Raw genomic sequence first — 55,508 nt, forward strand, 5'->3', positions numbered from 1 at the left:
CGCCAAAAGCCGCCCGAACAGGTTCGACGCCACATTCCCGGTGATATAGGCCGCCATCGCCCCGCCCACGGCGGTCAGCGAACATTCCTCGCTCAGATAGGTCAGCGTCAGGGTGAACGCGGCGGACATGAACACGCCCTGTGCCACGCGCAACAGGGTAAAGGTGGTCAGGTCCGGTTGCTGCGCCAGCAGCATGGTCGGCACGCTCAAAAGGGCCAGACAGACCCAGATGCCCCGCTTGCGGTCGATGCGTCGGGCAAACACCGCCACCACCAGCGATGCCAGCGCCATCCCGATGGTCGACGCATTGACGGCAAAGCCCATCGCCGCAGGCGACACCCCATAGGTCTTGACCAGCGTGGGCAGCAACGCCTGGCTGCCAAAGAGGTCAATCAAGGTCAGAAACGCAATCAGCGCGATCATACCCGACCGGCGGATCACCATGCGGCGATCCTCCGGCGTCTTCTCGGCCAGTTCCGGGGCCAGCCCGGTCATTTGAGCCGTCACAGCCATCACACAATTCTCCAGCAGTGCATCATGGTTAAGAAGTGGTTAGCGCGCCCTGTAACTCATTGAAAATGAAAGAAACGGCATGTTTGTCCCCGCGGGGACAAACACAAGACCGGGCCACGGCGCGCACCTGGTCACCCGCCGTGATGGGCCTGCACGCCGACCTGTGGCACGCCTTCGGTCTCGGTGATGGGCTCAACCACGCCAAAAAACAGCTCGGCCGGGACATCGCCTGTGTTCTCCCAGTAGGCCTGCGCGCCGCCACCCAGATGCGCGCCTTCTTCGGCCACAAGGGTCACGGGTGCTGCCGCGTCCGAACGGTGCTCGGTCACGGCCCCCTGCCAGACCCAGACCTGCAACGGCTCGCCTGCGGCGACAAAGCTGGGCAGCACCCCGCCGGGTTCGATCACCGCACGGTAGGTCGACAGGGCCAGCCCGTCGCCCTGCGCGCCATCATAATGCGCCTCGATATCGACCAGGCCCAGTAGCTCCAGCACCGCGCCCGATTGCGCGGGCAGATCGAACGCCTGTTGGGTGGGCACATCCGACATGACCGTCGTATCCCCGCCCGCATTGAACACGTCAAAGGCAATCAGACGGACATCCTCGGGCCCTTCGTTCAGCCACCAGTGGGTGACATCGCCCTCCTCCAGGCTCAGGCCCCCGGCGCTGTGACGTATCCGGTCGCTGGCGTCGCTGCGATACTCGTAAATCTCGCCCGTGAGGGTGTAGACGATGGCGGGGCGGTCGACATGGCTGTGGATCGGCACGATGCCGGTGTCCGCCGAAATGGTCCACGACCGGGTGCGCAGGTTGTAGCCCGCGATCTGGTCCAGACCCTCATCCGCAAGCGGCGCGTTTGCAATCGCCACGTTCGAGATATTGTTGGCCCCCGAAGGCCCTTCAAGCCCGTTCAGGACACGCGTCTTCACGCTGTCCAGATCAAAGGCAAAAGCAGAGGTGCCGAGCGCCGCGATTGCGAGCCCGAGTGTTGCAGTGCGAAGTGTCATTGGATCAATCCTTTCTGGATTTCAACTCGACCATGTTGGCCCCGCCATGGGGCGCGCCAAAGTCGTCAAACATGTCCCGCAGATCCAGCGTGCTTTCTTTCTCGATCTTGTCGAAATTCGCTTTCAGCCAGCGATCGGCATGTTCACGCCCCAGATCGCGCAAATGGATCAGGAACGCCCATTCCGAGTTCAGTTTCGAGGACGCATCCAGTGCCAGCATGTCGTCGCACCCGTCGATCATGTGCATGTTCATGCGCCGGTATTCATTGTCCGACAGCGCGCCATCCTCGATCAGCCGGTGGATCAGGTCGATGGTGCGCAGATCGCGCAGCAGCGAGGCATTGAACGTGATCTCGTTCACCCGGTTCTGGATGTCGCGCGCGCGGCGCGGCGTGCCGGGACGTTTCAGCGGGTTGATCTGGACAATCACGATGTCCGACGACGGCGAATGATCGATGAACGGGAACAGCACCGGGTTGCCCATGAACCCGCCATCCCAATAGGGCGTGCCGTCGATCTCGACCGCCTTGAACATGGACGGCAAGCAGGCCGAGGCCATGACCACATCCAGGCTTACCTCGTGCCGGTGGAACACACGGGCGCGCCCCGTCTCGACGTTCGTGGCCGAGATATAGAGGCCCATGTCATCGCAATTGGCGACCTTGTCGAAATCGATGAAGTCCTCGACCACATCGCGCAGCGGGTTGAAGCCCCAGGGGTTCAGATCATAGGGCGAGGCCATGCGGCTGAGCATGTCGGACCACAGGTATCCCGGCGACGCATCCAGCGACCACGACCCCATCATCATGTCGAGCGGCGTGCGCTTGATCGGGCTGCCCTGGCCCGCGCGGCTGACCGCGCGCCAGAAATCTTCCAGCGCCTGGCGCGCGCCGTTTGCGCCGCCGTCATACATCCCCTGCGTCGCGACCACGGCGTTCATGGCCCCGGCAGAGGTGCCGGAGATGCCTTCGACCCACAGCCGGTCCTCTTCGAACATGCGGTCCAGCACACCCCAGGTGAAGGCCCCGTGCGACCCGCCGCCCTGCAGGGCGAGGTTGATGGATTTTTCGTGGCGTTTGGCGCGCCCGTTTGTATCGGCCATGTCCCCGGCCCCTACTGCGCGACCCAGCCACCGTCGACGGGCATGGCAATGCCGGTGACGGAGGCTGCGGCCTCGGAGGCAAGGAAAGTGCAGACCGCACCCAGCTGTTCGACGGTCACGAATTCCTTGGTGGGTTGTGCCGCTAGCAGAACGTCGCGCTTCACCTCTTCTTCGGTGATGCCGCGCGCCCGTGCCGTGTCGGGGATCTGCCCTTCGACCAGCGGGGTCAGCACGTAGCCGGGGCAGACCGCATTGACGGTCACGCCGTCCTGCGCGGCCTCGAGCGCCACGGTCTTGGTAAGGCCGACGATGCCGTGCTTGGCCGTGACATAGGCCGACTTGAAGGGCGAGGCGACCAGCCCATGGGCCGACGCCACGTTGATGATGCGCCCGAACTTGCGGGATTTCATGCCCGGCAGGGCCGCGCGGATGGTGTGAAAGGCCGACGACATGTTGATCGCGATGATCGCGTCCCATTTGTCCAGCGGGAACTCCTCGACCGGGCCCACGTGCTGGATGCCCGCATTGTTCACAAGGATGTCGACCGCGCCGAACATGGTTTCGGTGGTGGTAACAAGGTCCGCAATCTCGTCCGGCTTGGTCATGTCCGCCCCGTGATAGGCGACTGTCCCCGCGGATTTGCCATCCAGCGCGGCGCGTGTGGCTTCAATCTCGTCCGCGTCTCCGAACCCGTTGAGCATGATGTTGAAGCCCTGCGCGGCAAAGGCTTCGGCGATGCCCAGCCCGATCCCGCTGGTCGATCCGGTGATGATGGCGGTACGTGTCATGGTCCATTCCTCTGAGAAATGCTGCGACGCGGCGAATGGCGTCTGTCAAAGAGGTAAGAGCATTTCGCACGTGCAGCAATGGTTGCGCTTACACGCTCTCTGTCACGTGAGGTTTACTGCCATGTCTTTCGAGAATCTGCGGAGATTTGCCGGGGACTGCATGGATTCTAGGCAGTCGCCCAGAGCAATTGTTACAGTGTCGGGTCCGTGGTCGGCCCGACATCCAGCCGCGTGACGTGATCGGCCATGCCCGCCGGAAAATGCTGGCGCACCAGCGGGTCATGCCCCGGCACCACCAGTTTCGGCGCGCTGGCCAGCGCCCGGATCGTGTCGAACCCGTCCAGCATGTCCTGCATGTCCACCACGATGGGAAACGGGATACCGTGCAGGAAGTTGCCGTAGAAATGCGCCGCGTCCGAGGCCAGCACCAGCCACCCGGCCTGCGTGCGGATGCGCACCGCCTGCATCCCCTTGGTGTGCCCGCCGATGCGGTGCACCGTGATGCCGTCCGCAATCTCGCTGTCGCCGTCGTGGAACGTGACCTTGCCGGAATACAGCCGCTGCACCGCCGTCACCACATGGCCCACGGTGAAGGGCGCGCGCAGGACGTCGTGACACATGCAGGGGCCGGTGGCATAGGCCATTTCCGCCGCCTGAAGGTGCAATTGCGCGTTGGGAAACAGGTGCAGGCCGCCCGCATGATCGAAATGCAGGTGGGTGACGATGATCTCGGTCACGTCTTCGGGCCCAAGGCCGAACGGTTTCAGCGCCGCGCCCGGATCAATGCGGATGGGGCGGCCCCGCGCCTGGCCCTCGGCCGCGTCAAAGCCCGTGTCCACAAGAATCACCCGGTCGTCGCCCCGGATCAGCCAGATGTAGAAATCGATGGGATCCGGCGCGTCGTGATTGTCGTCGAACATGTAATTGTCGCCGCGCACCCGTGCCGTCTGTTCGGCGTATTTGATGGCGTAGACCTCGTAGGTCATCTTTCGACCTTTTCGAATGTTTTCAGGGTCTTGTTTGCGATCATGTCCGCGATCCTGGGGCCCGTTTCGAGATAGTGCGGCATCTGCTGATGCGCCTCGAACGCGGCGAGGTCATCGTAAAGCTCGTACAGGAACACGGTGTCGGGCTGGGACGGGTCCGTGCACACGTCGAATTGCTGGCAGCCCGGTTCGTCCCGGACCGAACAGCGCGCGTTGTTCAGGATATGCGGCATGAACGCATCCTGCGTGCCCGGTTTGAGGTCGAAGACAACGGTGACGGCGTAGGGCATTTTCGAAGGTCCTATCTGCGTATTTGATTGCTTATGCGTTAATGTATACACAAACGCATATCCGAAGCGAGTCGCTTCTGAACACGTTATGCCAAAAGGGACCCGCGCCATGACACCTGAGTTCAAGATCGCCGTTTTTCAGGGGGATGGCATCGGGCCAGAGATCATGGCCCCGACCGTCGCGCTGCTGGAGAGCCTGGCCGCGGGCAGCGGATATACGTTCGATTTTCAGGACTACCCCGCCGGGGCCGCGCATTACGCCAAGACGGGCGAGAGCCTGCCCGCCGCATCCATGGACGGCGCGCGGGCAGCGGATGCCATCCTGTTGTCGGCCATGGGTCTGCCCAGCATCCGCTATGACGACGGGACCGAGATTGCGCCGCAGATCGACCTGCGCAAGGCGCTGACCCTGTTTGCAGGCGTGCGCCCCGTGACCATCCGCCCCGGCCAGCCGACGCCTTTGGCAACGGACAAGCCCGTGGATTTCGTGCTGATCCGGGAAAGCACGGAGGGGCTGTTCTACACCCAGGGGCGCGGTGAGGTTGAGGCCGACGAGGCGCGCGAGACGTTGCGCATCACGCGCGAGATTTCAGAGCCGCTGTTCCGCTTTGCCTTTGACTTGGCCGAGGCGCGCAAGGCGGCAGGTACGGGGCCGGGCAAGGTCACCTGCGTGGACAAGGCCAATGTGTTCCGCGCCTTTGCCTTTTTCCGCGAGATGTTTGATGCCGAGGCGGCGAAGCGTCCGGGGATCGAAGCCGATCATGCCTATGTCGACGCCACGGCGTTGTGGATGGTCGAACGCCCGTGGTCCTTTGACGTGATGGTGACCGAGAACATGTTTGGCGACATCCTGTCTGATCTGGGGGCCGGGTTGATGGGCGGTTTGGGGTTGGCACCCTCTGCCGATATCGGGGCGGATCATGCGGTGTTCCAGCCGTGCCACGGGTCTGCACCCGACATTGCGGGCCAGGGCGTGGCGAACCCGATCGCGATGATCCTGTCCGGGGCCATGATGCTGGAATGGCTGGCCGGCCGGCATGATGTGCCTGCGATGGCTGCCGATGCGCTGCGCCTGCGCAGGGCGGTCGATGCCGTGGTGTCCGAGGGCCGCGTGCTGACCCGTGATCTGGGCGGGTCTGCCGGTACGGCGGATGTGGTCCGGGCGGTCGAGGAGGCGCTGGCATGATACGTGTCGCCTGCGTCGGGGCAGGTTATTTCAGTCAGTTTCACTATGGAAGTTGGGCGCGGATGGAGGGCGTCGATGTGGTGGGGGCCTGCGATCTGGATGCGGAGAAGGCCGCGGCCACGGGCGCACCGCCCTTTGAGGATCTGGGTGCCATGCTGGTGGAGGCGGCCCCTGATCTGCTGGATATCATCCTGCCGCCCCCGGCCCATGCCGCAACCATTCGCGCGGCCCTGACCGCCGGGATCAAGTGGATCATCTGCCAGAAGCCGTTTTGCATGGATCTGGAGGAAGCCCGCGGGATTGTGGCCGAGGCGGAGGCTGCAGGTGCGCGGCTGGTCGTACATGAGAATTTCCGCTTTCAACCGTGGTATCGGGCCATCAAGGCCGCGTTGGAGGCCGGGGCGATTGGCGACGTGCTGAACGCGACCTTTCGCCTGCGTCCCGGTGATGGCCAGGGGCCAGGGGCCTATCTGGACCGCCAGCCCTATTTCCAGCAGATGCCCCGGTTCCTTGTCCACGAAACGGCGGTGCATTGGGTCGACACATTTGCCTATCTCTTTGGCCCGGCGCAGGCCGTCTATGCCGATCTGCGGCGCATCAACCCGGTGATTGCGGGCGAGGATGCGGGCCACGTGATTTTTGACCACGGCCCGGTGCGGGCGCTGTTTGACGGGAACCGCCATCTGGATCATGTGGCCGACAACCTGCGCTGCACCATGGGCGAGGCGCTGATCGAGGGGACACGCGGTGTGCTGGCCCTGCACGGGGACGGGTCCGTGACGCGGCGCGGGTTTGGGTCTGATAAGGTCAAGACGGTGCTGCCACCGGACACGTGGGACGGGTTTGGCGGCGATTGCGTACATGCGCTGCAATCTCACGTGGTGCGGGCCATGACGGACGGCACGCCGGTGGAGAACGAGGCGCGCGACTATCTGCGGGTCATCGCGGTCAAGGATGCGATCTATGCCTCGGCCCGTGACGGTCGCAAGCTGTGGTTGGAGGAGCGCGCGTGATGGGTGCCATGAGCAATGTGGAACGGGCGGTCGCCGCGTTGCGCCAGATGATCTTTTCCGGTGAATTGCCACCCGGGTCCGACCATCTGGAAAGCGAACTGGCCGACAGGTTGGGCATGTCGCGCACGCCCGTGCGCGAGGCGGCGTTGATGTTGCAGGCCCAGGGGCTGGTCGAAATGCGGCCACGGCGCGGCATTCGCATCAGCCCGGTGTCCGCGTCGGACATGGCCGAAATCTACGACATCCTGACCGAGCTGGAGAGCCTGGCCGCCGCGCGGGCCGCCGAAGCGGAATATTCCAGGAACGATTTGAAAACGCTGGCCACGGCCATTCGGGACATGGAGTCCGCGCTGGCCGCCGATGACCTGCGCGCCTGGGCCGAGGCCGACGACCGGTTTCACCGCGAACTTGTCCGGCTGGGCGGCAATGCGCGGCTGAGCATGGTGGTGTCGGTGATGCGCGACCAGGTGCGCCGCGCGCGCGCGACGACCCTGTTCATGCGTCCCAAGCCCAACCAGTCAAACGAAGATCACCGCCGGGTGTACCAGGCGATTGCCGAACGGGACCCGCAGACCGCGCATGATGTGCACCACGCGCACCGGCAGGCCGCGCGTGACATGCTGGTGGCCCTTCTGGACAAGCACCAGTTCTACGGCCTTTAGGACGTGTGCAGCTTGGTCAGCTCTTCGGACCCGCGCCGCAGGGCCGGCAGAAAGTCGATCAGGTCCGCAAGGCTGCGGCGCTGGATCGGGGCGTGGGCCGAGAGTGTCGCCAGCAGCTTGCCCTGCCCGTCCCAGACCGGCACCGCGACAGCAGCCATGCCGGACATGAATTCCTCATTATCCGTGGAATAGCCGCGCAGCCGGGTTGTTTCCAACTCGGCCTTGATGCGGTCCAGATCGGTCAGGGTGCTGTCGGTATGCGCCTCAAGCGGGCGGGTTGTCAGCACGGTGCGCAGGATATGGGGCCGCAGGGTCGACAGGTACATCTTGCCCGATGCGGTACAGTGGAACGGCACCTGGCTGCCGATGGGCAATTGAATGCGCAGGGGCCATTCGGTTTCCACCCGGTCGAGATAGGTCATCCCCTCGCGGTCGGCGGTTGCCAGATTGCACGTCTCGCCCACCGCCTCGGCCACGCCGCGCAGGATGGTCAGACGCGCGGTGCGCAGGTGTTCGGACGACATGGTGCTGACGGCCAGCGCCCGCAGACGCGGCCCCGGGCCATAGCTGCGCCCATCCAGATCGCGCTGCAGGAACCCCTCGCTCTCGGCCGTTTGCAGCAGCCGGTGCACGGTGGGTTTCGGCAGACCCAATGCATCGATCAGGTCTGTCGGTTTGACGGCCACCCCGCGCTTGGCAACCTCCTCCATCACCATCAGCAACCGCAGATTGGTGGGGATTTGGCTGTCCTTGCGGGGGCGGTGATCGTCAGGCATGTGTCACACTAGGGTCATTTGGCAAGCTCGACCAGGTACAGTGCCAGTCCCGGTACCAGCGACACCAGAATCCACACCGTGATCAGAGCGAACAGATAAGGCACGGTATAGCGCAGCAACTTGAAGTAGGGAACGCCCGTTACACCTGACGCCACGTAGAGGTTGAGCCCGTAGGGCGGCGTGATGAAGCCGATGGATGCGCCCACGAGGAAAATCACCGCAAAGTGGATCGGGTCCACGCCGATATTGGCCGCAATCGGCGCAAGGATCGGCGCAAGGATGATCGTCACCGGCAGCGATTCCAGCACCATGCCAAAGATGAACACGATGGCCATGGCCGTGAACAGAATGGGATAGAACCCGCCCATGGACGTCACGAAGTTGCCGATGACCTCTTGGGCACCCAAAAGCGACAGGATCTGCTGCATCACCACCGAAATGGCGATCAGGGGCGCAAGGATACCCGTGATCTGGGCCGAGCGCATGACGATGCCGGGGATCTGCGGGATGGTGAACCCTTCGACCACCAGCATGGAGAGGGTGGACTTTTGCGACCAGTCCTTGGTCTGGTCCATCCTGAACACCTTGCTCAGCACCCAGCTGACCAGGCCCGCGATGATCCCGAAGCCAACGGTCACACCCGCCGCCTCGGTCGGCGAGAATTTACCGGTGTAGATGCCCCAGAGCACCAGACCGATGGCAAAGAAGCCAAGCCAGGCGCCAAGCGCCGTCTTGAACACCCGGAATGGCGACAGGGCAATCAGATAGCCCCAGCCATTGCGCCAGCAGATGATGAAACAGGCCAGCATCATGCCCAGAACCATCAGCGCGCCGGGAATGATCCCCGCCACGAACAGGTCCGAAATGGGCAGGTTCATCAAAAAGCCGTAGACGATGAAGATGATCGAGGGCGGGATGATGATCCCGACCGTGCCGCCCGCCGCCGCCGTGGCCGCGGAAAAGCGTTCGTCATAGCCGCCCTTGACCATTTCGGGGTGCAGCATCGAACCGATGGTGGCCGTGGTGGCCGAGTTGGAACCCGAGATCGCCGCAAAGAGGCCGCAGGCCCCAAGCGAGGCCATGGCAAGGCCGCCCCGGATCCAGCCCAGGCAGGCATAGGCAAAGTCCGACAGCCGCCGCGCAATCCCGGACCGGTTGATCAGGTCCCCCGTCAGGATAAAGAGCGGCATGGCAAGCAGGGCAAAGCCGTCGGTAAACACGTCCTGAAGGGCCGCACCCATGTTCAGAAGCTGCAAATCCAGCACGTAGGACATGCCGATCACCCAATAGGCGATGACAAGAAAGACCGGCACGCCCATCATGAACAGGAGGGTGACGGCGATGGAAATCACGGTGATGAGGGTTGGATCAGACATCAGTCGCCTCCGATCACAGCGGCTTCGATCATCTCGTCCCCGTTGCGGTATTTCTTGAGATCAGCGGAAAAGTTTTCGAACACACGCGCCGTCAGAAGGATGAAGGCGATGGGCACGGTGCCCAGGAACCACCACTGCATGATGTTGTCGGTGCCCAGCATGATCGCAAAGTTGGCCGCGGCCCGCACGGTTTCCTGCGATGTGGTGACAACCACGATCCAGGCAAAGCCGAACCATAGGACCGCATCCAGCACCAGCAAGGCCAGTTGCATCCCGCGCGGCGCCGCCTTGCGGAATTCGGCAAAGGCGAGGTGTGTGCGCAGCTTGACGTTATAGCTGCACCCGACCCACGTCATGATGAGAAACAGGAAAGGCGGCAGCGTCGTGGACCAGGCCGGTTGCCCGTTCAGGTAAAACCGCTGAATGACGCCCGCAAAGATGATGTAGCCGATGGCAAGATAGGCCACGACCATGACGGCCGGTTCCAGGTTGCGTTCCACGATCGGTGCAACCCTGTAGATGAAGGCGACAAGCAATCCACCCAGCAGGGTCGCCATGAAGCCCAGCGGCCACATGCCCGAATTGCCGCGCAGCGCGGTCTGCAACTCGAACGAGTCACCTGTCATCAGGGCGGAGATGATCTCTCCCATGCCCGTGATCATATCCATGATGCACCTCCCTCGTGCGTGGCTGTTCCGCTCCGACGTCTTGCGCGATCAGGATGCGGAAATCCACGCCGCACTGCTGCGGCATGGATTAACGCCTGGGCGCAACACGCCCAGACCATTGATTTACATGAAAATCCGCTTGCGGATCAGCCACGCCACCAGCGACGGGGCTCGACATTCTCGGCCAGGGTGTGCGGGTTCTGACGCACGCCGTCATAGATTTCCTGGTAGGTGTCGATACCATCGGCCCAGCCGTTGATCCGCTCGCGCCACTGCTCCCACAGCTGCGGCTGGAACTCGGGCGAGCATTGCTCTTCCGCTTTCTTGATCTCTGCGTCGGACAATGCGGCCACGCGCACGTTGTTCTGGGCAAAGATCGTGTCCGGACCCTGATGCGGATGCGAGAAGCCGACGGTGTTGACCAGTGCGGCCTCGTTTGCGGCCTGCACGTGCACCTGTGTCAGGTACGACGCTTCCATGACGGCATCCTGCAGTTCGCCACCCAGGTTGTCGAAGCTTTGGGCGTTCATCGCCGTATGTTCGGTGCCGCAGAAGAAACGCAGGTCCACACATTGGCTGACGACGGGCGACATGTTGGCATATGCCACGGCCGAGGCCCATGTTTCCGCACCGTCGATCAGGCCCTGCTTCAGACCATCAAGGGTTTCTTCCCATGCCACCGGAACGGGGTTCAGACCCAGGGCGTTCATCGCGATCCGGCCCAGCTGTGTGCCTGTCACGCGGTTCTTGGTGCCGCGCAGTACGTCGATGTTCTCGACCGTGGGCTTGTCTTCCCAGGCCAGACCCAGCTGGATGCCGCGCAGTTCCGCGTGGGTAAACAGGAACTTCAGGCCGTGGCGCTTTTCGAACGGGTCACGCAGGATGCGCTGGCTGTCGGGGCTGTACATGAAGTAGTACTGGTCGGCCCGGCTGCGGAACATGTAGGCATAGTCCAGCACGTTCAGATAAGGCGCACCACCGGCCGAGTTCTGGGTCGACGCGGCATAGATGTCGACGATGCCCTGTTGCGCCTTTTCCACGCAGGACAGCTGACCGCAGATCTGGTTGTTGCCGATGAATTCGATGCGGATTTCGCCATCGGTCCGTTCTTCGAGGTCGCGGGCGAATTCGAGACACCCGGCACGTTCGATCAGCAGGTTCTGCTGGTTAAAGCCGGCGGCGCCGAACTTCAGCACGTGCTTGGGCTCTTTCGCGAACCGCTTTTCATAAGTGGATTCCGCGGCTGCCGCCAGGTTGGCAAGGCTCATCGCACCACCAAAGCTACCCGCTGCAAGCAGCGTGGAGCTGAGGCCGTAGCGCCCTGCAACACGGAACAGATCGCGGCGCGAAATGCCCGCGAGGTTCTTCGAAAGTTTCATGCAATCCTCCCTGATTTGCATTATTGAGACGTTTTATCTCAGAAAAGGCTAGCGCAGCCAAAACAATCTGCCTAGTCTTTTTTTGACTTTAGTGAAGGGAGGGGCCGTTTTGGAAGCCGATTATGTCATCGTGGGTGCCGGAAGTGCCGGCTGCGTGATCGCGAATCGTCTGAGCGCGGACCCGAACACCAAGGTTGTGCTGCTTGAGGCGGGGGGACGGGACTGGAACCCGTGGATCCATATCCCGGTCGGATATTTCAAGACGATCCACAATCCGAATGTCGACTGGTGTTACAAGACCGAACCCGATCCGGGGCTGAACGGACGATCCATCGAATGGCCGCGCGGCAAGGTGCTGGGCGGGTCGTCCTCGCTGAACGGATTGCTCTATGTCCGGGGCCAGGCGCAGGACTATGACCGCTGGGCGCAGATGGGCAATCGCGGCTGGGGATGGGACGACGTGCTGCCCCTGTTCAAGCGGTCCGAAAGGAACGAACGCGGCGCGGATGAATTTCACGGAGACGAAGGCAACCTTTCGGTTTCCAACATGCGCATCCAGCGCCCGATCACCGATGCATGGGTCGCTGCGGCCCAATCCGCAGGCTACAAGTTCAACCCCGACTACAACGGCGCCGATCAGGAAGGTGTTGGTTTCTTTCAATTAACTGCGCGCAACGGGCGGCGGTGTTCCTCTGCGGTGGCGTTCCTCAACCCGGCCCGCAGCCGCGAAAACCTGAATATCGTGACCCACGCCCAGGTTGAAAAAATCGAATTGGACGGCACCCGTGCAACCGGGGTGTCCTATCGCGATCGCGGGGGCAATTGGCAGGTGGTCAAGGCCCGCAAGGAAGTCATCCTGTCGGGTGGGTCCATCAACTCTCCGCAACTGCTGATGTTGTCGGGCATCGGCGAGGCTGAACAGCTGCAAGAGCACGGGATCGACGTGGTCGCAAACCTGCCCGGTGTGGGCAAGAACCTGCAGGATCACCTGCAGGCACGGCTGGTCTACAAGTGCAACGAACCGACGCTGAATGACGAGGTGTCCAGCCTCCTTGGGCAGGCCAGGATCGGCCTCAAATACCTCATGTTCCGGGCCGGTCCGATGACCATGGCCGCCAGCCTTGCGACCGGGTTCATGAAGACACGGGATGACTTGGAAACCCCCGATATCCAATTCCATGTCCAGCCCCTTTCTGCGGAAAATCCCGGCAAGGGTGCTGACCCATTTTCGGCCTTCACCATGTCGGTTTGCCAGTTGCGGCCCGAATCGAAGGGCGAGATTCGGTTGGTCAGCAAGGACGGACGGACATATCCGAAGATCATTCCGAACTATCTGAGCACCGAAACCGACTGCCGCACGGTTGTCGAAGGGGTGAACATCGCCCGCAGGATTGCCCGGCACGCGCCGCTGACCTCGAAAATCTCGGAAGAATACCGGCCCCACGCGGACCTGCCGATGGACGATTACGACGCGACCCTGGATTGGGCCCGCAACAACACCGCATCCATCTATCACCCGACCGGCACCTGCAAGATGGGGTCCGACAAGGGGGCCGTTGTCGATGATCAGTTGCGCGTGCACGGCATTTCCGGCCTGCGCATCGCCGATTGTTCGATCATGCCCGAGATCGTGAGCGGCAACACCAACGCCCCCGCCATCATGATCGGCGAGAAGGCGTCCGACCTGATCCGCGCCAGCGCCTAGACCGGTGGTGTAATCAACGCGGTCAGGTCCGTCAGGGGCTGATCGCTGTTCGCCATACGGCTTCGCATGCTCCACAGCGCGTCCGTGCGCCGTGCCGGCAGGGCCGCGCACATGATGCGGAACTTTTCCTCGACCTCGGCCAATGACATGGGCACCTCCTGCGGGCCGCCACGAGGTTCCGTGTCGCCCGAGACCAATGTCCGTCCGTCCTTGAGGTGCAGCGTCAACGCGGCTGTCCGTTTCTGCGGAAAATGCGCGGTGTGGTGATCGGTGGCCCGCACCGAGATACGCCTCAGCACGTCCTTGACATCCCGCGCGTGCAGGGCGGCCCCCTCAATCGCGGTCGGGCCGATCTGGCCGTGCACCAGCATCGTCGCCACCGGGAAGGGCAGCGCATATTGCGCTTGCGAGGTGGTGTCGGGCATGCCGGGAAACAGGGCGGCGGCGGCCTCGAATGTCTCGATCTCGATCCGGGTGACATCGTCCGCCCGCAGGTCATGCGCCAGCCGCAGGGTGCGCATTGCGTCAATGGCGGGGTGGGCCCAGCGGCAGACCGGATAGGGCTTGATATAGTTGCGCGTGATCGTCCAGTCGGTGCCCAGCGTGTCCCAGTGTTCGGGGGCCTCCTCGATCGTGATGGCGGGCGCGCCGGTGAACCCGGCCTGTGCCATCAGCACCGCCATCACACCCGTCATCGCCCCCATGCCGGACCCGTCATGCAGCATGGTGGGGTTCGCAATCTCGCGCATCATCTGGCTGCGGGGGCCGTGATATTCGGCAATGCCCAGCGCGTGGCGGGTCTGGTCCCGTGACAGCCCCAACAGCCGCGCACCCAACGCCGCCACCCCCAGCGCGTTCCACGCGCCTGACGTGTGGTAGTCACTGACAGTGGCATGCAGCGCGACGCCTGCCCGCGCGGCCACCTCATAGGCCATGATCAGCGCATCCAGGGCCTCGGCCCGTGTCAGATCCGGGCGCAGGCTGGCAAAGGCAAAAAGGGCGGGCACAACCGCGCACCCGATATGCCCCTTGGTCGGGTTGAACCCGTCATGGGCGTCCAGGTTGTCGATCTGCGTCGCGGCGGCAAAGGCGGCACCGGGCAGGCCACAAGACCGCCCGTCAAACAGCAGGGGCGCGCCCTGCCCCGCGCCCATATGGTCGGCGGCAAAATCGCGGGCGATGCGCCCCGCCGCCCCATCGGCGGCGCCGGCGGCCACACCCAGCGTGTCGATCAGAAGGGTCGCCGCAACGTCCCGCACGGTGTCGTCGCAGCCGAGCGGCGCGTGAATGAAATCAAACATGTCCATGGGGCCATCAAGGCGCAACAGGCCGCCGCCTGCATGCCCGTTCGCGACATCAGCCGCTGCGCCACATCGCGGCGGGTTCGTGCAGGGTCTGCAACTGGTCGGCGGGCACGCCCTGCACCCGGTCGATCAGCAGGCGGGCCAGTTCACGACCGGTCGCCACCAGGTCTTCGCCCACGGTGTCGATCCGTGGATAGAGCGTCGGCAGGATCTGGGTCGTTTGCCGGCAGATCAGGTCATAATCGCGGCCCAATACCTGACCCTGATCCGCCATGCCCCCCATCAGGGCCAGCGTCGCCAGTTCATTGTTGCTGATGATCGCATCAAATGGATCAGCGCGTTGCGCAAGGGACTGACCAAAGGCGCGGGCCGTGTCGGTCGAAATCAGGATACCGGTCTCGGTCGCCACCTCGCCGGTCATGCCGTGCCGGGCCAGGGTGCGGTGAAAGCCGCCTGTGATCTTGGCAAAGTTGGTGGTGGCGTCATCCTCGGCCAGCAGCACGAACCGCTTGCGCCCGCGCGCGATCAGACGGTCCACCGCCATCTCGACATAGCGTTCGGCGTGGAAGTCGTGAAAGGCATGGGCGGCGTAGAACTCGGTCCGCCCATGCGACACAAATGGGAAATCCGCATCGATCAGCATCTGGACCCTCGGGTCGCGCGCGCTCGTGTGCGTCAGGATGATGCCGTCAGAGGTGCGGTTTTGCAAAACATAACGCACCGACTCTTCGGGTGTGGCGCCTTGCAGGTCGGGGATGACGTTCAGGTGGTACTTGGATCCGGACAGATGCGCGCCGATCCCTTCGATCATCTGGCGGGTGTAGTCGATGGTGTTCTTGGCAGGTGACAGCACAAGGGTCAGCACGTTGGTCTGGCCGGTGCGCAAGCGTACGCCCGCGCGGTTGGGGACATAGCCCACGTCGGCCGCGGCCTGCGCGATCTTGTCCCGCGTTTCCTTTTTCAGACGCGAGCCATCGCGCAGCGACAACGACACGGTTGACAGGCTCAGGCCCGTGATCTCGGCAATTGTCTTCAGCGTGGGTGGTTTGCGGGTCGGGTCGGCCATGGCCTGCCTGGTTGGATGTCGGAATACTGTCCCGGGTATCAGAGCAGGCCGGGCCACGCCAATCAACAACGAATCGGGGTGCATCGTTGCAATTTTTGGCACACATATCTTTCTGCATTGCAGCAAAATACTGAATTTTATTGGATTTTCGGAAATCTGATGTCGCGAAAAAATTTGTTGCATCGTTGCAATTATCTGCGACCATTTATGGCAGGTTCCGTTCGGATTGCTGTGCAGGCGACCGGACCAACGACGATCCAATGGGAGGACACCACATGACCGCAACCAAAGGCCTGATGGCCCGCCTGGCGACCGGCACAGCACTCAGCCTTGTGCTGGGCGCAACCGCCGCCATGGCCGACGACATCCGCTTCTGGACAACCGAAGAACAGCCCGAGCGGCTGGCCAAGCAGCAGGAAATGGCCGCACAGTTCGAAAAGGCGACCGGCACGTCGGTCGAAGTGATCCCGGTGTCCGAGACCGAGCTGGGCACACGGACCACCGCCGCCTTCGCCGCCGGTGACCTGCCGGATGTGATTTACCATTCGCTGCAATACGCCCTGCCCTGGGCCGAAGCGGGCATTCTGGACACAGAGGCCGCGACCGAAGTGGTCGACAGCCTGGGGCGCGACACATTCGCGGCCGGTCCCTTGTCGATGGCGGCCTATGACGGCGACATCGCGTCGGTGCCGGTGGACGGCTGGACGCAGATGATCGTCTACCGTGCCGACCTGTTCGAGGAAAAGGGCCTCGCGCCGCCCAGCACCTTCGCCAATGTCGAAGCAGCACTTGCCGCGCTGCACAACCCGCCGGAAATGTACGGATTTGTGGCCGCCACCAAGGTGGACGAGAATTTCATGAGCCAGGTTCTGGAACATGTGTTCCTGGCCAATGGCGTCAGCCCGGTTGGCGACGGCGGCTTCCAGGACCTGGACGTGCAGGCCACCACCGAAGTGCTGGATTTCTACAAGGCCATCGCCGAAGCCTCCCCGCCCGGGGAACTCTTCTGGAAGCAATCGCGCGAGATCTATTTCGCCGGTGATGCCGCGATGATCATCTGGTCGCCCTTCATTCTGGACGAACTGGCCGGTCTGCGCGACAGCGCCGCGCCCACCATCAACGACGATCCAACCACCAAGGAACTGGCCGCCAAGACCGGCATCGTGACCAACTTTGCCGGGCCGTCGAACCCGGATGGCGCCGCATGGGGTGACGTGCGGTACTTTGGCATTACCTCTGACGCGAACACCGAAGCGGCGCAGGCCTTTGTCGAATTTTCGATGAACGACGGCTATATGCAGACGCTGTCCATCGCCGCCGAGGGCAAGTTCCCGGTGCGCACGGGCACCGCGGATGAGCCGGGCAAGTTTTCGGCCGCGTGGTCGGAAATCCCGGTTGGCGTGGACCGCAAGGCCCCCATGAAAGACCTCTACTCGGCAGAGATGCTGGACGAGATCGTGGGCGGGCTGAAAGTGGCCCAGCGCTGGGGTGTCGAGGAGAACCAGCTGGCGCTGGCGTCCAAGATGATCAACAGCCAGGCGGTCAACCGCATCGTGCGCCAGTATATCGACGGCGAAGTCGACGCCGCTGCGGCCATCGCGGCCATGAACAGCGAATTGGCCGCAATCCAGTAAGCCCTCCCATAGGCTTCGAGGGGGCGGGTCGCCCTGCCCTCTCACCTCCCCGCACCCTCATTTTCGAGACATCCCATGACGGTCCCTTCCCCACCGACCACCCGAGGTGCGCTTGAGCGCCGCGAGGCGCGGCTGGCCTGGTCCCTGCTGCTGCCCACGATCACGATCGTGAGCCTTGTGATCATCCTGCCGCTGCTGGCGATCTTCTGGATCAGCTTCAAACCCGTGGGGCTGGCGGACCTGCGCCCCGTGGCCCCGGTGATCCGCGAAAGCCTGCGCGAGCGGTCGGGCGAGATGGTGATCGAATACCGCGTGCGCAACTCGTCCCAGCAGAAAGAGATCGTGGGGTTGGGGTTCACGGACAGGCTGCATGATGGCGTGACGCTGGGCACGTTGCCCGACGCGTGTTCGGTGGATAGCGGTGTGCTGCGCTGCGACTTTGGCGATGTAGAGGGCGGGTTCAACGAACGCATCCGTATCCCCGTGACCCTAGATGGCGACCCGGAGGCGCTGGAAGATATCGTCGAAGGCTCCGCGCCCGCAGGCTATGGCACCGGCGACAACATCCTGACCAATGCCGAGTTCACCTTCGACAACTTTGCCCGCATCTTTGACGGGGACGAGTTTTGGTCCGTGCTGTGGGCCACCGTGTTCTACACCGTCTTCGGCACCATCGGGGCGCTGGTCGTGGGCCTGTTTGCGGCGCTCCTGCTGAACAAATCCTTCCGCGGCAAGGGCGTGCTGCGCGGGCTGTACCTGTTCCCTTATGTCTCGCCCATCATCGCGGTCGCCTTCACCTGGGTGACGCTGCTCGACCCCTTTTCGGGCTCGCTCAATGCCCTTCTGATCCAGATGGGTGTGGTTGAGGCCCCCATCAATTTCTTCGGCCAGCGCCCCCTGGCCCTGATCATGGTCACGGTGTTCGAGATCTGGCGCTATTTCCCGCTGTCCTTCCTGTTCATCCTGGCCCGCATGCAGTCCATCGACACCGACATGTACGAGGCCGCCGACATGGACGGCGCGTCGCCCTTCCAGAAGTTCTGGTACCTGTCCCTGCCCATGCTGCTGGGCATCCTGTCGGTGCTGTTCCTGCTGCGGTTCATCTGGACCTTCAACAAGTTCGACGACATTTTCCTGCTGACCGGGGGCAATGCGGGCACGCGCACGCTGACGGTGAACGTGTATGAACAGGCCTTTGCCATCTCGAATATCGGCGCGGGCGCGGCGGTGGCGGTGGTGATCTTTGCCACGCTGCTTTTGTTCAGTTTCTTCTTCTTCAAGTACATCAGCCAGGAGGAAGGGCTGTGATGTTGGGTGCCGCAAAACAAGTTTGCGTCTCGCCTGCGGCGGGCGGGGCTGAGGGGCGCTGCCCCTCGGCCTGCGGCCTCACCCCGGCATATTTTGCGAACAATGAAGGGACGGGGCGATGAGCATGATCCGTCAAGGTTCTGTGACCGGAGCCGTGATCGGGCTGTTCTGGGCCTTTGTCATGGCGATCACAGTGTCAGTTACCCTGTCCTTTGCCTCGGGCCTCGGGTTTCGGCCCGGCAGTCTGGGGTGTCTGATCCTTGGAATCGGTGGTGGTTTGGCCCTGGTGTATCTGCGCGATGCGCGGATGGTGATCGGTGGGTTTGTGCTGCTGTGCGTGGCCCTCATGGTGACGCCGTTGTCGCCCATCCTGTTTGGCGAGACCGTGCCGGTCCTGTGGCAGGTGGTTGCTGCCGTGTCGTTCGGTGTCTTCACCATCTGGCCGCTGAACGTGATGCTGGTCGAGGCACATCCAGGCCCGCTGACCCGCCACGCGTTCGAGGACGCGGTGATCCGGTTTCTGACCGGGTTCGGCTACATCGTGTTCACCGCTGTCGTGCTGATCCCGTTCTATGTCATGGTCATGACCAGCCTGAAGTCACAGCAGGCTCTCCTCAGGAACCCGCTGGACTTCTCGATCGAGCTTGAGCGCGGCTGGGACCTGTTCCGCAGCTATGCGGAGCTGTTTGGGCAATTCAATTTCGGCAGCTACCTGTGGACCAGCTTTTATGTCTCGGTCCTGACGGTCCTTATCACCCTGCTGTTTTCCGTGCCCGGTGCCTACGCCGTGGCGCGTCTGCGCTTCCAGGGGCGGGCGGCGTTTTCGCGCTCCATCCTGCTGATTTACATGGTGCCGATGATCGTGCTGGCCCTGCCCATCTACATCGTCTTTTCCATGACGGGTCTGCGCAACACCATTCCGGGGCTGTTGATGATCTATCCGGTCACCACCATTCCCGTCGCCCTTTACATGCTGCAGGGCTATTTCCGCGGCCTGCCGGTCGAGGTCGAGGAGGCGGGGCTGATGGACGGGCTGTCGCGCCTGCAGGTGATCTGGAAGATCACCTTGCCCCTGTCGCTGCCTGCGATGGTGTCGGTGTCGCTGTATGTCTTCATGATTGCCTGGAACGAATTCCTGCTGGCCTTCATGCTGCTGGACGATCCGTCGAAGTTCACCCTCACGCGGGGGGTGGCGATGCTGAACTCTTCTGAAATTCCACGCCAGCACCTGATGGCAGGCGCCGTGATCGCGACATTGCCGATCATGGCCCTGTTTTTGGGGCTGGAACGGTTCATGACAAAAGGGCTGACCGCCGGGTCGGTAAAAGGATGATGCGAGACATGACATCGGCCGAGATGCGCGACGAAGAGGCGCGCGCGATCCTGAAACGCAACGACAAGGGCGGCTATACCATCCCCACCTCGGGCCTCTACCCCTATCAATGGAACTGGGACAGCGCTTTTGCCGCGGTGGGTTTTGCCGAATTCGATGTGGACCGCGCCTGGGCCGAGATCGAGACGCTGTTTTCCGGCCAGTGGGACAATGGCATGGTGCCCCATATCCTGTTCCACGTGCCCGATGACGGGTATTTCCCGAACCATGATGTGTGGCAGGGCACGGGGCCAATCCCGTCCTCGGGCATCAGCCAGCCGCCCGTGGCCGCGACCATGGCGCGGATGGTGCTGGACAAGGATGCGCAGGCGGGGCGCGCGCGCATGGCGACGCTGTTTCCCAAGATGGTCGCATGGCACCGCTGGTTCATGGACTGGCGGCTGGATCGCGGCGCGGTTTGCATCACCCACCCGTGGGAGGCAGGCCGCGACAATGCCCCCGACTGGGACGCGGCCATGGCAGCGATCACCCCCAACGGTGTGGGCGACTACACCCGCCGTGACACGACCCATGTGGACAGTTCCATGCGGCCCACGAAATACGACTACGACCGCTATATCTGGCTGGTGCAGCGCGGGGCGCGGCTGGGCTGGGACGAGGCGGCGATGCTGCAGGACACGCCCTTCCGCGTGGCGGACCCGACGATGACCTTTATCCTTCTGCGCGCCACCCGCGACCTGATCGCCATGGGCGAAAGCTTGGGCGAAGACGTGACCGAATTGCAGGGCTGGGTGACGACGCTGGAGGCGGGCGCGCAGACGCTGTGGAACCCGGCACTCGGATGCTTTGATGGCCGCGATGCGGTGGGGGGCAGTTGGGCCGGGTCAATCTCGAACGCGTCGTTCCTGTGCTGGTACGCGGGCATCGACCACCCCGACATGCGCACCCGTCTGAGCGAGGTCATGGCCTTGTCCAAATACGGCGTACCGTCGCTGACGCCAGACGACGCCCGCTTTGACGGCAAGCGGTACTGGCGCGGGCCGGTCTGGGCGATCATGAACATGATGATCGCCGAAGGGTTGATGGAGTTTGACCTGCCGCAAGGGGCCGCCTTGCGGAGCAACACCGCCGATCTGATCGCCGAGCATGGCTTTGCCGAATATTTCGACCCGCGCGATGGCGCACCCGCCGGTGGCAGCACCTTTACCTGGACCGCCGCCGTGTGGCTGGCCTGGGCCTCCCCCTCTCGTCAAGGAGCATGAAGATGGGCGCGATCACACTGAATGCTGTCGAAAAGTGGTATGGCGAGGTGCAGGTCATCAAGGGCGTCGACCTTGAGATCAAGAATGGCGAGTTTGTCGTCTTTGTCGGCCCGTCCGGCTGTGGCAAGTCCACGCTGCTGCGCATGATCGGCGGGTTGGAGGATATCAGCCGGGGATCGCTGGACATTGACGGCACGGACGTGACGGACCAGCCGCCGTCCAAGCGCGGTTTGTCCATGGTGTTCCAGTCCTATGCGCTCTATCCGCATATGTCGGTGCGCGACAATATGGGGTTTTCGTTGAAGACCGCAGGCGCGCCCAAGGCCGAGATTGCCGAGAAGGTGAACACCGCCGCCGACACCCTGAAGCTGGACCAGTATCTGGATCGCCGCCCCAAGGACCTGTCCGGCGGGCAGCGCCAGCGGGTGGCCATTGGCCGGTCCATCGTGCGCGACCCCACGGCGTTCCTGTTTGACGAGCCCCTGTCGAACCTTGACGCCGCCCTGCGGGTCGAGATGCGCTACGAGATTTCCAAGCTGCACCAGGCGCTGTCGGCCACCATGATCTATGTCACCCATGATCAGGTCGAGGCGATGACGCTGGCCGACCGCATCGTGGTGCTGGACGCGGGCCGGATCATCCAGGTCGGCACCCCACGTGACCTCTATAACCGCCCCGGCAACGTGTTCGTGGCCCAATTCATCGGCAGCCCGAAGATGAATGTGTTTGCCTGTGCGACGGACAGCGGCAGCTATACCGTACCCGGCGGGCGCGGTGGACCGTACGCCTTGGGTGGTGTTGCCACACACATGGGCATCCGGCCCGAACACATCACGGTTGGCGCGCCCGGCAGCGGCCAGTGCGATGGCACCGTTGACGTGATCGAATATCTGGGCGCCGATACGTTTGTGCTGCTGGATTGCGGTGCGGCGGGTCAGATCAACGTGCGGATTTCAGGCGACGCGGATTTGACTGTGGGCGATCTGGTGGGCCTCACCTTCGCCCCAGAGCGCACGCACTTCTTTGATGCGGACGGAAACACGATCAAGGCTTAGGCGCGCTTTGCCATGGGGGGCATGCATATTTGAAGAACAATGAATACAAGGGCACAACTGCACCTTCATTGTTCCAAAAATATGCACTGTGTACGGCCCGACCCGGGCGCAAGGGTCGCGGCAATGCGCGCTCAGGCGTCCCAGTCCACGTCAAACCTTGTCACAACCGCCTGCACCTGATCCGGCGTCAACCCCTGTGCGCCCATCCCGCGGGTCATCAGCGCCAAGCGCGCCGTGTCCTCCAACTCCTCGATGGCGTTGCATGCCGCCTCCACATCCTTGCCCGCCACGACCGGGCCATGGTTCGCCAGCATCACCGCTGACCGCTTGCCGGCCAGCCCCCGCACGGCCGCGCCCATCGCCGGATCACCGGGCAGGAAGAATGGCAACAACTGCACCTTGCCCAGCTTCATGATCCCGTAGGGCGTCAGCGGTGGCAGGAAATTGTCCGCATCGGCCGCCGGCAGCATCGACAGCGCCACCGAATGACACGCATGCAAATGCACCACCGCTCCGGCACTGCTGCGCGTGTCGTAAAAGGCCGTGTGCAACGGCATCTCCTTGGTGGGCGCATCCCCCGCCACATGCACACCCGCCGGATCAAACCGCGCAAGCCGCCCCGGATCCAGCCGCCCGAAACTCGTACCCGTGGGCGACACCAGCACCCCGCCATCCTCGGTCCGGGCCGAGATGTTGCCGGTGCTGCCATGGGTCAGCCCCCGGTCAAACAGCGACTTGGCCAGCAGGCACATCTGTTCGCGCAACGCGGTCTCGGTGCTCATGCCCCCAGCACCCTGTCGGCTTTTTCAAAGAAATCCTCGGCCCCGAAATTGCCGGACTTCAGCGCCACAACCAGGTCAGGTCCCGCGCGCAGGGCCGGCACGCCGGGGTCGATCTCGGGCCCGATGTCCAGCGTGGTCAGGCCCAGCCCTTCGACCACCGCGCCCGATGTCTCGCCGCCTGCGGTGATGATCCGGGTTGCGCCGCCCGCGCGCACGCTGCGCGCCACATCGGCAAAGAACGCTTCCAAGGCCGTTGCCGACGCCGCACGTCCGAACCGATCCTGCACATCGCGCACGACGTCCGGGTCCGCCGAGGAATACAGCAGCGGCAGATCGTCCTGCCCCAGCGCCCACTCCGCCGCCTGCGCAGCCGTCAATCGCCCTTCGATCACATCCGCGGCCAGCACCTCGCGCACCGGATGGCGGGCCGCGTGATGGGCGACTTGCGCCCGCGTCGCGATGGAACAGGACCCCGACAGGGCCACCGCCTTGCCGCCCTGCCCGGTCCACGGCACAGCGCCCGCAACACAGCCGAAATTCGCAGGCAGGCCCAGCGCCACGCCGGACCCGCCGGTGATCAGCGGCAACTCCGCCGCCGCCGTCCCGATGGCGCGCAAATCCTCATCCCGGATCGCATCGACCACAATGTGGCGCTTGCCCGCCGCGTGTTCACCCTGCAGCGCGTCCCGGATCGCACCTGCCCCCTGAAACACCGCACCTGCCCCCACATGCCCCACCTCGTACCGGGTCTGCAGGGCCAGCCACCGGCGCAGGTCCGGATCCGTCATCGGCGTCAGCGGATGGGACTGCATGCCGCTCTCGCTCAGCAACACGTCATTCACGAAAAGATGGCCCTGATAGACGGACCGCCCCGTGCCCGGAAAGGCCGGGCAGACAATGACCTGATGGGCGTCCAGCGCCTCGGCGAGCGCATCGGCGACGGGGCCGATATTGCCCTCCGGCGTGGAATCGAAGGTCGAACAATACTTGAAAAAGACCTGCGTGCAGCCCTGCGCCAGCAACCAGTCCAGCGCCTCAAGCGACCGCGCCACGGCGGCGCCGGGATCAATCGACCGGGACTTCAACGCCACGACACCGGCCTCGACCGACGGGTCGGCGTCACCCGCAGGCACGCCCGTATACTGCGTCACCCGCATGCCTTCCTTGGCCAGCGTGTTGGCCAGGTCACTCGACCCGGTAAAATCGTCCCCGATACATCCCAGTTTCACGGCACTGCCCCCCTGTTTGCAGGCAAACAAGCATCCACACGCCCGCAATGGCAAGCCCATGCGCCGCGCAGCCCGAAATTTCGGAATTTCCCGGGCGGCACATCGCCCCGCGCCCTCTTGCGGACACCGGGCGCGCGCCTGTAGGTTTGCGCAAACATCGACAACCCTGAAAGGGGGCGCATCCGTGGCTTTCTCCCCAGCGATCACCGGCACAGGCGTGTTCACGCCGGAACAATCCATCTCCAACGCTGAACTGGTCAAGGCATTCAACGCCTATGCGGACCTCTACAATGCGGAACACGCGGACGCGATCGCAGCGGGCACAACCCCCGCCAAGGACCATTCCTCCGAAGACTTCATCGTGAAGGCGTCCGGGATCGAAAGCCGCTACGTGATGAACAAGTCCGGCGTGCTGGACCCCACGGTCATGCACCCGCTTTTGCGCCAGCGCAGCGACGACGAACCGTCGATCATGGCCGAAATGGCGGTGGATGCCGCGCACAAGGCGCTGGCCCAGGCGGGCAAGACAGCGGCGGACGTGGATGCGGTCATTTGTGCTGCGTCGAACCTGGAACGCGCCTATCCCGCCGTCGCCATCGAAATTCAGGACCTGCTGGGGATCGAAGGGTTCGCCTTCGACATGAACGTCGCCTGCTCGTCCGCCACCTTCGGCATCCAGGCCGCGGCCGACATGGTGCGCTCAGGCTCCATCCGCTCAGCGCTGGTGGTGAACCCTGAAATCTGCTCGGCCCACCTGGAATGGCGCGACCGCGATTGCCACTTCATCTTCGGCGACGTGGCGACGGCCACCCTGATCGAACGGGCCGAAGACGCAAAAGGCCCCTATTTCAAGATCAGATCGACCCGCTGCGGCACCGCCTTTTCCAACAACATCCGCAACAACAACGGCTATCTGCGCCGGTCGCGTCCCGACGGGATGGCCGACCGCCGCGACATGCAGTTCATGCAGAACGGGCGCAAGGTGTTCAAGGAGGTGCTGCCGCTGGTCAGCAAGCACATTGCCGACCACATGGGCGACGAAGGCGTGACAGCCGCAGACCTGAAACGGCTGTGGCTGCACCAGGCCAATAAATCCATGAACGACTTTATCGGAAAGAAAGTACTGGGGCGCGATCCCGCCCCGGGCGAACAGCCCAACATCCTGCAGGACTATGCCAACACGTCGTCCGCCGGGTCGATCATCGCGTTTTCAAAGTATTCCGATGATCTGGGCGATGGGGACAAGGGCATCATCTGCTCGTTCGGGGCCGGCTATTCCGTCGGGTCCGTCCTGGTCGAACGGCACGGGTAAGGCTGCCACCGTCCCGCCCGGTGGCAGCCTCCGGGGTCAGCCCTTGTGCCGCAGCCGCAAGGTTTCGACCCCGACCGCTGCGCCCACGCCGATCTCCCCTGATACGGACACGGGCTGCAGGGTAAACGAGCGGTCCAAACCGCCAATCAGGGCATGCACACCGGCACCGGCGCCCACGGACGCATCTGCCGATGCCCCGATATATCCGCCTTCCAGTGCGCCCTCTTTCACACCGCTTTGCGGCGCGAAGACGTACCAGACCAGCGTCTGTTCGTTGCTGGTGGACAGGTCCACGCCAACCTTGCGGATGGTGCCGGTGAACCGGTCGGTGCGCCCGCTGGCCGATGTGAAGTCGCAGTCATACTTGGCGCTGGAATAGACGACAAAATTGGCCTCGTTGGATTGGTGGCAGGTCAGCACACCGGTGGCCACACCCCCGGCAGAGGCCGCCATCGGGGCGACAACGGATGCGGCGGCAAGGGCAATCAGCTTCAGGTTGGACGTCATGGATCAGGTTCCTTGGGTTAAGACCGCCCGACAGGGGCGGCGTCGTCTTGATGCATCACCACGTAATGGGGACCATTCGGTTCACAACCCTGGAAACCTGTAACATCGAACACGTCTGGGAAACCGCCCGTTACCGGGCGCGGCGCGCGGCGCCCGTCACGGGGGGGCGTGTCGCGGGTCCATATGGTGGGGCGGGCCCGGGGCGGACCCCGGGGCGCGGGCGGCGTCTACCCGTCGCCCACCGCATCGCGCCAATGCTTGCGGCACAGCGATACATAGGTCTCGTTGCCGCCGATCTGGACCTGCGCGCCATCGGTGATCGTGCGCCCCGTCGCATCCTGCCGGATCACCATCGTGGCCTTCCTGCCGCAATGGCAGATCGTGCGCACCTCGCGCATCTCGTCGGCCAAGGCCAGCAGCGTGGCCGATCCGGGAAACAGCTTGCCCTGAAAGTCGACCCGCAGGCCATAGCACATGACCGGCAGGCCCAGGTCATCCACGGCGCGAGCCAGTTGCCACACTTGCGGTTCGGTCAGGAACTGCGCCTCGTCCACGAACACGCACGCCACGGGACCCTCCGACCGGCGCGCCATCAGCCTGGCGAACAGATCGTCGTCGCGGGTGAATGTATCCGCCTCTGCGCCGATCCCGATACGCGAGGCGATGCGCCCGGCCCCGGCCCGATCATCGAAGGACGCGGTCAGCAGATAGGGCTGCATGCCCCGTTCGCGGTAATTGTGCGCGGCCTGCAACAGCACGGTCGATTTGCCCGCATTCATGGTGGAGTAATGGAAGTACAGCTTGGCCATGAAGCGGTGATTAAATGGCCCGCCCCCCGGCGGCAAGGGGCCGCAAGGGCAAGCCCCCCAGGTGGGCGCAAGGGTCTGCGCGTGGTCTTGTCGCCCGCGTCAGTGAACCCCTGCTGCCGCTTCGGCACTGGGTGAATGTGGAACAGGCCGTGGGCGCGTGATACGCCCGATTGGGGATGGAGCCTGCCCCGATACGCAAAAACCTCCGACGGATCCGCCACCCCTGCTGCCGGTTGCCCGGCCTGTCGCCCCCACGGGACAGAGGATGTGACGAACCCCACCCGGACCCGGCGGTTGGGGCCGCCAGGCACTTGTTACGTCCCGAAAACCGTAGGGACGCTTTTAGAAATGACATTTGAGAGCGGGCGCATTAATGGGAAAAGATGGACCCGGTTCCCCCACACCGAAAGTTGAAACCGGACCGCATGTAAGAAGGGCAGTGCGTATGAGCGTTGGCAGTTATCTGAAGAAGCACACGGAATCCCTGGTCAAGGATGTCGGGATTGAACCCGCCTGCGCGCTGACCGGCAAATCCAAGGCCACCCTGGGCCGCTACTATTCGGACAATCCCGAACATGCCGACCGCTTCATGCCCGTCGATGCCGTCATCGCGCTGGAAGAGGCGGCCAGCTATCCGCATGTCACCAGCGCGCTGGCCGAATTGCAGGGCATTTCCCTCAGCCATGATGACCGGCGCCCCAACACCGAACGCGCGGGCGGCGTGAACGCGGACGTGATCGCGCTCAGCCAGCGCTTTGCCATGCTGATGACCGAATACCAGCAGTCGATCGAAGACGGGGTGATCACCGTGAACGAGGCCAAGCGCCTGCTCAAGGAAACCACGTTGCTGCAACAGGTGCTGATCGACATGAAGCTGCACCTGGAAGACGAAAGTGGCTGAGGATCTCCCGGCCCTCGTGGCCGAGGCGCTGCCACAGATCGACACGGCCCTTTACCGCGCACCGGATGACCCCGGCCACCCGCCCCGCATCCTGCTGCTGTACGGATCGCTGCGTGCGGCCAGCTATTCGCGCCGCGCGGCCGAAGAATCCGCCCGCATCCTGCGCCACCTGGGCTGCGAAACGCGGCTATTCGATCCCGCGGGCCTGCCCCTCGTGACCGACACGGATGACGACCACCCCAAGGTCACGGAACTGCGCGACCTCGCCACCTGGTCCGAAGGGATGGTCTGGTCCAGCCCGGAACGGCACGGCGCGATGACCGGCCTGATGAAGACCCAGATCGACTGGCTGCCGCTGTCGCTCAAGGGGGGCATTCGGCCCACGCAGGGCAAGACGCTGGCCGTCATGCAGGTGTCGGGCGGATCGCAAAGCTTCAATGCGGTCAACCAGATGCGCATTCTGGGCCGCTGGATGCGCATGGTGACCATCCCCAACCAATCCAGCATCGCCAAGGCGTGGCTGGAATTCGACGGCGACCGCCTGCCCGAAGGCCCGTTCTATCGCCGCGTCGTCGATGTGATGGAGGAACTGGTCAAATTCACCTGGATGGTGCGCGGACGCAAGGACACGCTCGTGGACCGCTATTCCGAACGGGTGGAAAGCGTCGAGGATGTGCACAAAAGGGTCTCGCTCAAGAAAACTTGAAGACAGCGCTTTAATTTACCTCTCGCATTCAATTGACAGGACACGGTCCCGCTGACGTCATGGCCACAGTGCGCACCCTCGATGTCCACCCGTGGCGGGACTGATCCGTGGTTTGGCACGGATCACGTTCCGTCCTGAAAACGAACGATGATCTCAAAGCTTCACCATGAAACGCGCACGCCTATTCCTTCTTTTTGCGACATATGTGCTGTCTGCGGCCAGCATCACTGCAGAACCATTGACCACCCCCATTGATCCAACCCAACTGCCGCAGGTGAAACGGACGCCACAGCAGAAATACCTGACCTCGATCGACGCCTACCGCCTGCTGGAACGCGATCCCGACATCCTGTTTGTGGATGTCCGCGACCCGGTCGAGGTGATGATCTACGGCCATCCCCGGTTTATCGACGCCATCGTGCCCGTCCGCGCGCAAAGCACGGAATTCGACGACGACCTCAAGCAATGGGTGCTCAAGGATAACCCGAACTTTGTCATGTATATGGACCAGGCGCTGGACCATTACGGCAAGACGCGGGACGACATGATCATCGTGACCTGCGGATCGGGCTGGCGCTCGGCCGAGGCAGCGCGCCAGCTTCACGAGGCGGGCTTCACGGATGTCTGGCACATCCCGGACGGCTACGAAGGCGAAGACCGGAAAGGCTTCAACATCCACAACGCATGGCAACTGGCTGGCCTGCCCTGGTCCTATGACCGCGTGCACGGGTCACAAAGGTTGCGCATCATCAGGTAGGGGACCGGGGCGCGGGCTAGCCCGACCAGCCCACCCCCGACAGGCTGCCCGCAAGGGCCTGCAATCCCGTCTCCAACGTGGGCCGCGACACCGGACCACCCAAACAGACGCGGACACTTTCAGCAGGCGCGCCCGCCACGGTAAAGGCGTCGCTGGGCACAATCCCCAGCGGTTGGCGCGCCATCGCCGACAGAACGGCGGCGCGCGTCACCCCCGCAGGCAGGGTCAGCCAGATGTTATAGGCCAGCGGGTCGGACAAGACCGCGTACCCGTCAAGGACGCGCGCGGCCATGGCCTGACGATACCGGGCCTCGGTTCGCACAAAGCGTTGCAATGCCGTCGCGGTGCCGTCCTCCATCCAGGTACTCAACAGGGCCAGGCTGACCGGGTTCGTCATCACATGCGTTGCCCGCAGCGCCTGCACAAAGGCGCGCACCATCGTGGCATCGGGCACCTGCACATAGGCCAACCGCAACCCGGCCCCGAACACCTTGGAAATGCCGGAAACCCGCCAGGCCAGATGCGGCACATGGCCCGACAGTGCGGGCGGCGCCGCCGCCGCCACAAAGTGATAGGCGTCATCCTCGATCAGCGGCACGCCGTGTCCGTCCAGGATCGCGGCAATCTGCCTGCGCCGCGCGTCCGGCATCGTCTGCGTGGTCGGATTGCGCAATGTCGGGTTCAGATACAGGATCGCTTTCGGATGCGCCGCAATGGCTTGGTCCAGCGCGTCCGGGCGCACCCCGTCGCCATCCTCGGCCAGTCCGACCAGCGGCAGGGCCAATCGGCCCGCAATGGCGCGGATACCGGGATAGGTCACCGCCTCGCTCAGCACCACGGTGTCCGGGCCGCGCAGGACGGACAAGGCCGCCTCGATCGCGGCATGGGCACCGGCGGTCACGACCAACCTGTCAGGTGCGCAGGCCGCGCCGTTGGCCTGCATCCACCGGGCCGCGATCTCGCGGTCCTTGGCGCTGCCCGTGGGGGTCTGATAGCGCAGCAGGGATATGATATTGGCCGACACATGGGCCAGCCCGGCCTGCATCCGGCCAATCAAATCGGCGTCGTCCGGCTCGGGCGGCATGTTCATGTGCGGATCTTCTTCCAGCGTGCGCCGCGGGTCGGGTGCCAGTCCCGTGGCGTGCGGGTCTTTGACAAATGTGCCCCGTCCCACATGGGCCTCGACCAGGTCACGGCGCACCGCCTCGGCATAGCCGCGCGAGATGGTCGACACATCCAACCCCGTGGCCGCGGCCACCCGGCGTTGCGGCGGCAACCGGTCACCGGTGGTCAGGCGGCCCGATACGATGTCCGCCGCAATGGCGTCGGCGATGGCTGCATATAGCGGTCTGTCCGAACCCGCGATGTCAGGCGTCCAATCGGCAGAAGTCATGCAGGCGCGGCGCTCCGTCTGGTCGGTGATCGGATCACGTTAAAAACCGGGCGGATGGGTTACAAGCAAAAGCCACGTTTGAATGCATGCAATCTGCGGTGGGCGCTGCCCTCGACCGGGGCGGGGCGTGGTTTTGGGCATGCCGAACGGCGTCGGGGCGCAGCATGCCATTTCGCCGGTTAACATTGGCGTAATGCAGCGCGCGGCGCGCAAGTGATTGAAAACGGGGCCGGACGTCAAAGGGATGAAGATCGGGTAACGGCCCCGAACGCCGTGTCCCCGCGGGGACAAACCACCTCACACCGCGTTGGGCAGCGGTTTTCCCTCCAGAAAGGCGGCGATATTGTCCACCGCCATCTCCCCCATCGCCACCCGCACCTCCAGCGCAGCGGTGCCCAGATGCGGCAACAACGTGACCGTGTCGTGCGCCCGCAAAGCGTCCGGTATCCGGGGTTCATGCTCATAGACATCCAGGCCCGCACCGCCAATGGACCGCGTGTCAAGCGCCGCGATCAGGGCTGCCTCGTCCACAACATCGCCGCGCGCGATGTTCACCAGATGGGCATGGTCCTGCATCGCCCCCAGCACCGCCCCATCAATCAGGTGCCGCGTGTCCGTCCCCCCGGGGACAGCGACAACCAGCACGTCCACCGACGCCGCCAGCGCCGTCAGGTCAGTGACCCGCGTCGCCGCAAACCCCAGCGCCTTCTCCGACCGGTTGAAATAGGACACCGCCATCCCGAACCCGAAATGACAGCGCCGCGCGATGGCCTGCCCGATCCGGCCCATACCCACGATGCCAACATGTTTGCCCGTGACGTGCAGGCCCAGCATCTGCGTCGGATGCCAGCCCGGCCAGTCGCCTGCCCGCACCAACCGTTCGCCCTCGGCCGCGCGGCGGGCCGACATCAGGATCAGCATCATGCCGATGTCCGCCGTGGCATCCGTCACCGCGCCCGGCGTGTTGCTGACCGCGATGCCCCTGGCCCGCGCCGCCGCCACGTCGATGTGGTTGTACCCCACCCCGAAATTCGCCAGCAGCGTGCAACGCGGATCGGCAACGGCAGTGATGAGATCGCCGGAAAAGGCATCCCCGAGCGTGAGCAGCACCACGTCAAAGTCGGTCAACGCGCGGCGCAGTTCGTCCTGCGTCAGCGGCAGCGTCTCGTCCCGCACCTCGACCTCGCACAGCGCACGCGCCGCGTCGATCACCGGGTCCGGCAGGGGGCGGGTGATCCACAGCTTCATCAGTGCATCCGCCCCCCGACGGGCACATCCTTGTCGGAGGTTGCCAGCACGATATCGCCCTTGTCATCGGGAAATCCCAGTACCAGAACCTCGGACATGAAGGGGCCGATCTGGCGCGGCGGGAAGTTCACCACCGCCATGACCTGCTTGCCCACCAGGGCCTCGGGATCATAGTGCACGGTCACCTGGGCCGAGGTCTTGCGTTCGCCGATCTCGTCGCCGAAATCGACCCACATCTTGATCGCGGGCTTGCGTGCTTCGGGGAAGGGTTCGGCGCGGATCACGCGGCCGACACGAATGTCGACTTTCATAAAGTCATCGAATGAAATCTCATCAGCCACGGGACAGTTCTTTCGATCGTTCGGTTGCCGCTTTGACAGCGCGCGGCAACAGGTTGGGAAAGCCCGCGTTTTCGTCCATCAGAACCTCGAGCGCGGCCTGCGTTGTCCCGTTGGGGCTGGTCACATTCACGCGCAACTGCGCAGGGGTTTCTTCGGCGTCCATCGCAAGTTGCCCGGCCCCCGCGACCGTGGCCTTGGCAAGCTGCATGGCAAGGTCCCCGGGCAGCCCCTGCGCCACGCCACCGGCAGCCAGAGTTTCAATCATGTGAAAGACATAGGCCGGGCCGGAGCCGCTGACGCCGGTGACCGCGTCCATCTGATGCTCGCCCTCCAACCGCACCACGTCGCCGACGGCCGAAAGCAGCATTTCGGCCTCGTCAAGGGCGGCCTGACCGGCTGCGTTTGCGCAAATGGCGGTGATGCCGCGCCCCACGGCGGCGGGGGTGTTGGGCATGGCGCGCACGATGGGGGTGGCGGCACCGAACACATCCTCGAACGCCGACAGGGGCGTACCCGCCGCGACCGAGACAAAGACCGTGTCGCCGCCACCAAACGCCGCGATGGCAGGCAGGGCATCGCCCATCATTTGCGGCTTGACCGCGATCAGAACAATGGCCGGACCCGCGGGCAGGACGGCATTCACGTGGACGCCCGTGGACTGTACCCACGGGGACGGCGCAGGGTCCTGCACCCAGACCGAGGACGCGGGCAACCCGCGTTCCAACCACCCGGCAAGCATCGCCGAGCCCATCTTGCCGCAGCCCAGAAGCAAAAGGCCCCGGGCTGCAATCCGACTGTCCTGCATGAAAACCCCCTGATCGTTCAGGGGCGCAGGTTAGGCGCGGCCATAGGCCTCCGCAATAGCGACCTGCATCGCGTCCTTGGGCGTCCGATCCCCCCAGACCAGAAGCTGAAGCGCGGGATAGTACCGCTCGGCGCTCATCACGGCGGCGCCGATCATGGTGTCGATCTGTTCGGCGCTGGCCATCTGGCCGCCCGCAAGAACAAGGCCATAGCGATAGACCATCAGCTTTTGTTCTTCCCAATAGGTAAAGCTGCCCGCCCAGCATTGATCATTCACGTGGTTCAACAGCTCGTAAAGACCGCCAAGCTTTTCCTCGGGCGGTTCCATTTCAAAGGTGCAGACCATGCGCAGCGTTTCGTCATAGCCCGACCACGCAAGCGTGATGGAATAGGTGCGCCACTGCCCTTCGACCGCCATGGCGATCTGATCATCGGCGATGCGGTCGAAATCCCACTCGTGGTGTTCGGCCAGGTGTTCGACGATGTCGATGGGATGAATTTCATCTTCCAGGAACTGCTCGGAAAGGGCCATGGTGCCACCTCTTTTTCGCTGGTAGCGCGTGGGGCTGGCAGCGCCCCAAGCGCTAGGTGCCTGCTCTAGAAACCGGGGCGATCCCCCGTGCCTCTACCAGATATGGTGACGGTGGGGTGCGCGTCTGGCAACCCTTTATTTGGGGATAACCGCAATAAGTTGGGGAGAAGTGCGCGTGAGGCGCAAAATGGGGGCGGTGAGTGTGAGGGGGAACTGTAAGTCCATGCCGGCGGACGGAGACCATGCGGACGAAGCCCGCGGCCAAAACACCACCCACCGGGAGCCATGCATCGCAAGACCGCGGGCGGGCGATGCCACAGATAGTCAGCAGCGCTTTATGGTGGCCAAACACATCTGCGGGTCATATGGCGCGCCAAGCCCAGCCATATCGCCAGCCCGGGGCGGTCTGGCGATGCACGGCGGTTGCGTTTTGAATCCGTGCAAGCACTTGGGGTGGTGGCCTTGAGCTTGGAGCGGAGAACAGATGCTTTGCGATGAAAGAAAAAGGATTGCACGGGATTAACATTGGACCAGAGTATCCCAATGGCTGGCTTGCGGGACGAAGCGCCAATTCGCTGCGGCTGCGCCAAAGTCGGCTCTCGAGAAATCTGGCAGGCCAAAATCGGTGATTATAGCCGGTAACTAGCACGGTCTAGTTTTCCACACTCCTGAATCACAAACGCAATTTTGGGATGAACACTGGGCAATAATTGGGCGTGAACGTCTTGTCGCCAAAACAGAAAAACCTTTGTGATGGCGAGTTCAATGCGTGGCATAGCGCGATCCATCTTTCCCTAACGTTCCAGATAGTTAGGTTTTACACCCATCTGCCACCAATAGTGGCAGAACAAACATGGCATAGCTTACGGTAGTACAGTAGCATAGCGATCAAATTTAGCATAAAAGTTTGTTCGTGGTTGATAAATATATGCACTATCGAAGAAATTTCGATCAAAAACAAGAAAATCTACTAGACCATGCCTAGTGGCTTCACCAAACCCAAAACCTCTCTTAGTTAGAAATATTGAGGTGTCTTGACGTGCCGTTATTGGATTAGTAGAAATATATTCTTCGGTCGCCGATATATTCCAATTCCTCTCATATACAGCACGTGGTATTGCAATGTGGAAAACGTCACCCGCGTTTTCTTGCACGAGTAATATTACACAAAGATAGTCTTCAAGAGGTTGCCCCGAATCTGTATAGAGGTCATATGATCCAATTTTTCGGGGTCCGCGCTCAGGATCGGTTGATACCTTAGGTTCAAGAATTTTGTAGGCTGCTTCTTCAAATGGCCTCATCGCTTTCAAATCACGTTTTGGTCGAACAAAGGGTTCAAGTAGATCACTAAGGTTTGACATTTTTCCTCCAAGAGATTTAGGGGCGAAAGCACACACACTTTGAGCATTTTACAACTTTTTTTCGAATGTGACTAGATCGGCGATTAAGCGTTCAAATACCGTCGTTTTGGTCCTTCGCTTCATGGCCACATGAAACGTTGGAAAGTCTTGTGCCACAAACCCTTCGTAAAACTGCCTCAGGTTTTGTCGCCTTTTTTGACCTGCCAATGAAGAGAGGACGTTCGCACACAGCGCAGCATCAGTCAAAAAGGGCTCATACCTGCCATTCGCTTTGCCCGTCCGGGATCAAACTGAAAGCGCATCGCCGGTGGCGCTCGGACCAATGGAGCATCGATGGCAACCAACGCCAGAGCGCCCCACCCGGTCTGGCGATGTCCGACGGGCCGTTTGAGCGGGCGGCTTACCGTTTGAGCGGGTCTCGTCCGCCACCAAAAAAGCCCGGTATCGACCGGGCTTTCTTCATCTCAGCGCGAATGCGCCTATTTCCCCTCAAGCGCCTCGATCCGGGCCTTGAGGGCTTCGTTCTCTTCGCGGGCCTTTTGCGCCATGGCGCGCACCGCGTCGAATTCCTCGCGCGTCACGAAATCACGGTCCGCCAGCCAGCGGTCCATCATGGATTTCATCGCAGTCTCGGCCTCGTCCCGGGCGCCCTGGGCCACGCCCATCGCGTTGGTCATCAATTGCGAGATGTCATCGAAAATCTTGCCGCGTGCTTGCATGATGTCGTGTTCCTTTGAAACCTGTCCTCTATATGGGCATAGGCAAAGCAGGGGGCAAGGTTGACGTGCCCCGAGAGCAGAGGCATTCAGACGCAGATGACAGGCGCCCTTCCCTTTCCCGATATCTCGCCCGAGATCTTCTCGATCTCGGTCTTCGGCTTCGAACTGGCCCTGCGCTGGTATGCGCTGGCCTATATCGTCGGCATCATCATCGGCTGGCGGCTGGTGGTGATGGCGCTGAAGGCGCCGCGGCTGTGGCCCGCACGGACCCCGCCGCTGTCGCCCGGCCAGACCGAGGACATGCTGACCTGGATCATCCTGGGTGTGCTTTTGGGCGGGCGCATCGGCTATGTGCTGTTTTACCAGCCCGGTGCCTATCTGGACGACCCCCTGTCCATCATCGCGATCTGGGAGGGGGGCATGTCCTTTCACGGCGGCATGCTGGGCGTGATCCTGGCCTTCTGGCTGTATACGCGCCGGCATGGCGCGCCTTTGCTGACCACGGCGGATGCGGTGGCGTTGGGGGTGCCGCCGGGGCTGCTGCTGGGCCGGATTGCGAATTTCATCAATGCCGAACTGTGGGGCCGACCGACCGAGGTGCCCTGGGGTGTGGTGTTTCCCGGACAGGCGGCGCAGTTCTGTCCGGATGTCGTGGGGGCCTGTGCGCGGCATCCGTCGCAATTATACGAGGCGTTTCTCGAGGGGTTTGTCCTGCTCATCGTCCTGTTGTGGCTGGCGTGGCGACGCGAGGGGTTCAAGCGGCCCGGGTTTCTGACGGGCGTGTTTCTGCTGGGCTATGGTGCCAGCCGGTTTGTGGTCGAGTTCGTGCGCCAGCCGGACGCGCAGTTCATCTCGAACGGCAATCCGCTGGGGCTGGCGTGGCATGTGGGTGGCTATGGCCTGACGATGGGTCAGATCCTGTCGCTGCCGATGATCCTGCTGGGGATATGGCTGATCGCGCGGGCGCGGCGGCGTGCCGTTGTGGCATGAGCCTGCGCGACCTGCTGACGGCGCGCATCGCGACCCAGGGGCCGATCACCGTTGCCGACTACATGGCCGAGGCGCTGCTGCATCCCGAACATGGCTATTACTGCACCCGTGATCCGTTGGGCGCGCAGGGCGATTTCACCACCGCGCCCGAGATCAGCCAGATGTTTGGCGAACTGGTCGGGCTGAGCCTGGCCCAAAGCTGGGTGGACCAGGGGGCGCCCGCGCCCTTCACGCTGGCCGAGTTGGGGCCGGGGCGCGGCACGTTGATGGCGGATATCCTGCGTGCGACGGCACGGGTGCCCGGCTTTCACGCGGCGGCACAGATCACCCTGATCGAGGCCTCGCCCCCCCTGCGCGCGGCCCAGGCCAAGACGCTGGCAGGCCACGACATCACCTATGTGGACAGCGCGGAACACCTGCCCGACGCCCCGCTTTGGCTGGTCGCGAACGAATTTTTCGACGCCCTGCCCATCCGCCAGTTTCAGCGTGACGGCAGCGGCTGGCGCGAGCGCTGCGTGGGCGTGCAGAAGGGCGCGCTGACCTTCGGGCTGTCACCCCTTGGGCCACAAGCCAGCCTGGAGCATCGGCTGGCAGACACCGAGGATGGACAGCTGGTCGAGACCTGCCCGGTCGCGCGTCCGATCCTTGCGGCCCTTGCGTCCCGTATCGCGTCGCGGGGGGGGGCCGCGCTGATCATCGACTATGGCGATTGGCGGTCGCTGGGCGACACGTTGCAGGCCCTGCACGCGCATGCCCCTGTCGATCCGCTGGCGTCCCCCGGCCAGGCCGACCTGACGGCGCATGTGGATTTCGAAACGCTGTGCACGGCCGCCGCGCCCGCCGCCCACAGCCGCGTCACGCCGCAGGGGGTGTTCCTGGAACGGCTGGGCATCACCGCCCGCGCGCAGGCGTTGGCCGCAAAATTGGAAGGTCCGGCGCTTGAGGCCCATGTCGCGGCACATCGGCGGTTGACGCACCCGGCGGAAATGGGAAACCTGTTCAAGGTGCTGGGGCTTTTCCCCAACCATGCTGCCCCGCCGCCCGGACTGGAACGATGACGCTGGAAATTCTGACCGCAGACAGCCTTGCGCCCCTGCGCCATGGCTTTTTCACCCGGAAGGGCGGCGCGTCTTCGGGCATTTTCGCGGGGCTGAACTGCGGGACCGGCAGTTCGGACCAGACCGAGATTGTCGCCATCAACCGCGCCCGCGTCGCCGAGGCGATGGGCGTGGCGGCCGATCAACTGACCGGCGTCCATCAGGTCCATTCAAGCGACGCGGTCAGCATCACCGCCCCGCTTGATCCCAAACCCAAGGCCGACGGGCTGGTGACGGCGACCCGGGGCGTGGCGCTGTCCGTCCTGACAGCGGATTGCCAGCCTGTCCTGTTTGCCGACGCGCAGGCGGGCGTGATCGGCGCGGCCCATGCCGGATGGAAGGGCGCGCAGGCGGGTATTCTTGAGGCCACGATCGACGCCATGACCGATCTGGGTGCGGCACGCGAGAACATCCACGCGGTGATTGGCCCCACGATCAGCCAGCGCGCCTACGAGGTTGGACCGGAATTCTTTGATATCTTCCTGGATGAAGACCCGGAAAACACCCGCTTTTTTGCCGGAGGCGATGGCGACCGGATGCACTTCGACCTGCCGGGCTATGGCCTGATGCGGTTGCGCGCGGCGGGCATCGCATCCGCCGAGTGGACGCGTCACTGCACCTATTTCGATCCCGACCGCTTCTATTCCTATCGCCGGTCCGTGCATCACAAAGACCCCGATTATGGCCGGCTGATTTCGTCCATCGTTCTGTGATTGGGGCACAATTCGGGCATGCCTTGCCCCAGCTTGGCCCGATTGTTTCCGGTTCGCGATCAATGGCGGCACACGCCCCCTGAAAAACAGGGGGCTGCACCCCGCCACATTTGATCCGGCACATCCCGCACATTTTTCAAAAATTGTATGCGACGGCCCAAAACCTGCCCGATTGCCACGCCATCCTTGTCTTCAACGGGCGCAGAGACCCACCCCATTGAGCAGAGGACAGACCATGACAAACACACGCTTCATCAAATCCGTGACCGACGCCGCCAAGACCGACACCCCCCAGATGCCGTGGGCCCGCGGGACGCGGCGCGCCATGTTCATCTCGCGGCGCAAGGCGGCGGCGGACCTGCGCAAAAGCGCCTGATCCCGAATCGAAATGTGGCGCTTTGGCCCACATCGAAGTGAACAATCCCCCTGATCGGCGCGCCATTGGTGCGCCATCTGAGGTTTATGTCCCCAATTCTTTGACAATTTGCGGCAATTTTCGGAAATGTTGTCCATAAACTTGACACATGGACATGTTCCGTCTGTCGTCGTCGGTGGGGGCCGACACAGATGTGACCAGTATTTCGAGGTTACATATGACGTCCCCAGCTGCCTTGCGCCTACCGCGCGCGCCCTACGACCGCTATACGACTCCCATGGCCCAGCCCGACTCCATACCCGTGCGCACGTTCGAAGTTGCTGCGCTGCGTGCGGATGGGTCGCGCAGCATTGCCACGTTCAAGGCCCCGGCCCTGCCGCTGTTCGAGGCCGCGTTTTCCGCCTTTGCGCGCGGTGTTGTCCTTGCCGGTCCCGGCGGCGGTATCGCGATCGAGGACCTGCAACCGGGCGATTGGCTGAACACCACCGCGGGTGACCCGGCCCAGGTTGTCTGGATCGGATCGTCCAGCTTCGTGCCGTCGGACACGGGCCGCCGCATGCCCTTGATCCGCGTCATGGCCGACAGTTTCGGCCAGAACCGCCCAAGTTCGTTTATCACCGTGGGCCCCGGTGCCCGCCTGCTCCAGACGCCGGCGCATCTGCGCGGCACCACCGGCGGCGGGCCCGTCCTGACACCGGCCGCGGCATTTGTGGACAACGTGAACGTGATCGAGGTGACGCCCCCCACGCCGATCCGTCTGTTCCACATCTGCCTGACGCGCCATGCGGCGGTGGATGTGGGCGGCATTGCCGCCGAGACGTTCCACCCCGGCCTGAGCGCAACCCGGCAGGTGACCCATGCCCAGCGCGATCTGTTTCTGTCGATGTTCCCGCACATCGCCCATGTCACGGATTTCGGCCCGCTTGCGCATCCCCGCGCCCCCGAGCAGGACGTCGTGGCCTAGGCCGACTTTGCCAGCCGCTCTTCCAGCACATCAAACGGCACGCCGGGGGCATCCTTGGCCTGCCGGATCACCAGCGACGTCTTGACCGACGCCACGTTCGGCGTGGTCAGCAGTTCGCCCGTCAGAAAGCTTTGGAAGCTGGACAGGTCGGGTGCGACGCATTTGAGGATGAAATCCACCTCGCCGTTCAGCATGTGGCATTCACGGACCAGCGGCCAGGCGCGGCACTTGTTCTCGAAGGCGCTCAGGTCGGCTTCGGCCTGGCTGGCGAGGCCCACATTGGCGAACACCTGCACTTCGAACCCCAGTTCGTGGCTGTCCACATCCGCGTGGTAGCCGCGGATATAGCCGCTTTCCTCGAGCGTGCGCACCCGACGCAGGCAGGGCGGAGCCGAGATTCCCACCCGCTTGGCCAATTCCACATTGGTCATGCGCCCGTCGGCCTGCAGCTCTGCCAGGATTTTTCGGTCAATCGGATCGAGTCGCGTACTTGCCATGGACAGCCCCCGTGAATTTTGCGGTTGTTATAACAGCAATGCGCGCGTGCGCAATAAAGTTTCACAGATGCGCAATATTCCGAAATGCAGACCCGGCGTGCGGTGCAACCCGGCTGCCCAAATCGCCGCTTCAAACCCGGGCCTGCCGCGTCTATATCAGACGGGCTTTCACTTCACCGATGGGGGTCAAAATGGCTGAGACGAAGCGCACCAAGGTTCTGATCATCGGGTCCGGCCCCGCAGGGTACACCGCAGGCGTGTATGCCAGCCGCGCGATGCTGAAGCCGATCCTGGTCCAGGGTATCGAACCCGGCGGGCAGCTGACCACAACCACCGAAGTCGAGAACTGGCCCGGCGACACCGAGGTCCAGGGCCCCGACCTGATGATCCGCATGCAGGAGCACGCAGCGGCGATGGGCACCGAAATCATCGGTGACATCATCACCTCGGTCGACTGGTCGAAACGTCCCTTCGTCGCACAGTCCGACAGCGGCACCGAATATGTGGCCGATGCCGTGATCCTGGCCACCGGCGCCCGCGCCAAGTGGCTCGGCATGGCGTCCGAAGAGAAATTCAAGGGCTTCGGCGTGTCGGCCTGTGCCACCTGCGACGGCTTCTTTTATCGCGGGCAGGAGATCGTGGTGATCGGCGGCGGCAACACGGCGGTGGAAGAGGCGCTGTTTCTGACCAACTTCGCCTCGAAGGTCACGCTGGTGCACCGCCGCGACGAACTCAGGGCCGAAAAGATCCTGCAGGACCGGCTGTTCAAGAACCCCAAGATCGAACCGCTGTGGTTCCACCAGCTTGAAGAGGTCTATGGCACCGACAACCCGCTGGGTGTCGAGGGGGTCAAGGTCAAGAATGTGCAGACGGGCGAGATCACGGACATCCCGGCCAAGGGCGTGTTCATCGCCATCGGTCACGCGCCGTCGAACGAGTTGGTCAAGGATGTGCTGGACACCCATATGGGCGGCTATGTCGTGACCAAACCCGACAGCACCGAAACGTCGATTCCGGGCGTCTTTGCCGCGGGCGACATCACCGACTGGCAATACCGCCAGGCGATCACATCCGCGGGCATGGGCTGTCAGGCAGCGCTCGAGGCCGAACGCTTTCTTGCCGAACACGACCTCGACGCGGGCAAGGACATGACCGCACCGCTGGGCTATGGCGCCGTGGCGGAATAGGTCCGCGCCTTCTTCTGACCAGAAATACGACGGGGTGAGGCCGCAAGGCCGAGGGGCAGCGCCCCTGCCCCGGCTTGACCCACAGCGCACATGTCGCCAGCTTGGGCGCATATTGCAGGGAACGGGCAAACATGGCGCAGGCAATCTGGCGTGGCAGTTGGGCGACACGTGTCAGGATCATAAGCGGACTGATCCTGATGCTGTACCTGACCCTGCACATCATGAACATCGCCGCGATCCTGATCTCGCCCACGGCGTTCGACCTGTTCCAGGCCGCGCGGTTATGGGTCACGCGGTCCGACGTGGGCACCGTGATCGTGGTCGGCGCGATGCTGTCACACATGATCCTGTCGCTGGGCAAGGTCGTGGTCTCGCGCACCTTGCGCATGCCCCTGACCGACTGGGTGCAGCTTGTGCTGGGCCTGCTGATTCCGCTGATGCTGGTGGATCACCTCGTGTTCACGCGCGCCGCACACGAGATGTTGGGCGTCAACACCATGCTTGGTTACGTCACCCGGTTGATCTGGGACACGACCGATGGCTGGGGCCAGGCGGCGCTGCTGATCATCGCGTGGGTCCATGGCTGCATTGGCATGCATATGTGGCTGCGGCTGACAGACTGGTGGCAGCGCTGGGTGCCCTGGCTGATCGGCGTGGCCGTGACGCTGCCCATTCTGGCCCTTGTGGGCTATGTCACCTTTGCCCGCACCATCGATGGATTGCTGAGCAATCCGCAGGGGGAACAGGTGGCCCATGCCGCCTGGAACTGGCCGGATGCCGACGGCTTTGCCGCACTGACCACGGCAGCCACGAACATGACCTATGCCGTGTGGGCGGTGCTGGGCCTTGCCATTGCCGCCTTCCTTGTGCGCCGCATCTATGCCGCGATCGCGCGGCCCATCCGCATCCATTATGTGGACGGGCCCAGCGTGCGGGCCCCGCGGGGCCAGACCATCCTGCAAACCTCGCGCATCAGCGGCGTGCCCCATACCGCGCTGTGTGGCGGACGGGGTCGCTGCACGACCTGCCGCGTGATCGTCGAGGATGGGTTGGACGACCTGCCCGCCCCGTCCGAGGCCGAAGCGCGCAGCCTTGCGGCCGTGGGCGCGCCGCCAAACGCCCGGCTGGCCTGTCAGGTCCGCCCCGGGCAATCCGTGCGCGTCTTTCGCGTCTTCGACCGGGACGGCAAGCAAAGCCGCGCCCATGCAAGCCAGGGGAAAGAGGCGCAACTGGCGGTTCTGTTCCTGGACATGCGCGGGTTTACCGCGCGCACGGACGGGCAGCTGCCCTATGATGTGGTGCACCTGCTGAACCGCTTTTTCGACGAGATCGTGCCCCCGATCAACGCCGCCGGCGGCACGGTGGACAAGTATATGGGTGACGGGTTGATGGCCGTATTTGAACAGAACAGCGCCAAGGCATCGGCCAAGGCCGCGATCGACGCGGTGCAAGGGGTCGGCACTGCGCTGCGCGGCTTCAACTACAAGCTGGCCGGTGAAGGCAGCGCGCCCGTTGCCATCGGCATCGGCGTGCATCTGGGCAATGTGGTGTTGGGTGAAATCGGAGCCGCCGGGCAAGCGCCGCGCACGTTGATCGGCGATACGGTGAATATCGCGTCGCGTCTGGAGAGTGAAACCAAGACCTTGGGCGCGCAGGCGTTGATCTCGATTGATGTCATAAATGCCGCAGGGATGACTGCGCCTCACAGCGCGCGAATCTCGTTGAACCTGCGTGGGCGCGATGCACCGCTTGGCGCCGTCGCGCTTGAGGACGCCGCGGATGCGCGTGTGTTGAGGTCGGGCATGTCCCGCACCGCCTGAAGGCGTCGTTACGCATTTACCACAATTGCGAATATCTGCCGTGAGGCAAAGTTCGTTCTGGCATGAACAAACATTTTGTGAGATGCGTTCACGCGTGAACAAAGTCAGCCAGTCCAGATGCCCACCGCAGTGAAACCCAACCCAGACAGCGATGACCAGCTGTTCCGCCTGTTGCGCCAACTGGATGAGGCCCCCGGTGCCACGCAACGCGCGATGGCGCAGGGCATCGGCGTATCGCTTGGACGCCTGAACGCCCTGTTGCGGCAGGCAACGCAAGCCGGATTTGTCGCGGTGGGCGCGACGGATGGTCCCGACAAACGCCAACGCTTTTCCTATGCGCTCACCTCGCGTGGGGCCGGAGAGAAGAACCGCCTCACTGACCAGTTTCTCGCCCGCAAATTTGCGGAATACGACGCCCTCTATGCCGAGTTGACCGGCACCACGTCAGGGCTTAACCCCCTGAAACACAGGACTAAATTGATGGAAAACAACCTCGCTCCGATCTCTGAGCTCTATGTGTCTTACGACAGTGCCCAGAAGATGAAACTGGACGCAGCCGACCTGGTCAGCTGGGATCTGACGCCGCGCCAGATCTGTGATCTGGAACTGTTGATGAACGGTGGTTTCAACCCGTTGAAAGGGTTCCTGTCCGAGGCCGATTACAACAGCGTTGTGGACACCATGCGCACCGCCGATGGCGCGCTGTGGCCCATGCCCATCACGTTGGATGTAAACGAAAAATTTGCGGATACCCTCGAGATCGGACAGGACATTGCCCTGCGCGATCAGGAAGGCGTGATCCTTGCCACCATGACTGTGACCGACCGCTGGACACCCAACAAGGCGCACGAAGCCGCGCAAGTATTTGGCGCGGACGATAGCGCGCATCCGGCCGTGAATTACCTGCACAACACCGCTGGCGACATCTATCTTGGCGGTCCCGTGACCGGCATCCAGCAGCCTGTGCACTATGATTTCCGTGGTCGTCGCGACACGCCCAACGAATTGCGCGCCTATTTCCGCAAGATGGGCTGGCGCAAGGTCGTGGCCTTCCAGACCCGCAACCCGCTGCACCGCGCGCACCAGGAACTGACCTTCCGCGCCGCGCGCGAGGCGCAGGCCAACCTGTTGATCCACCCCGTCGTGGGCCTGACCAAGCCCGGCGATGTGGACCATTTCACCCGCGTGCGCTGCTACGAGGCGGTGCTGGACAAGTATCCGCAGGCCACCACTTCCATGTCCCTGCTGAACCTGGCCATGCGTATGGCTGGCCCCCGCGAGGCGGTGTGGCACGGTCTGATCCGCAAGAACCACGGCTGCACCCATTTCATCGTGGGCCGCGATCACGCGGGCCCCGGCAAGAATTCCGCCGGCGAGGATTTCTATGGCCCCTATGATGCGCAGGACCTGTTCCGCGAGCATCAGGAAGAGATGGGCATCGAGATGGTCGACTTCAAACACATGGTCTGGGTGCAGGAACGCGCCCAGTATGAGGCCATCGACGAGATCAAGGACAAGGATGACATCACCATCCTCAACATCTCGGGCACCGAGCTGCGGCGTCGCTTGCAGGAAGGGCTTGAGATCCCCGAATGGTTCTCGTTCCCCGAGGTGGTCAAGGAATTGCGCAAGACCAAGCCGCCGCGGTCGCAACAGGGCTTTACCGTGTTCTTCACCGGCTTTTCCGGGTCAGGCAAGTCGACCATTGCCAACGCGCTGATGGTCAAGCTGATGGAGATGGGCGGGCGTCCCGTGACCCTGCTGGATGGCGACATCGTGCGCAAGAACCTGTCTTCGGAACTGGGCTTTTCCAAGGAACACCGCGATCTGAACATCCGCCGCATCGGCTATGTCGCGTCCGAGATTACCAAGAATGGCGGGATCGCGATCTGTGCGCCCATCGCGCCCTATGCCACGACCCGCCGTGCCGTGCGCGAGGATGTGGAGGCCTTCGGGGCCTTTGTCGAGGTGCACGTGGCCACGTCCATCGAGGAGTGCGAGCGGCGGGATCGCAAGGGGCTTTACAAGCTGGCGCGCGAGGGCAAGATCAAGGAATTTACCGGCATTTCGGACCCCTATGATGTGCCCGCAAATCCCGAATTGAGCGTCGAGACAGAGAATGTGGACGTGGACAATTGTGCGCACCAGGTCCTGCTGAAACTGGAGAGCATGGGGCTGATCGCGGCGCAATAATGGCGTGACGGCACAGGAACTGTCCCCGCGGGGACAGTTTTTTTCGGGCCTGTCCCCGCGGGGACAGGCTGTGCGATGGGGTCAGCGGACGTTAACCGGTCTGTGGTTCGTCCATGATCGCAACCGCTTGGGCGGCGCGCGGTGGGTTTGCCGGATGTTAACCACGCAAAACGCACACTGCGCGACGACCGCAGGCGGCGCCAAATCACGCGGCGTCAGAGGTGCAATGTGCCGCTGATCAGCACATGCGCCTGCCCTTCGACCACCACGCCGGTGATGGCGTCGCGGGGGCCCAGCACCTCGACCTGTGCCTGTCCGGGGCGGCCAAGGCCGTGACCCTGTTCCGCGGTGAAGGTCGGGCTGTCGATCACCCCTTCGGACCAGAGATAGGCGGCCATGGCCCCGGTGGCCGATCCGGTAAACGGATCCTCGGCCGGGCTGGGCGGGGCCATGAGCAGGCGGGCAAAGGTGTCGCCCGCTTCGGTCGCGCCTTGAAGGATGCACCAGAACGGCTCCATCACGTCGGTGCCGTGCGCGCCCAACGTGTCGAGATAGGCGCGGAACGCCTGCATGTCGAAGCGGACGCGGTCGAGCGTCGCGCGGTCCCTGAGAACGGTGATGGTGAAAGGCAGCCCGGTCGAGGTCACGCGTGGGGGATGCAGGATGTCATCGACGCCGAGACCGCCCACGGCTGCCACAAGTGCCGCATCGGGGCGCGCGCCGAAGGTCGGGGCGACTTGCGTCATACGGACGGACATGCCGGTGCCGTCCACGGGGACGATCCCTGCCCCGGTCTCCAACGTGACGGGGCCATCGCCAATCAGCCCGCGGTGGCGCAGCGCCGCGACGGTCGCGACGGTCGGATGCCCTGCAAACGGAATTTCACGACTTGCCAGGAAGTAACGCACGCGGATGTCGGCCACGTCCGAGGGGCCGGTGAAGGTGCATTCGACAAGCGAGGTTTCGCGGACGACGGCCATGCAGGTGGCATCATCCAAGCCCGCGCCATCATGCACGACGGCGCAGCCATTGCCGCCAAAGGCCCGGTTGGTGAAGGCATCGACCCAGTCGACGTTGAATGGCATGGCTGGTTCCCCTTTTGCCGGTGTCCCGGCGCAGCTTAGGATGGACCGGTTCGGGCGGGAAGGGAATGTATGCTTGTCAGCGCACGGCGCTGTGTGATGCGCATGCCTCCCCCTCGGTCCCCCTCCGTGCCGGAGGGGGAGGCGGTCGCCTCTCCCGGCGGGACAGGGGTTGGGGGCAGAGGGGGGAGGCGCACTGTGTCGGGGCGCTGTCAGTGCCGGTTCCGGTAGACGCCCGGTGTTGTGCCCAACGTCTTGCGGAACACTGTCGTCAGGTGCGCCTGGCTGGAAAAGCCGCAGGCATAGGCGATTTCGACCAGCGGCAGGTCGGTCGCGGCCAGCAGGTCGCGCGCGCGGTCGAGGCGCATCCAGATCAGGAATTTGTAGGGCGCGACCCCGGCCCGCAGGCGGAACGCCCGGCTGAACTGGTAGACATCGCGCCCGCTGAGGCGCGCAAGGTCGGTCAGCGTCACCCCCTCTTCGATCCTGTCGTGCATGAGGTCGAGCACGCTGGAGAATTCGGCGTCGGACAAGGGCGCAGGGGTTCCGGGATAGCGCGTGACCTTGCCCGCCTTGTCGACCAGCAGGGCCGCGATGCCGAAGGCGGCGTGATCGACGGCCAACGCGTCGGTGCTGCCGCCCGAGCGCGCATTTTGCGCGATCGTGGTGCACATGGTCTCGATCCGCGGATCGCGGAAGGCCATCGTGTGCAGACGTTCCAGATCGGGCTTGTGCGCCCCGTTGAAGGCCCGCATCGCTTCGTCAAAGAGCGGCAGAGGCAGGCCGACATTGATCAGCGAAAAGGAACTCTCCAATATGTAGTCGCAGTCCGCACCGGGGGGCGCCAGGATCGCCGTGCCGCGACCGAATGTGGTATGAAAAGGTCCTGCGCCAAGGTCGAATTCAGCCCGTGCAGCTTTGGCAGTTGCCAGTTGCAGGCTGTATTCAGCGAGCGGAGGATCCGGGTATGCACCCGCCGGATTGTTCACGACGTCAAATACGCCGATTTTCTGTGACCCGAGCGTGGCTGCGTGCCGGATAAACTGCCCTTGCACGTAATTGGCGTCACCAGCCAGTTCAACAACCCGGACTGCGTCAGGCTTCGTTTCTGTCTGAGCAATTGTCATAAGCGGTTCCGTCCCAAGCGATGCAGCAGCCTAGCACAGGACGCGCCTGGCCCGTTCCACATTTTTGCGGACGGTATCCGGAGCAGGCGTGCGCGCGGCGCGCACGCCCTGACATCAGTGCAGCGGCTGCGGCGCGTAGTCGTGTTGCCGCGCCAGCGCGTAGGCCAGCTTGCGATCCGCGACCAGCGCCAGTTGCTGTCCTTCGGCATCGTGCACGGCAAAGAGCTGGTCCAGCCCTTGGGCCTGGTCCTGCACCTCTTGCGGCAGCGCCTCGATGTCGATGGGTTTGACATAGACCATCCGGCCCACATCGGCGTTCAAATCAAAGGGCGTGTTCATGACTCATCCTTTCCTGATGTTGATCGTCTGGACGATTGTCTCGGGCTTGGCTTGTGTCAGGTCGACATGCAGCAAACCGTTTTCCATCACCGCTTCGCCAACCTCGACCCCGTCGGCCAACACAAAACTGCGCTGGAACTGGCGCGCGGCAATGCCGCGATGCAGGAAGACGCGGTTTTCCGTGTCTTCGCCCTGGCGTCCCCGGATCACCAGTTGGCGGTCTTCGACCGTGATGGACAGGTCATCCTCGGCAAATCCGGCCACGGCCAGGGTGATGCGGTACGACAGGTCCGCCGTCTGTTCGATATTGAACGGCGGATAGCCTTCGGCACTTTTGGCCGTGCGTTCCAGCAGGCGTTCCAGTTGCTCGAACCCCAGCATGTGGGGGTATGAGGCAAGGGTCATCTTCGTCATGCGACACGTCCTTTTGGTCAAGCGACAGTCAGGTTTCCGCCCCTGTTGCGGCAGCGGATAGGGTAAATATGGGCAGAAATGTTGACCGGAACAAGGTCTAGGCGGTTGGGATGGTTGTGATTATATTAAAGGCTCTGCAATTGCTTGGAATCGCGCCATGAATGCCCCTTCGGACATTTCGATGAAGACAGACGAAGTGTTGCGCGTTGAACTGGAGGTGTTCAAGCGTGAGCACCGCGATCTGGATGAAGCCATCGCCGCATTGCAGGAAAAGGCCACGGGCGATCAGTTGACCCTTCAGCGGCTCAAGAAGAAGAAGCTGCGTCTCAAGGACCAGATCGCCATTATCGAAGACCGCCTGACCCCTGACATCATCGCCTGATCCTTTCGCCCCGGCCATGCTGCGACGCAGCATCGTGTCCGGTGAATCCGGTTGGGGCGGCATTGCCTATGGGTCTGATCTGGCTATAGTGCGCGCTTCTTGAACATGAGGGCGGCAAGACATGACCCAGACCCCTGTTGGCATCATCATGGGCAGCCAGTCCGATTGGCCCACCCTGCGCGAAGCCGCCGAGATGCTGGACGCGCTGGAGGTGCCATATGAGGCACGGATCGTGTCGGCCCACCGGACGCCGGACCGGTTGTGGGACTATGGCAGGACGGCCGTGGACCGGGGATTGAAGGTGATCATTGCCGGTGCCGGGGGTGCCGCGCATTTGCCGGGTATGATGGCATCGAAGACGCGTGTTCCGGTGATTGGCGTGCCGGTCCAGACCAAGGCCCTGAGCGGGGTCGACAGCCTGTATTCCATCCTGCAGATGCCGCGTGGGTTCCCCGTGGCAACCATGGCGATCGGCGCGGCCGGTGCCGCCAATGCCGGGTTGATGGCGGCGGGCATTCTGGCCGTGTCCGACGACGCGTTGGCCGCGCGGCTGGAGGCATGGCGCGACGCGTTGTCGGCGTCGATCCCGGAGGTGCCGCAGGATGACTGAACCGCTGGCACCGGGGTCGACCATCGGCATTCTGGGCGGCGGTCAACTGGGCCGGATGCTGTCAGTTGCGGCCAGCCGCCTGGGCTTTCGCACCCATGTCTTTGATCCGTCCGACCTGCCCCCTGCGGGCGATGTTGCGCATTTGGTGACGACGGCCCCCTATGAAGACAACGACGCGCTGTTTGCCTTTGCCACCACGGTGGATGTCGTCACATATGAATTCGAGAATATCCCGACCCTGACGCTGGATGCGCTGGAAGATCACGCACCGATCCGCCCGGGCCGCGAGGCGTTGCGGGTGAGCCAGGACCGGCTGGTGGAAAAGGAGTTCCTGCAGGGTCTGGGCCTGAAGACCGCGCCCTTTGCGGATGTGCCGGACATGGCGGCCCTGGCGACGGCCCTGCCCCAAATCGGAGCGCCCGCCATTCTGAAGACCCGCCGGTTTGGATATGACGGCAAGGGGCAGGCCCGCATCACGGACCCCGGTGACGCCGAGGCCGCATGGGCCGAAATGCAGGGCGCACCCGCCCTGCTGGAAGGGTTCGTGGATTTCAGCCACGAAGTGTCCGTCATTGCCGCACGTGGACCGGACGGGTCTGTCGCCTGTTTCGACCCCGGCGAGAATGTGCACAAGGATGGCATCCTGCACACAACCACCGTTCCGGCCCGCCTGACCCCGTCGCAGCGCACCGATGCCGTCCTGTTGGCTGCCAACATTCTGAATGCGCTGGACTATGTGGGGGTTCTGGGTGTTGAACTGTTTGTCACGCCGCAGGGTTTGATCGTGAACGAGATTGCGCCGCGCGTGCACAACTCGGGCCACTGGACCCAGCAGGGCTGTGTCGTGGACCAGTTTGAACAGCATATTCGTGCCATAGCCGGGTGGCCCCTGGGCGACGGCAGGCGGCACGCGGATGTGGTGATGGAGAACCTGATCGGCGACGACATGGACCGGGTGCCCGAACTGGCCCGCACCCCTGCGACGGCCCTGCATCTTTATGGCAAGGCCGAGGCCCGCACGGGCCGCAAGATGGGCCATGTGAACCGGATTGTCGGCTAGGCTGCGGCAACGAAACGCTGTGCGATATCGCCCGACATGTAGCTGACGCGCCCACCGGACAGCGTGGCCGCCACCCGGTCGTGACTGTCGAGGATCACAAGGTCCGCCCGTTTGCCGGCGTCCAACGTGCCGCGGTCCGACAGGCCCAGAACAGCCGCCGGGCCCGATGACACAAGCGCCCAGGCCCCGGCCAGGTCCATCAGCCCGCTTTTGGCCAACATCAATGCCGCACGCCGGGGCGACGGATAATGATAATCCGATGCGATGGCGTCACAGAACCCCATGGCAATCAGGTCGAGGGCGGACGCGTTGCCCTTGTGGGACCCGCCCCGCACCACGTTGGGAGAGCCCAGGACCACCAGATCGCCCGCGTCATGTGCCGCCTGCGCCGCCTCGGGCGTTTCGGGGAATTCGGCCACGGTTGCGCCGCGCGCATGCCACGTGGCGCGCTGTGCCTGGGTGTGGTCGTCGTGGCTGCCGATTATCACACCGGCCTTTTGGAGCGCGGCGCACAGCGTGTCGAGCGCGGCGGGCACCTCGCCCCCGCGCGCATGCAAATCCAGCAGCATCCTGAAATGCACATCCGGATTGCGCCCGGCCTTGAGCGCCTGCCCGGTCAGGCGCGGCGGTTTGCGCCCGTCGGCCAGCCGGTCATGCGGCAAGTGGTCGTTGAACACGACATAGCCCACATTCCAATCCGCAATCCGGGCGGGCAGGTCGGAATAGAGGTCGAGCATGTGGGTTTCGAACCGCAATTGCGGGCGCAGGTCGGTGACAACCTTGTCGCGTGTCGCACTGAGCGCGCCAAACACCTGATCGGCAAAGTCGAGCCCGCGTAGCCCGCCTTCCCAACTGACGAACTGGGCCATGACGGCGGTGGTGATGCCGTTGGCCGCGATCTCGGCCTCGGCGGCCACGATGCCGTCGTTCATCTGTTTCATCGCGCCCCGGCGCGGGGCCATGTGCCGTTCGAACCCGTCGCCGTGCACATCGACAATCCCGGGCAGAATCCGGTAACCGCGCAAGTTAACCGCACGGCCGACCGGCGCATCGGCAACCACGCCGCCCGCAATCGAAAGGCGGGTGTCTTCGACGCCGGAGGGCAGCAACACTTCTGCCGCGACGAGGTCAATCTCGATCATCACCGTTTCCTGTCAAACAGTCCCCGTCGGGACAGCCGAGCTGTTCCAACACCGCATCGACCCAGCGCAATTCGCGGTCGAAGGATCCGTTTTCCAAAAAGGTGAGCACCTGCGCAATGACATTCGGGTTGTTCATCATGAATGTGTGCGTGACCGGCAACACGATATGGTCCTGCATACCGGCGACGGGGGTCGAGACCACCGACACCTTGCCGTCATCCCGCCCCGGCAACAGCGACGAGAAATAGGGGTTGAGCGATTGTTCCCCCGCGATCACACCGACCGGATAGGTCACGGCGGGCAAGCGGCGCGGCAGGCTGTCGGGCCCTGTGCCCAATTGCCGTCCCGCCGGGCCATTGAACCAGCCAAACGCTTCGAGATCCCCGAGTTCATCCACCACCTCGCTGCCGCGGTTGGGCGGGGCCAGCATCACCGTGCGCCCCATTCGGGCCGGTGTCGGATTGTTGGCAAACCAGTGGCGCACCAGAATGCCCCCCATGGAATGGGTCACGAAGTGCACGGTGTCGGTGCCGCACGCCTTGATCGCGCGCGGCATGACATCCTGCGCCAGGGTCTGGACCGTTTCGGACGTCGAGGGGTAGCCGGGCCGCACGACCCGGTAGCCATCCGCAAGCAGCGCCTGTTCCAGCACCACCAGCGACGCTTCGGTTCGGGCAAGCCCGTGCAAGAGCACCACGCAATCCGCGCGGGCCGTGGTGGCAAGAAGGGACATGACAAGGGCAGTAATCCATCTCATGGCTTTCAGATAGCCCCTTGGGTGCGGTTATGGAATGATGACGCGTCGTCGAAATTTCAAAGGCCCGAACATGCGTCCCAAATCCCCCCGCCTTGCCGTGCGTGCCGTCATTGTCGAAGACGGACGGTTGTTGATGGTAAACGCCTGGCATACGTCCAAAAGCGATCTGATGTGTGCGCCGGGCGGCGGGGTCGAGGTGGGCAGCAGCCTGCCCGCCAACCTGGCACGCGAGGTGCACGAGGAGACGGGTCTGACCATCGAAGTGGGCGCGCCCTGTCTGGTGAACGAATACCACGATGCGCCCAGCCAGTTTCATCAGGTCGAGGTGTTCTTTCGCTGTCGGGTGGTGCCCGGCACCCCCCGCCCGGACGTGTGGCATGATGCCGAAGCCGTCGTGACCGAGCGGCGCTGGCTGACGCGCGAGGACCTGGCGGCGGTGCCGCACAAGCCCGACAGTCTGGGCCGCGTGGCGTTTGGGGAGGGGGCCGTCAGCTATGACCCGCTGGAACCTTTGGCGCGGTAACCGCCACTGCAATCCCGCCGACAACCAGGGCCGCGGACAGGCCCAGCAGCACCGAAAGCGTCTCTCCCAACAGCAGCGCCCCGGCCACGATGGCAATGATCGGCACGCTGAGTTGCACAACCGCGGCCGTTTGTCCGGCCAGCCGGGGCAGGATGCTGTACCACAGCGCGTAGCCCAGCCCGGATGTCACGGCCCCTGACAGAATGGCCAGGGCGATACCCGAGGGCGCCGCATGCAGGCCAGTCCCCAAAAGCAGCATCGCCAGAAGTGGCAGCGTCCAGACAAAGTTGGCAGCCGTGGCTGCCAACGGGTCGCGCGCGCCCTTGCCCGCCAGCGTGTAGGCGGCCCACCCCAGCCCGGCGATGACCATGAGCATCGCGCCCGTCAGATCGCCGCCGCCGCCATCCCTGGGCCAGAGCGCCAGCAGCAGGCCTGCAAACGCGATGCCGGCCCCGGTGATTTGCCGCACTGTCGGCGCGCTGCCGCGCAGGGCGGACCAGCCGAACATGGTGACCTGGACCGTGCCAAAGAGGATGAGCGCCCCAAGCCCGGCATCAAGCGTCACATAGGCGAGCGAGAACCCGATCATGTACGCCCCGAGGCTGAGCGCGCCGACGATGCGGCCGCGGTCCAGCATCGGCAGCGCCCCACCCCGCACCGTCAGGATCATGCACAGCGCCACCGCGCCCGCCAGCACCCGGATCATGGCAAAGCTGGACGGGTCAATTGCGCCACTGTCCACGGCCATGCGGTTCAGGACCGAATTGGCGGCAAAGGCGATCATGGTCAGGCAGACAAGCAGGGGCAAAGGCATCATGTCAGCGATGTGGAATGCCAAGGTTGCCAATGGCAAGGGCGGTTCCAAGGTCTGACAGAAAGGTGTTCACCTGTGCAGCGGTCGTAAAGCGGTACGTGGTCTTGTCCGCCGGGGCCGTGTCGTAGAGCGCCTGCAGTTTCGCCCGCGACCGGTGCCGGGTGCGCCAGATGAACGCGAGGAATTCAAGGCTGAACTGTTCCGGACACCCCTGCGGCAGGTCGGGCCGGGTGTGCCCGTAGTGGCGCACGGTCCGCCACAGCACCCGGCGCAGGCGCAGCATGAGCGGCAGGTCAAGCCAGATCAGCGTGTCCGCGCGCGCCAGCCGCTGCGCATAGGTCGCGCTGTGCCCGCCTTCGAAGATCCACTGCGGCTCTGCGATCACATCAAGGGTCATTTGCGATTTCTCGGCCCTGTCCCGTTCGACCCAGCCCGCTGTCCAGTGGATGTGATCCATATGGATGACCGGCAGGAACGTCTTTTCGCCCAACCGCCGGGCGAGTGTCGATTTCCCCGACCCCGGTTGGCCTATGATCATCACGCGTTGCATGGCGGGACGTTCGCCGAAGGCGCGGGCGCGTGCAAGAGGTGCGGTGCGACACGCGACCTGCGGACAGGGATACGACAGGCCGGACCATGTGTGCGCCTGATCCGCCCTGTCGTGTCGCCGGGGCCGCAGCCAGTCCGTCACGCAAGGATGTCCTTCAGCAAAAGCTGCCCCATCAAAGGCCCCGCGTGCATGACGTCATCGGCCCTGTGCAAATCATCCGTGCCGAATTTTGTTGCGCCCACGCGGTAGTCTTCCTTGGTCAGGCAGGCCCGCGTTATGGTTTCGGCGGGCTGCGGCACCACGGTCACGTCGGTCACATCCGCAAAGGCAGCAACATGTGCATCGTTGTAGGCGCGCGCAAGGTTGGCACCGTCCTTGCGGTTCAGGATACGCTTGAGACCGTTCAAGTTGGGACGATGGGTCAAAGTGCCCTCTGCCAGAAAGGGGGCGGGCAGCACGCAGATTGGCACAGCGCAGTGCGCGCGCGCCTCGGCCGCGATGCGAAAGGCATAGTTGCTTGTTATTATGCCTTTCAGACACTCGTGGAAGGCCGCAGAGGTCAAAAGCCGCCGTCTGTTCGGGGGCGCATTTAGGGAATTGACCGCCTCGACAACAAGAGCGCCGCCATTCCAGTCGGAAACAACATGGTCCCTCAGAATATTGAAGATATTGAACATCGTGACGGTGTGAGACACGAATACGATCTTGTCGAACTTCGTAAGTTCAATTCTGTCGGAATATCCGCCACTTTTCCAGAACGCGGCCAATTCCGGGCCCATCGCCATCAATTGCGATCCCTGATAGGAGAATTGATCTTCGAATTGGCGTGGCCAGGTCACGGCGGTAATGTCACACTCTGACTTGGAATATGCCTTGGCCGCTTCCATCATCATCGCAAGATGGCTGTCGCCGATCATACAAATCTTCATTTGTCTGCAAAAACCTCAAGCAGCATTTCTTCGCAGATCAGAGCATCGTCCGCGTCCAGATCGTCGAACCCGGGCGCGGCGATGGGCTGGGGATCCTCCATGTCGGGTTTGCGTATTTCCGCGTGGGC

59 protein-coding genes (2 of these 59 cut by a window edge) are annotated in these 55,508 nt (G+C 63.5%); 25 read left to right on the top strand and 34 right to left on the bottom strand.

Annotated features, from left to right (window positions below; translation table 11 throughout):
• The 6 genes from Q0844_RS06860 to Q0844_RS06885 form a co-directional block, all read right to left on the bottom strand.
• Nucleotides 1–513, bottom strand: the 5' end (the start) of a protein-coding gene (locus tag Q0844_RS06860) for an MFS transporter (RefSeq protein ID WP_299043284.1). 702 nt of this gene lie to the left of the window's left edge; only the first 513 of its 1,215 coding nucleotides appear in the window; the start codon lies at nt 511–513; the stop codon falls past the left edge of the window.
• Between the two features lie 131 nt (nt 514–644).
• Nucleotides 645–1,520: a cupin domain-containing protein gene (locus Q0844_RS06865; RefSeq protein WP_299043286.1), complete on the bottom strand. Its 876-nt coding sequence runs from the start codon at nt 1,518–1,520 to the stop codon at nt 645–647.
• A gap of 4 nt (nt 1,521–1,524) precedes the next feature.
• Nucleotides 1,525–2,622, bottom strand: coding sequence for a patatin-like phospholipase family protein (locus Q0844_RS06870; protein WP_299043288.1), 1,098 nt, complete (start codon nt 2,620–2,622; stop codon nt 1,525–1,527).
• Nucleotides 2,623–2,633: 11 nt separating this feature from the next.
• On the bottom strand, nt 2,634–3,410 hold the full coding sequence (locus tag Q0844_RS06875; RefSeq protein WP_299043290.1) for a 3-hydroxybutyrate dehydrogenase: 777 nt from the start codon (nt 3,408–3,410) through the stop codon (nt 2,634–2,636).
• A 191-nt stretch (nt 3,411–3,601) separates the two neighbouring features.
• Complete coding sequence (locus Q0844_RS06880; protein ID WP_299043292.1) at nt 3,602–4,396, bottom strand: N-acyl homoserine lactonase family protein; 795 nt, start codon at nt 4,394–4,396, stop codon at nt 3,602–3,604.
• A complete protein-coding gene (locus tag Q0844_RS06885; RefSeq protein ID WP_299043294.1) occupies nt 4,393–4,686 on the bottom strand; it encodes a putative quinol monooxygenase in 294 nt (97 codons plus the stop codon). Before Q0844_RS06885 ends, Q0844_RS06880 begins: the two co-directional genes overlap by 4 nt.
• 109 nt (nt 4,687–4,795) lie before the next feature.
• On the opposite strand from Q0844_RS06885, the gene Q0844_RS06890 reads away from it, so the two are divergent.
• From Q0844_RS06890 to Q0844_RS06900, 3 genes are read left to right on the top strand one after another with little or no spacing between them, the layout of a single operon-like run.
• Nucleotides 4,796–5,872, top strand: a complete 1,077-nt coding sequence (locus Q0844_RS06890) for an isocitrate/isopropylmalate family dehydrogenase (protein ID WP_299043295.1) — start codon at nt 4,796–4,798, stop codon at nt 5,870–5,872.
• On the top strand, nt 5,869–6,885 hold the full coding sequence (locus tag Q0844_RS06895; protein ID WP_299043296.1) for a Gfo/Idh/MocA family oxidoreductase: 1,017 nt from the start codon (nt 5,869–5,871) through the stop codon (nt 6,883–6,885). Before Q0844_RS06890 ends, Q0844_RS06895 begins: the two co-directional genes overlap by 4 nt.
• Nucleotides 6,885–7,547, top strand: a complete 663-nt coding sequence (locus tag Q0844_RS06900; RefSeq protein ID WP_299043298.1) for a GntR family transcriptional regulator — start codon at nt 6,885–6,887, stop codon at nt 7,545–7,547. The genes Q0844_RS06895 and Q0844_RS06900 overlap by 1 nt, the downstream gene beginning before the upstream one ends.
• Here Q0844_RS06900 and Q0844_RS06905 read toward each other — a convergent pair.
• From Q0844_RS06905 to Q0844_RS06920, 4 genes are all read right to left on the bottom strand, one after another.
• The gene (locus Q0844_RS06905; RefSeq protein WP_299043300.1) at nt 7,544–8,323 is read right to left on the bottom strand and encodes an IclR family transcriptional regulator; all 780 of its coding nucleotides are present in this window, start codon (nt 8,321–8,323) and stop codon (nt 7,544–7,546) included. The genes Q0844_RS06900 and Q0844_RS06905 overlap by 4 nt on opposite strands.
• Before the next feature lie 14 nt (nt 8,324–8,337).
• The gene (locus Q0844_RS06910) at nt 8,338–9,699 is read right to left on the bottom strand and encodes a TRAP transporter large permease (RefSeq protein WP_299043301.1); all 1,362 of its coding nucleotides are present in this window, start codon (nt 9,697–9,699) and stop codon (nt 8,338–8,340) included.
• The gene (locus Q0844_RS06915; RefSeq protein ID WP_299043302.1) at nt 9,699–10,367 is read right to left on the bottom strand and encodes a TRAP transporter small permease subunit; all 669 of its coding nucleotides are present in this window, start codon (nt 10,365–10,367) and stop codon (nt 9,699–9,701) included. Before Q0844_RS06915 ends, Q0844_RS06910 begins: the two co-directional genes overlap by 1 nt.
• A gap of 146 nt (nt 10,368–10,513) precedes the next feature.
• Nucleotides 10,514–11,746 carry a TRAP transporter substrate-binding protein gene (locus Q0844_RS06920; RefSeq protein WP_299043303.1) on the bottom strand — a complete coding sequence of 411 codons (1,233 nt, stop codon included), beginning with the start codon at nt 11,744–11,746 and terminating at the stop codon, nt 10,514–10,516.
• A 109-nt stretch (nt 11,747–11,855) separates the two neighbouring features.
• On the opposite strand from Q0844_RS06920, the gene Q0844_RS06925 reads away from it, so the two are divergent.
• Entirely contained in the window at nt 11,856–13,451 is a 1,596-nt protein-coding gene (locus tag Q0844_RS06925) for a choline dehydrogenase (RefSeq protein WP_299043305.1), read from the top strand.
• Here the strand turns inward: Q0844_RS06925 and Q0844_RS06930 are convergent.
• Together Q0844_RS06930 and Q0844_RS06935 are read right to left on the bottom strand one after the other, a co-directional pair.
• Nucleotides 13,448–14,758, bottom strand: coding sequence for an MmgE/PrpD family protein (locus Q0844_RS06930; protein ID WP_299043307.1), 1,311 nt, complete (start codon nt 14,756–14,758; stop codon nt 13,448–13,450). The two genes, Q0844_RS06925 and Q0844_RS06930, sit on opposite strands and share 4 nt — an antisense overlap.
• A gap of 49 nt (nt 14,759–14,807) precedes the next feature.
• Entirely contained in the window at nt 14,808–15,821 is a 1,014-nt protein-coding gene (locus Q0844_RS06935; protein ID WP_299043308.1) for a LacI family transcriptional regulator, read from the bottom strand.
• A 275-nt stretch (nt 15,822–16,096) separates the two neighbouring features.
• Here Q0844_RS06935 and Q0844_RS06940 point away from each other — a divergent pair, with 275 nt between their 5' ends.
• The 5 genes from Q0844_RS06940 (at nt 16,097) to Q0844_RS06960 (ending at nt 22,413) form a co-directional block, all read left to right on the top strand.
• Nucleotides 16,097–17,455, top strand: a complete 1,359-nt coding sequence (locus Q0844_RS06940) for an extracellular solute-binding protein (RefSeq protein ID WP_299043309.1) — start codon at nt 16,097–16,099, stop codon at nt 17,453–17,455.
• Nucleotides 17,456–17,530: 75 nt separating this feature from the next.
• A complete protein-coding gene (locus Q0844_RS06945; RefSeq protein WP_299043311.1) occupies nt 17,531–18,763 on the top strand; it encodes a sugar ABC transporter permease in 1,233 nt (410 codons plus the stop codon).
• 118 nt (nt 18,764–18,881) lie between these two features.
• A complete protein-coding gene (locus Q0844_RS06950) occupies nt 18,882–20,096 on the top strand; it encodes a carbohydrate ABC transporter permease (RefSeq protein WP_299043313.1) in 1,215 nt (404 codons plus the stop codon).
• Nucleotides 20,093–21,358: a hypothetical protein gene (locus Q0844_RS06955; protein ID WP_366522981.1), complete on the top strand. Its 1,266-nt coding sequence runs from the start codon at nt 20,093–20,095 to the stop codon at nt 21,356–21,358. The genes Q0844_RS06950 and Q0844_RS06955 overlap by 4 nt, the downstream gene beginning before the upstream one ends.
• A gap of 2 nt (nt 21,359–21,360) precedes the next feature.
• Nucleotides 21,361–22,413, top strand: coding sequence for an ABC transporter ATP-binding protein (locus Q0844_RS06960; RefSeq protein WP_299043315.1), 1,053 nt, complete (start codon nt 21,361–21,363; stop codon nt 22,411–22,413).
• Between the two features lie 131 nt (nt 22,414–22,544).
• Here the strand turns inward: Q0844_RS06960 and Q0844_RS06965 are convergent, their stop codons facing one another.
• The gene (locus Q0844_RS06965) at nt 22,545–23,195 is read right to left on the bottom strand and encodes an aldolase (RefSeq protein ID WP_299043316.1); all 651 of its coding nucleotides are present in this window, start codon (nt 23,193–23,195) and stop codon (nt 22,545–22,547) included.
• Nucleotides 23,192–24,424 carry a 3-oxo-tetronate kinase gene (gene otnK / locus Q0844_RS06970; protein WP_299043318.1) on the bottom strand — a complete coding sequence of 411 codons (1,233 nt, stop codon included), beginning with the start codon at nt 24,422–24,424 and terminating at the stop codon, nt 23,192–23,194. The genes Q0844_RS06965 and otnK overlap by 4 nt, the downstream gene beginning before the upstream one ends.
• Nucleotides 24,425–24,608: 184 nt before the next feature.
• Between otnK and Q0844_RS06975 the strand changes: the two genes are divergently transcribed.
• On the top strand, nt 24,609–25,736 hold the full coding sequence (locus tag Q0844_RS06975) for a beta-ketoacyl-ACP synthase III (RefSeq protein WP_299043319.1): 1,128 nt from the start codon (nt 24,609–24,611) through the stop codon (nt 25,734–25,736).
• A gap of 36 nt (nt 25,737–25,772) precedes the next feature.
• Here Q0844_RS06975 and Q0844_RS06980 read toward each other — a convergent pair whose 3' ends face one another.
• Complete coding sequence (locus Q0844_RS06980) at nt 25,773–26,243, bottom strand: DUF992 domain-containing protein (protein WP_299043321.1); 471 nt, start codon at nt 26,241–26,243, stop codon at nt 25,773–25,775.
• A gap of 227 nt (nt 26,244–26,470) precedes the next feature.
• Nucleotides 26,471–27,052, bottom strand: a complete 582-nt coding sequence (locus Q0844_RS06985; RefSeq protein ID WP_299043322.1) for a thymidine kinase — start codon at nt 27,050–27,052, stop codon at nt 26,471–26,473.
• 445 nt (nt 27,053–27,497) lie between these two features.
• Between Q0844_RS06985 and Q0844_RS06990 the strand changes: the two genes are divergently transcribed.
• The 3 genes from Q0844_RS06990 to Q0844_RS07000 all read left to right on the top strand — a co-directional run bounded on the left by Q0844_RS06990 (nt 27,498) and on the right by Q0844_RS07000 (nt 29,416).
• Entirely contained in the window at nt 27,498–27,953 is a 456-nt protein-coding gene (locus Q0844_RS06990) for a hypothetical protein (RefSeq protein WP_299043323.1), read from the top strand.
• Nucleotides 27,954–27,969: 16 nt separating this feature from the next.
• Nucleotides 27,970–28,659 carry an arsenical resistance protein ArsH gene (gene arsH, locus Q0844_RS06995; RefSeq protein ID WP_299045238.1) on the top strand — a complete coding sequence of 230 codons (690 nt, stop codon included), beginning with the start codon at nt 27,970–27,972 and terminating at the stop codon, nt 28,657–28,659.
• A 166-nt stretch (nt 28,660–28,825) separates the two neighbouring features.
• Complete coding sequence (locus Q0844_RS07000; protein WP_299043324.1) at nt 28,826–29,416, top strand: rhodanese-like domain-containing protein; 591 nt, start codon at nt 28,826–28,828, stop codon at nt 29,414–29,416.
• A gap of 16 nt (nt 29,417–29,432) precedes the next feature.
• Here Q0844_RS07000 and Q0844_RS07005 read toward each other — a convergent pair whose 3' ends face one another.
• The 7 genes from Q0844_RS07005 to Q0844_RS07035 all read right to left on the bottom strand — a co-directional run bounded on the left by Q0844_RS07005 (nt 29,433) and on the right by Q0844_RS07035 (nt 35,814).
• Nucleotides 29,433–30,809 carry a PLP-dependent aminotransferase family protein gene (locus Q0844_RS07005; protein ID WP_299043325.1) on the bottom strand — a complete coding sequence of 459 codons (1,377 nt, stop codon included), beginning with the start codon at nt 30,807–30,809 and terminating at the stop codon, nt 29,433–29,435.
• Nucleotides 30,810–31,106: 297 nt separating this feature from the next.
• Nucleotides 31,107–32,057, bottom strand: a complete 951-nt coding sequence (locus tag Q0844_RS07010; protein ID WP_299043327.1) for a D-glycerate dehydrogenase — start codon at nt 32,055–32,057, stop codon at nt 31,107–31,109.
• Nucleotides 32,057–32,398: a tRNA-binding protein gene (locus tag Q0844_RS07015; protein WP_299043329.1), complete on the bottom strand. Its 342-nt coding sequence runs from the start codon at nt 32,396–32,398 to the stop codon at nt 32,057–32,059. The genes Q0844_RS07010 and Q0844_RS07015 overlap by 1 nt, the downstream gene beginning before the upstream one ends.
• Nucleotides 32,391–33,203 (bottom strand): pyrroline-5-carboxylate reductase, encoded by an 813-nt coding sequence (gene proC / locus Q0844_RS07020; RefSeq protein ID WP_299043331.1) that lies wholly within the window; start codon nt 33,201–33,203, stop codon nt 32,391–32,393. The genes Q0844_RS07015 and proC overlap by 8 nt, the downstream gene beginning before the upstream one ends.
• A 30-nt stretch (nt 33,204–33,233) precedes the next feature.
• Nucleotides 33,234–33,734: a YbjN domain-containing protein gene (locus Q0844_RS07025; protein ID WP_299043333.1), complete on the bottom strand. Its 501-nt coding sequence runs from the start codon at nt 33,732–33,734 to the stop codon at nt 33,234–33,236.
• An 863-nt stretch (nt 33,735–34,597) separates the two neighbouring features.
• The gene (locus Q0844_RS07030; RefSeq protein WP_299043334.1) at nt 34,598–35,095 is read right to left on the bottom strand and encodes a hypothetical protein; all 498 of its coding nucleotides are present in this window, start codon (nt 35,093–35,095) and stop codon (nt 34,598–34,600) included.
• A gap of 479 nt (nt 35,096–35,574) precedes the next feature.
• Nucleotides 35,575–35,814: an accessory factor UbiK family protein gene (locus Q0844_RS07035; protein ID WP_076628345.1), complete on the bottom strand. Its 240-nt coding sequence runs from the start codon at nt 35,812–35,814 to the stop codon at nt 35,575–35,577.
• A gap of 96 nt (nt 35,815–35,910) precedes the next feature.
• Between Q0844_RS07035 and lgt the strand changes: the two genes are divergently transcribed.
• From lgt to Q0844_RS07060, 5 genes are all read left to right on the top strand, one after another.
• Nucleotides 35,911–36,804, top strand: coding sequence for a prolipoprotein diacylglyceryl transferase (gene lgt / locus Q0844_RS07040; RefSeq protein WP_299043339.1), 894 nt, complete (start codon nt 35,911–35,913; stop codon nt 36,802–36,804).
• Entirely contained in the window at nt 36,801–37,862 is a 1,062-nt protein-coding gene (locus Q0844_RS07045) for an SAM-dependent methyltransferase (RefSeq protein ID WP_299043341.1), read from the top strand. Before lgt ends, Q0844_RS07045 begins: the two co-directional genes overlap by 4 nt.
• Nucleotides 37,859–38,614: a peptidoglycan editing factor PgeF gene (gene pgeF, locus Q0844_RS07050; RefSeq protein WP_299043343.1), complete on the top strand. Its 756-nt coding sequence runs from the start codon at nt 37,859–37,861 to the stop codon at nt 38,612–38,614. Before Q0844_RS07045 ends, pgeF begins: the two co-directional genes overlap by 4 nt.
• A 235-nt stretch (nt 38,615–38,849) precedes the next feature.
• Nucleotides 38,850–38,990 (top strand): hypothetical protein, encoded by a 141-nt coding sequence (locus tag Q0844_RS07055; protein WP_299043345.1) that lies wholly within the window; start codon nt 38,850–38,852, stop codon nt 38,988–38,990.
• A 277-nt stretch (nt 38,991–39,267) separates the two neighbouring features.
• Nucleotides 39,268–39,954: a Hint domain-containing protein gene (locus tag Q0844_RS07060; RefSeq protein WP_299043347.1), complete on the top strand. Its 687-nt coding sequence runs from the start codon at nt 39,268–39,270 to the stop codon at nt 39,952–39,954.
• Here Q0844_RS07060 and Q0844_RS07065 read toward each other — a convergent pair.
• On the bottom strand, nt 39,951–40,451 hold the full coding sequence (locus Q0844_RS07065) for an Lrp/AsnC family transcriptional regulator (protein WP_299043348.1): 501 nt from the start codon (nt 40,449–40,451) through the stop codon (nt 39,951–39,953). The genes Q0844_RS07060 and Q0844_RS07065 overlap by 4 nt on opposite strands.
• Nucleotides 40,452–40,642: 191 nt before the next feature.
• Between Q0844_RS07065 and trxB the strand changes: the two genes are divergently transcribed.
• The 3 genes from trxB (at nt 40,643) to Q0844_RS07080 (ending at nt 45,651) form a co-directional block, all read left to right on the top strand.
• Nucleotides 40,643–41,638: a thioredoxin-disulfide reductase gene (gene trxB, locus Q0844_RS07070; protein WP_299043350.1), complete on the top strand. Its 996-nt coding sequence runs from the start codon at nt 40,643–40,645 to the stop codon at nt 41,636–41,638.
• 131 nt (nt 41,639–41,769) lie between these two features.
• Nucleotides 41,770–43,458, top strand: a complete 1,689-nt coding sequence (locus Q0844_RS07075; RefSeq protein ID WP_299043351.1) for an adenylate/guanylate cyclase domain-containing protein — start codon at nt 41,770–41,772, stop codon at nt 43,456–43,458.
• A 117-nt stretch (nt 43,459–43,575) separates the two neighbouring features.
• Entirely contained in the window at nt 43,576–45,651 is a 2,076-nt protein-coding gene (locus Q0844_RS07080; protein ID WP_299043352.1) for a bifunctional sulfate adenylyltransferase/adenylylsulfate kinase, read from the top strand.
• A 215-nt stretch (nt 45,652–45,866) separates the two neighbouring features.
• Here Q0844_RS07080 and Q0844_RS07085 read toward each other — a convergent pair whose 3' ends face one another.
• The 4 genes from Q0844_RS07085 to Q0844_RS07100 all read right to left on the bottom strand — a co-directional run bounded on the left by Q0844_RS07085 (nt 45,867) and on the right by Q0844_RS07100 (nt 48,613).
• Complete coding sequence (locus Q0844_RS07085) at nt 45,867–46,736, bottom strand: PhzF family phenazine biosynthesis protein (RefSeq protein WP_299043354.1); 870 nt, start codon at nt 46,734–46,736, stop codon at nt 45,867–45,869.
• A gap of 209 nt (nt 46,737–46,945) precedes the next feature.
• Nucleotides 46,946–47,860 carry an AraC family transcriptional regulator gene (locus Q0844_RS07090; RefSeq protein WP_299043356.1) on the bottom strand — a complete coding sequence of 305 codons (915 nt, stop codon included), beginning with the start codon at nt 47,858–47,860 and terminating at the stop codon, nt 46,946–46,948.
• A gap of 114 nt (nt 47,861–47,974) precedes the next feature.
• On the bottom strand, nt 47,975–48,199 hold the full coding sequence (locus Q0844_RS07095; protein WP_299043357.1) for a DUF1150 family protein: 225 nt from the start codon (nt 48,197–48,199) through the stop codon (nt 47,975–47,977).
• Between the two features lie 3 nt (nt 48,200–48,202).
• Complete coding sequence (locus Q0844_RS07100) at nt 48,203–48,613, bottom strand: Hsp20 family protein (RefSeq protein ID WP_299043358.1); 411 nt, start codon at nt 48,611–48,613, stop codon at nt 48,203–48,205.
• Nucleotides 48,614–48,770: 157 nt separating this feature from the next.
• On the opposite strand from Q0844_RS07100, the gene Q0844_RS07105 reads away from it, so the two are divergent.
• The 3 genes from Q0844_RS07105 (at nt 48,771) to Q0844_RS07115 (ending at nt 50,665) form a co-directional block, all read left to right on the top strand.
• Nucleotides 48,771–48,995 carry a DUF465 domain-containing protein gene (locus Q0844_RS07105; protein WP_299043359.1) on the top strand — a complete coding sequence of 75 codons (225 nt, stop codon included), beginning with the start codon at nt 48,771–48,773 and terminating at the stop codon, nt 48,993–48,995.
• Between the two features lie 121 nt (nt 48,996–49,116).
• Nucleotides 49,117–49,605, top strand: a complete 489-nt coding sequence (gene purE / locus Q0844_RS07110) for a 5-(carboxyamino)imidazole ribonucleotide mutase (protein WP_299043361.1) — start codon at nt 49,117–49,119, stop codon at nt 49,603–49,605.
• Nucleotides 49,598–50,665: a 5-(carboxyamino)imidazole ribonucleotide synthase gene (locus tag Q0844_RS07115; RefSeq protein ID WP_299043362.1), complete on the top strand. Its 1,068-nt coding sequence runs from the start codon at nt 49,598–49,600 to the stop codon at nt 50,663–50,665. Before purE ends, Q0844_RS07115 begins: the two co-directional genes overlap by 8 nt.
• On the opposite strand, the gene Q0844_RS07120 is transcribed toward Q0844_RS07115, so the two are convergent.
• Nucleotides 50,662–51,807 (bottom strand): alpha-D-ribose 1-methylphosphonate 5-triphosphate diphosphatase, encoded by a 1,146-nt coding sequence (locus tag Q0844_RS07120; protein WP_299043363.1) that lies wholly within the window; start codon nt 51,805–51,807, stop codon nt 50,662–50,664. The two genes, Q0844_RS07115 and Q0844_RS07120, sit on opposite strands and share 4 nt — an antisense overlap.
• Complete coding sequence (locus tag Q0844_RS07125; RefSeq protein WP_299043365.1) at nt 51,794–52,540, bottom strand: alpha/beta fold hydrolase; 747 nt, start codon at nt 52,538–52,540, stop codon at nt 51,794–51,796. The genes Q0844_RS07120 and Q0844_RS07125 overlap by 14 nt, the downstream gene beginning before the upstream one ends.
• A 94-nt stretch (nt 52,541–52,634) precedes the next feature.
• On the opposite strand from Q0844_RS07125, the gene Q0844_RS07130 reads away from it, so the two are divergent.
• Nucleotides 52,635–53,087, top strand: a complete 453-nt coding sequence (locus Q0844_RS07130; protein WP_299043367.1) for an NUDIX domain-containing protein — start codon at nt 52,635–52,637, stop codon at nt 53,085–53,087.
• On the opposite strand, the gene Q0844_RS07135 is transcribed toward Q0844_RS07130, so the two are convergent.
• The 4 genes from Q0844_RS07135 to Q0844_RS07150 all read right to left on the bottom strand — a co-directional run.
• Nucleotides 53,053–53,901, bottom strand: coding sequence for a DMT family transporter (locus Q0844_RS07135; RefSeq protein WP_299045239.1), 849 nt, complete (start codon nt 53,899–53,901; stop codon nt 53,053–53,055). The two genes, Q0844_RS07130 and Q0844_RS07135, sit on opposite strands and share 35 nt — an antisense overlap.
• Before the next feature lie 4 nt (nt 53,902–53,905).
• Entirely contained in the window at nt 53,906–54,451 is a 546-nt protein-coding gene (locus tag Q0844_RS07140) for an AAA family ATPase (protein WP_299043368.1), read from the bottom strand.
• A gap of 137 nt (nt 54,452–54,588) precedes the next feature.
• On the bottom strand, nt 54,589–55,380 hold the full coding sequence (locus tag Q0844_RS07145) for a hypothetical protein (RefSeq protein ID WP_299043369.1): 792 nt from the start codon (nt 55,378–55,380) through the stop codon (nt 54,589–54,591).
• Nucleotides 55,377–55,508, bottom strand: the 3' portion of a protein-coding gene (locus Q0844_RS07150; RefSeq protein ID WP_299043370.1) for a GSCFA domain-containing protein. It continues 927 nt past the right edge of the window; only the last 132 of its 1,059 coding nucleotides appear in the window; its start codon lies beyond the right edge, outside the window; the stop codon is at nt 55,377–55,379. Before Q0844_RS07150 ends, Q0844_RS07145 begins: the two co-directional genes overlap by 4 nt.

Origin of the sequence: uncultured Tateyamaria sp. (assembly GCF_947503465.1) — a bacterium.
Taxonomy (GTDB): domain Bacteria; phylum Pseudomonadota; class Alphaproteobacteria; order Rhodobacterales; family Rhodobacteraceae; genus Tateyamaria.

Coding starts and splice junctions, on each gene's coding strand:
- Q0844_RS06865 (WP_299043286.1), bottom strand. CDS start 1,520: ATGACACTTCGCACTGCAACACTCGGGCTCGCAATCGCGGCGCTCGGC.
- Q0844_RS06870 (WP_299043288.1), bottom strand. CDS start 2,622: ATGGCCGATACAAACGGGCGCGCCAAACGCCACGAAAAATCCATCAAC.
- Q0844_RS06875 (WP_299043290.1), bottom strand. CDS start 3,410: ATGACACGTACCGCCATCATCACCGGATCGACCAGCGGGATCGGGCTG.
- Q0844_RS06880 (WP_299043292.1), bottom strand. CDS start 4,396: ATGACCTACGAGGTCTACGCCATCAAATACGCCGAACAGACGGCACGG.
- Q0844_RS06885 (WP_299043294.1), bottom strand. CDS start 4,686: ATGCCCTACGCCGTCACCGTTGTCTTCGACCTCAAACCGGGCACGCAG.
- Q0844_RS06890 (WP_299043295.1), top strand. CDS start 4,796: ATGACACCTGAGTTCAAGATCGCCGTTTTTCAGGGGGATGGCATCGGG.
- Q0844_RS06895 (WP_299043296.1), top strand. CDS start 5,869: ATGATACGTGTCGCCTGCGTCGGGGCAGGTTATTTCAGTCAGTTTCAC.
- Q0844_RS06900 (WP_299043298.1), top strand. CDS start 6,885: ATGGGTGCCATGAGCAATGTGGAACGGGCGGTCGCCGCGTTGCGCCAG.
- Q0844_RS06905 (WP_299043300.1), bottom strand. CDS start 8,323: ATGCCTGACGATCACCGCCCCCGCAAGGACAGCCAAATCCCCACCAAT.
- Q0844_RS06910 (WP_299043301.1), bottom strand. CDS start 9,699: ATGTCTGATCCAACCCTCATCACCGTGATTTCCATCGCCGTCACCCTC.
- Q0844_RS06915 (WP_299043302.1), bottom strand. CDS start 10,367: ATGGATATGATCACGGGCATGGGAGAGATCATCTCCGCCCTGATGACA.
- Q0844_RS06920 (WP_299043303.1), bottom strand. CDS start 11,746: ATGAAACTTTCGAAGAACCTCGCGGGCATTTCGCGCCGCGATCTGTTC.
- Q0844_RS06930 (WP_299043307.1), bottom strand. CDS start 14,758: ATGGACATGTTTGATTTCATTCACGCGCCGCTCGGCTGCGACGACACC.
- Q0844_RS06935 (WP_299043308.1), bottom strand. CDS start 15,821: ATGGCCGACCCGACCCGCAAACCACCCACGCTGAAGACAATTGCCGAG.
- Q0844_RS06940 (WP_299043309.1), top strand. CDS start 16,097: ATGACCGCAACCAAAGGCCTGATGGCCCGCCTGGCGACCGGCACAGCA.
- Q0844_RS06945 (WP_299043311.1), top strand. CDS start 17,531: ATGACGGTCCCTTCCCCACCGACCACCCGAGGTGCGCTTGAGCGCCGC.
- Q0844_RS06950 (WP_299043313.1), top strand. CDS start 18,882: ATGAGCATGATCCGTCAAGGTTCTGTGACCGGAGCCGTGATCGGGCTG.
- Q0844_RS06955 (WP_366522981.1), top strand. CDS start 20,093: ATGATGCGAGACATGACATCGGCCGAGATGCGCGACGAAGAGGCGCGC.
- Q0844_RS06960 (WP_299043315.1), top strand. CDS start 21,361: ATGGGCGCGATCACACTGAATGCTGTCGAAAAGTGGTATGGCGAGGTG.
- Q0844_RS06965 (WP_299043316.1), bottom strand. CDS start 23,195: ATGAGCACCGAGACCGCGTTGCGCGAACAGATGTGCCTGCTGGCCAAG.
- Q0844_RS06980 (WP_299043321.1), bottom strand. CDS start 26,243: ATGACGTCCAACCTGAAGCTGATTGCCCTTGCCGCCGCATCCGTTGTC.
- Q0844_RS06985 (WP_299043322.1), bottom strand. CDS start 27,052: ATGGCCAAGCTGTACTTCCATTACTCCACCATGAATGCGGGCAAATCG.
- Q0844_RS06990 (WP_299043323.1), top strand. CDS start 27,498: ATGAGCGTTGGCAGTTATCTGAAGAAGCACACGGAATCCCTGGTCAAG.
- Q0844_RS07000 (WP_299043324.1), top strand. CDS start 28,826: ATGAAACGCGCACGCCTATTCCTTCTTTTTGCGACATATGTGCTGTCT.
- Q0844_RS07005 (WP_299043325.1), bottom strand. CDS start 30,809: ATGACTTCTGCCGATTGGACGCCTGACATCGCGGGTTCGGACAGACCG.
- Q0844_RS07010 (WP_299043327.1), bottom strand. CDS start 32,057: ATGAAGCTGTGGATCACCCGCCCCCTGCCGGACCCGGTGATCGACGCG.
- proC (WP_299043331.1), bottom strand. CDS start 33,203: ATGCAGGACAGTCGGATTGCAGCCCGGGGCCTTTTGCTTCTGGGCTGC.
- Q0844_RS07025 (WP_299043333.1), bottom strand. CDS start 33,734: ATGGCCCTTTCCGAGCAGTTCCTGGAAGATGAAATTCATCCCATCGAC.
- Q0844_RS07030 (WP_299043334.1), bottom strand. CDS start 35,095: ATGTCAAACCTTAGTGATCTACTTGAACCCTTTGTTCGACCAAAACGT.
- Q0844_RS07035 (WP_076628345.1), bottom strand. CDS start 35,814: ATGCAAGCACGCGGCAAGATTTTCGATGACATCTCGCAATTGATGACC.
- lgt (WP_299043339.1), top strand. CDS start 35,911: ATGACAGGCGCCCTTCCCTTTCCCGATATCTCGCCCGAGATCTTCTCG.
- Q0844_RS07045 (WP_299043341.1), top strand. CDS start 36,801: ATGAGCCTGCGCGACCTGCTGACGGCGCGCATCGCGACCCAGGGGCCG.
- pgeF (WP_299043343.1), top strand. CDS start 37,859: ATGACGCTGGAAATTCTGACCGCAGACAGCCTTGCGCCCCTGCGCCAT.
- Q0844_RS07055 (WP_299043345.1), top strand. CDS start 38,850: ATGACAAACACACGCTTCATCAAATCCGTGACCGACGCCGCCAAGACC.
- Q0844_RS07060 (WP_299043347.1), top strand. CDS start 39,268: ATGGCCCAGCCCGACTCCATACCCGTGCGCACGTTCGAAGTTGCTGCG.
- Q0844_RS07065 (WP_299043348.1), bottom strand. CDS start 40,451: ATGGCAAGTACGCGACTCGATCCGATTGACCGAAAAATCCTGGCAGAG.
- trxB (WP_299043350.1), top strand. CDS start 40,643: ATGGCTGAGACGAAGCGCACCAAGGTTCTGATCATCGGGTCCGGCCCC.
- Q0844_RS07075 (WP_299043351.1), top strand. CDS start 41,770: ATGGCGCAGGCAATCTGGCGTGGCAGTTGGGCGACACGTGTCAGGATC.
- Q0844_RS07080 (WP_299043352.1), top strand. CDS start 43,576: ATGCCCACCGCAGTGAAACCCAACCCAGACAGCGATGACCAGCTGTTC.
- Q0844_RS07085 (WP_299043354.1), bottom strand. CDS start 46,736: ATGCCATTCAACGTCGACTGGGTCGATGCCTTCACCAACCGGGCCTTT.
- Q0844_RS07090 (WP_299043356.1), bottom strand. CDS start 47,860: ATGACAATTGCTCAGACAGAAACGAAGCCTGACGCAGTCCGGGTTGTT.
- Q0844_RS07095 (WP_299043357.1), bottom strand. CDS start 48,199: ATGAACACGCCCTTTGATTTGAACGCCGATGTGGGCCGGATGGTCTAT.
- Q0844_RS07100 (WP_299043358.1), bottom strand. CDS start 48,613: ATGACGAAGATGACCCTTGCCTCATACCCCCACATGCTGGGGTTCGAG.
- Q0844_RS07105 (WP_299043359.1), top strand. CDS start 48,771: ATGAATGCCCCTTCGGACATTTCGATGAAGACAGACGAAGTGTTGCGC.
- purE (WP_299043361.1), top strand. CDS start 49,117: ATGACCCAGACCCCTGTTGGCATCATCATGGGCAGCCAGTCCGATTGG.
- Q0844_RS07115 (WP_299043362.1), top strand. CDS start 49,598: ATGACTGAACCGCTGGCACCGGGGTCGACCATCGGCATTCTGGGCGGC.
- Q0844_RS07120 (WP_299043363.1), bottom strand. CDS start 51,807: ATGATCGAGATTGACCTCGTCGCGGCAGAAGTGTTGCTGCCCTCCGGC.
- Q0844_RS07125 (WP_299043365.1), bottom strand. CDS start 52,540: ATGTCCCTTCTTGCCACCACGGCCCGCGCGGATTGCGTGGTGCTCTTG.
- Q0844_RS07130 (WP_299043367.1), top strand. CDS start 52,635: ATGCGTCCCAAATCCCCCCGCCTTGCCGTGCGTGCCGTCATTGTCGAA.
- Q0844_RS07135 (WP_299045239.1), bottom strand. CDS start 53,901: ATGCCTTTGCCCCTGCTTGTCTGCCTGACCATGATCGCCTTTGCCGCC.
- Q0844_RS07140 (WP_299043368.1), bottom strand. CDS start 54,451: ATGCAACGCGTGATGATCATAGGCCAACCGGGGTCGGGGAAATCGACA.
- Q0844_RS07145 (WP_299043369.1), bottom strand. CDS start 55,380: ATGAAGATTTGTATGATCGGCGACAGCCATCTTGCGATGATGATGGAA.